General features: G+C 64.5%; 61 protein-coding genes (1 of these 61 only partly in view). 35 read left to right on the top strand and 26 right to left on the bottom strand.

The genetic code is table 11. From position 1 onward, the window contains the following. Positions 1-432, bottom strand: the 5' end (the start) of a protein-coding gene (locus G6N73_RS18285; RefSeq protein ID WP_165030166.1) for a DMT family transporter. The gene continues 474 nt to the left of window position 1, outside the view; only the first 432 of its 906 coding nucleotides appear in the window; the start codon lies at positions 430-432; its stop codon lies off the left edge, out of view. A gap of 168 nt (positions 433-600) precedes the next feature. Between G6N73_RS18285 and G6N73_RS18280 the strand changes: the two genes are divergently transcribed. After that, a complete protein-coding gene (locus tag G6N73_RS18280; RefSeq protein WP_165030121.1) occupies positions 601-1,515 on the top strand; it encodes an SMP-30/gluconolactonase/LRE family protein in 915 nt (304 codons plus the stop codon). 3 nt (positions 1,516-1,518) lie between these two features. Here G6N73_RS18280 and pcaQ read toward each other — a convergent pair whose 3' ends face one another. Then, positions 1,519-2,427: a pca operon transcription factor PcaQ gene (gene pcaQ / locus G6N73_RS18275; RefSeq protein ID WP_165030119.1), complete on the bottom strand. Its 909-nt coding sequence runs from the start codon at positions 2,425-2,427 to the stop codon at positions 1,519-1,521. 93 nt (positions 2,428-2,520) lie between these two features. On the opposite strand from pcaQ, the gene pcaD reads away from it, so the two are divergent. The 6 genes from pcaD to pobA are packed head-to-tail and all read left to right on the top strand — an operon-like array spanning position 2,521 to position 7,349. Beyond that, complete coding sequence (gene pcaD, locus G6N73_RS18270; protein WP_165030117.1) at positions 2,521-3,333, top strand: 3-oxoadipate enol-lactonase; 813 nt, start codon at positions 2,521-2,523, stop codon at positions 3,331-3,333. Beyond that, positions 3,326-3,730, top strand: coding sequence for a 4-carboxymuconolactone decarboxylase (pcaC, locus tag G6N73_RS18265; RefSeq protein WP_165030115.1), 405 nt, complete (start codon positions 3,326-3,328; stop codon positions 3,728-3,730). The genes pcaD and pcaC overlap by 8 nt, the downstream gene beginning before the upstream one ends. After that, complete coding sequence (gene pcaH, locus G6N73_RS18260; RefSeq protein ID WP_165030113.1) at positions 3,727-4,479, top strand: protocatechuate 3,4-dioxygenase subunit beta; 753 nt, start codon at positions 3,727-3,729, stop codon at positions 4,477-4,479. The genes pcaC and pcaH overlap by 4 nt, the downstream gene beginning before the upstream one ends. Next, positions 4,479-5,093: a protocatechuate 3,4-dioxygenase subunit alpha gene (pcaG, locus tag G6N73_RS18255; protein WP_165030111.1), complete on the top strand. Its 615-nt coding sequence runs from the start codon at positions 4,479-4,481 to the stop codon at positions 5,091-5,093. The genes pcaH and pcaG overlap by 1 nt, the downstream gene beginning before the upstream one ends. 2 nt (positions 5,094-5,095) lie before the next feature. Continuing rightward, positions 5,096-6,148, top strand: a complete 1,053-nt coding sequence (locus G6N73_RS18250; protein WP_165030109.1) for a 3-carboxy-cis,cis-muconate cycloisomerase — start codon at positions 5,096-5,098, stop codon at positions 6,146-6,148. 34 nt (positions 6,149-6,182) lie between these two features. Next, positions 6,183-7,349: a 4-hydroxybenzoate 3-monooxygenase gene (gene pobA / locus G6N73_RS18245; RefSeq protein WP_165030106.1), complete on the top strand. Its 1,167-nt coding sequence runs from the start codon at positions 6,183-6,185 to the stop codon at positions 7,347-7,349. A gap of 3 nt (positions 7,350-7,352) precedes the next feature. On the opposite strand, the gene G6N73_RS18240 is transcribed toward pobA, so the two are convergent. The 4 genes from G6N73_RS18240 to G6N73_RS18225 form a co-directional block, all read right to left on the bottom strand. Then, positions 7,353-9,245, bottom strand: a complete 1,893-nt coding sequence (locus G6N73_RS18240) for a bifunctional sugar phosphate isomerase/epimerase/4-hydroxyphenylpyruvate dioxygenase family protein (RefSeq protein ID WP_165030104.1) — start codon at positions 9,243-9,245, stop codon at positions 7,353-7,355. 77 nt (positions 9,246-9,322) lie between these two features. After that, the gene (gene pcaF / locus G6N73_RS18235; protein WP_165030102.1) at positions 9,323-10,528 is read right to left on the bottom strand and encodes a 3-oxoadipyl-CoA thiolase; all 1,206 of its coding nucleotides are present in this window, start codon (positions 10,526-10,528) and stop codon (positions 9,323-9,325) included. Next, positions 10,521-11,324, bottom strand: coding sequence for a CoA-transferase subunit beta (locus G6N73_RS18230; protein WP_165030100.1), 804 nt, complete (start codon positions 11,322-11,324; stop codon positions 10,521-10,523). Before G6N73_RS18230 ends, pcaF begins: the two co-directional genes overlap by 8 nt. Continuing rightward, positions 11,321-12,196 (bottom strand): CoA transferase subunit A, encoded by an 876-nt coding sequence (locus G6N73_RS18225; protein ID WP_165030098.1) that lies wholly within the window; start codon positions 12,194-12,196, stop codon positions 11,321-11,323. The genes G6N73_RS18230 and G6N73_RS18225 overlap by 4 nt, the downstream gene beginning before the upstream one ends. 121 nt (positions 12,197-12,317) lie before the next feature. On the opposite strand from G6N73_RS18225, the gene G6N73_RS18220 reads away from it, so the two are divergent. The 7 genes from G6N73_RS18220 (at position 12,318) to G6N73_RS18190 (ending at position 18,980) form a co-directional block, all read left to right on the top strand. Next, positions 12,318-13,091, top strand: a complete 774-nt coding sequence (locus G6N73_RS18220) for an IclR family transcriptional regulator domain-containing protein (RefSeq protein ID WP_165030096.1) — start codon at positions 12,318-12,320, stop codon at positions 13,089-13,091. Positions 13,092-13,208: 117 nt separating this feature from the next. Further along, on the top strand, positions 13,209-13,955 hold the full coding sequence (locus G6N73_RS18215; protein WP_246252204.1) for a FadR/GntR family transcriptional regulator: 747 nt from the start codon (positions 13,209-13,211) through the stop codon (positions 13,953-13,955). Then, positions 13,918-14,454, top strand: a complete 537-nt coding sequence (locus tag G6N73_RS18210) for a TRAP transporter small permease (protein ID WP_165030091.1) — start codon at positions 13,918-13,920, stop codon at positions 14,452-14,454. Before G6N73_RS18215 ends, G6N73_RS18210 begins: the two co-directional genes overlap by 38 nt. Beyond that, entirely contained in the window at positions 14,451-15,728 is a 1,278-nt protein-coding gene (locus G6N73_RS18205; protein WP_165030089.1) for a TRAP transporter large permease, read from the top strand. Before G6N73_RS18210 ends, G6N73_RS18205 begins: the two co-directional genes overlap by 4 nt. Positions 15,729-15,790: 62 nt before the next feature. Further along, positions 15,791-16,801, top strand: a complete 1,011-nt coding sequence (locus G6N73_RS18200) for a TRAP transporter substrate-binding protein (protein ID WP_165030087.1) — start codon at positions 15,791-15,793, stop codon at positions 16,799-16,801. 69 nt (positions 16,802-16,870) lie between these two features. Continuing rightward, a complete protein-coding gene (locus G6N73_RS18195; RefSeq protein WP_165030085.1) occupies positions 16,871-18,067 on the top strand; it encodes a mandelate racemase/muconate lactonizing enzyme family protein in 1,197 nt (398 codons plus the stop codon). A gap of 10 nt (positions 18,068-18,077) precedes the next feature. After that, positions 18,078-18,980, top strand: coding sequence for a DMT family transporter (locus G6N73_RS18190; protein WP_165030083.1), 903 nt, complete (start codon positions 18,078-18,080; stop codon positions 18,978-18,980). Positions 18,981-18,987: 7 nt separating this feature from the next. On the opposite strand, the gene G6N73_RS18185 is transcribed toward G6N73_RS18190, so the two are convergent. Genes G6N73_RS18185 through G6N73_RS18165 form a run of 5 tightly spaced genes read right to left on the bottom strand, consistent with a single transcriptional unit; the run spans position 18,988 to position 23,909 of the window. Next, positions 18,988-20,469 (bottom strand): aldo/keto reductase, encoded by a 1,482-nt coding sequence (locus G6N73_RS18185; RefSeq protein WP_165030081.1) that lies wholly within the window; start codon positions 20,467-20,469, stop codon positions 18,988-18,990. Then, a complete protein-coding gene (locus G6N73_RS18180) occupies positions 20,466-21,443 on the bottom strand; it encodes a branched-chain amino acid ABC transporter permease (protein WP_165030079.1) in 978 nt (325 codons plus the stop codon). Before G6N73_RS18180 ends, G6N73_RS18185 begins: the two co-directional genes overlap by 4 nt. Beyond that, positions 21,440-22,351 (bottom strand): branched-chain amino acid ABC transporter permease, encoded by a 912-nt coding sequence (locus G6N73_RS18175; RefSeq protein WP_165030077.1) that lies wholly within the window; start codon positions 22,349-22,351, stop codon positions 21,440-21,442. Before G6N73_RS18175 ends, G6N73_RS18180 begins: the two co-directional genes overlap by 4 nt. Then, complete coding sequence (locus tag G6N73_RS18170; RefSeq protein WP_165030075.1) at positions 22,348-23,103, bottom strand: ATP-binding cassette domain-containing protein; 756 nt, start codon at positions 23,101-23,103, stop codon at positions 22,348-22,350. Before G6N73_RS18170 ends, G6N73_RS18175 begins: the two co-directional genes overlap by 4 nt. Next, positions 23,100-23,909 carry an ABC transporter ATP-binding protein gene (locus G6N73_RS18165; protein WP_165030073.1) on the bottom strand — a complete coding sequence of 270 codons (810 nt, stop codon included), beginning with the start codon at positions 23,907-23,909 and terminating at the stop codon, positions 23,100-23,102. Before G6N73_RS18165 ends, G6N73_RS18170 begins: the two co-directional genes overlap by 4 nt. Positions 23,910-24,153: 244 nt before the next feature. Here G6N73_RS18165 and G6N73_RS18160 point away from each other — a divergent pair, with 244 nt between their 5' ends. The 4 genes from G6N73_RS18160 to G6N73_RS18145 all read left to right on the top strand — a co-directional run bounded on the left by G6N73_RS18160 (position 24,154) and on the right by G6N73_RS18145 (position 27,625). After that, positions 24,154-24,867 carry a GntR family transcriptional regulator gene (locus G6N73_RS18160; protein ID WP_165030071.1) on the top strand — a complete coding sequence of 238 codons (714 nt, stop codon included), beginning with the start codon at positions 24,154-24,156 and terminating at the stop codon, positions 24,865-24,867. Then, the gene (locus tag G6N73_RS18155; RefSeq protein ID WP_165030069.1) at positions 24,860-25,207 is read left to right on the top strand and encodes a TIGR04076 family protein; all 348 of its coding nucleotides are present in this window, start codon (positions 24,860-24,862) and stop codon (positions 25,205-25,207) included. The genes G6N73_RS18160 and G6N73_RS18155 overlap by 8 nt, the downstream gene beginning before the upstream one ends. A gap of 10 nt (positions 25,208-25,217) precedes the next feature. After that, the gene (locus G6N73_RS18150) at positions 25,218-26,267 is read left to right on the top strand and encodes an aldo/keto reductase (protein ID WP_165030164.1); all 1,050 of its coding nucleotides are present in this window, start codon (positions 25,218-25,220) and stop codon (positions 26,265-26,267) included. Between the two features lie 92 nt (positions 26,268-26,359). Then, complete coding sequence (locus tag G6N73_RS18145) at positions 26,360-27,625, top strand: ABC transporter substrate-binding protein (protein WP_165030067.1); 1,266 nt, start codon at positions 26,360-26,362, stop codon at positions 27,623-27,625. Positions 27,626-27,651: 26 nt separating this feature from the next. On the opposite strand, the gene G6N73_RS18140 is transcribed toward G6N73_RS18145, so the two are convergent. From G6N73_RS18140 to G6N73_RS18125, 4 genes are read right to left on the bottom strand one after another with little or no spacing between them, the layout of a single operon-like run. Further along, the gene (locus G6N73_RS18140) at positions 27,652-28,461 is read right to left on the bottom strand and encodes a shikimate dehydrogenase family protein (RefSeq protein ID WP_165030065.1); all 810 of its coding nucleotides are present in this window, start codon (positions 28,459-28,461) and stop codon (positions 27,652-27,654) included. Position 28,462: 1 nt separating this feature from the next. After that, entirely contained in the window at positions 28,463-28,660 is a 198-nt protein-coding gene (locus G6N73_RS18135) for a hypothetical protein (protein WP_165030063.1), read from the bottom strand. Beyond that, positions 28,657-29,349 carry an NAD-dependent epimerase/dehydratase family protein gene (locus G6N73_RS18130; RefSeq protein ID WP_165030061.1) on the bottom strand — a complete coding sequence of 231 codons (693 nt, stop codon included), beginning with the start codon at positions 29,347-29,349 and terminating at the stop codon, positions 28,657-28,659. The genes G6N73_RS18135 and G6N73_RS18130 overlap by 4 nt, the downstream gene beginning before the upstream one ends. Further along, positions 29,349-31,073, bottom strand: coding sequence for an FAD-dependent oxidoreductase (locus G6N73_RS18125; protein ID WP_165030059.1), 1,725 nt, complete (start codon positions 31,071-31,073; stop codon positions 29,349-29,351). Before G6N73_RS18125 ends, G6N73_RS18130 begins: the two co-directional genes overlap by 1 nt. Positions 31,074-31,252: 179 nt before the next feature. On the opposite strand from G6N73_RS18125, the gene G6N73_RS18120 reads away from it, so the two are divergent. From G6N73_RS18120 to G6N73_RS18110, 3 genes are read left to right on the top strand one after another with little or no spacing between them, the layout of a single operon-like run. Continuing rightward, the gene (locus G6N73_RS18120) at positions 31,253-31,786 is read left to right on the top strand and encodes a Gfo/Idh/MocA family protein (RefSeq protein WP_165030057.1); all 534 of its coding nucleotides are present in this window, start codon (positions 31,253-31,255) and stop codon (positions 31,784-31,786) included. After that, entirely contained in the window at positions 31,741-32,331 is a 591-nt protein-coding gene (locus G6N73_RS18115; protein ID WP_165030055.1) for a Gfo/Idh/MocA family protein, read from the top strand. The genes G6N73_RS18120 and G6N73_RS18115 overlap by 46 nt, the downstream gene beginning before the upstream one ends. Then, positions 32,328-33,164 (top strand): IclR family transcriptional regulator, encoded by an 837-nt coding sequence (locus G6N73_RS18110; protein ID WP_165030053.1) that lies wholly within the window; start codon positions 32,328-32,330, stop codon positions 33,162-33,164. The genes G6N73_RS18115 and G6N73_RS18110 overlap by 4 nt, the downstream gene beginning before the upstream one ends. Before the next feature lie 343 nt (positions 33,165-33,507). Here G6N73_RS18110 and G6N73_RS18105 read toward each other — a convergent pair whose 3' ends face one another. Further along, positions 33,508-34,269 carry a GGDEF domain-containing protein gene (locus G6N73_RS18105; RefSeq protein WP_165030052.1) on the bottom strand — a complete coding sequence of 254 codons (762 nt, stop codon included), beginning with the start codon at positions 34,267-34,269 and terminating at the stop codon, positions 33,508-33,510. Between the two features lie 165 nt (positions 34,270-34,434). On the opposite strand from G6N73_RS18105, the gene G6N73_RS18100 reads away from it, so the two are divergent. Beyond that, complete coding sequence (locus G6N73_RS18100; RefSeq protein ID WP_165030050.1) at positions 34,435-35,145, top strand: pyrimidine 5'-nucleotidase; 711 nt, start codon at positions 34,435-34,437, stop codon at positions 35,143-35,145. Continuing rightward, positions 35,142-36,023: a DUF817 domain-containing protein gene (locus G6N73_RS18095; RefSeq protein ID WP_206078934.1), complete on the top strand. Its 882-nt coding sequence runs from the start codon at positions 35,142-35,144 to the stop codon at positions 36,021-36,023. Before G6N73_RS18100 ends, G6N73_RS18095 begins: the two co-directional genes overlap by 4 nt. 11 nt (positions 36,024-36,034) lie before the next feature. Here G6N73_RS18095 and G6N73_RS36355 read toward each other — a convergent pair whose 3' ends face one another. The 4 genes from G6N73_RS36355 to gcvA form a co-directional block, all read right to left on the bottom strand. Next, positions 36,035-36,295: a hypothetical protein gene (locus tag G6N73_RS36355; RefSeq protein WP_206078933.1), complete on the bottom strand. Its 261-nt coding sequence runs from the start codon at positions 36,293-36,295 to the stop codon at positions 36,035-36,037. 57 nt (positions 36,296-36,352) lie between these two features. Continuing rightward, positions 36,353-37,312 carry a DUF1775 domain-containing protein gene (locus tag G6N73_RS18090; protein WP_246252202.1) on the bottom strand — a complete coding sequence of 320 codons (960 nt, stop codon included), beginning with the start codon at positions 37,310-37,312 and terminating at the stop codon, positions 36,353-36,355. A gap of 65 nt (positions 37,313-37,377) precedes the next feature. Beyond that, entirely contained in the window at positions 37,378-37,794 is a 417-nt protein-coding gene (locus G6N73_RS18085; RefSeq protein WP_165030048.1) for a hypothetical protein, read from the bottom strand. A gap of 179 nt (positions 37,795-37,973) precedes the next feature. Further along, positions 37,974-38,891, bottom strand: coding sequence for a transcriptional regulator GcvA (gcvA, locus tag G6N73_RS18080; protein ID WP_165030046.1), 918 nt, complete (start codon positions 38,889-38,891; stop codon positions 37,974-37,976). 119 nt (positions 38,892-39,010) lie between these two features. On the opposite strand from gcvA, the gene G6N73_RS18075 reads away from it, so the two are divergent. Next, positions 39,011-39,250, top strand: a complete 240-nt coding sequence (locus G6N73_RS18075; protein WP_165030044.1) for a DUF1127 domain-containing protein — start codon at positions 39,011-39,013, stop codon at positions 39,248-39,250. A 20-nt stretch (positions 39,251-39,270) separates the two neighbouring features. Here G6N73_RS18075 and G6N73_RS18070 read toward each other — a convergent pair whose 3' ends face one another. Further along, on the bottom strand, positions 39,271-40,110 hold the full coding sequence (locus G6N73_RS18070; RefSeq protein ID WP_206078932.1) for an LOG family protein: 840 nt from the start codon (positions 40,108-40,110) through the stop codon (positions 39,271-39,273). A gap of 147 nt (positions 40,111-40,257) precedes the next feature. On the opposite strand from G6N73_RS18070, the gene dapD reads away from it, so the two are divergent. The 7 genes from dapD to G6N73_RS18035 all read left to right on the top strand — a co-directional run bounded on the left by dapD (position 40,258) and on the right by G6N73_RS18035 (position 45,175). Then, complete coding sequence (gene dapD, locus G6N73_RS18065) at positions 40,258-41,112, top strand: 2,3,4,5-tetrahydropyridine-2,6-dicarboxylate N-succinyltransferase (protein WP_165030040.1); 855 nt, start codon at positions 40,258-40,260, stop codon at positions 41,110-41,112. Between the two features lie 70 nt (positions 41,113-41,182). Next, positions 41,183-41,545 (top strand): DUF805 domain-containing protein, encoded by a 363-nt coding sequence (locus tag G6N73_RS18060; RefSeq protein ID WP_165030038.1) that lies wholly within the window; start codon positions 41,183-41,185, stop codon positions 41,543-41,545. Further along, the gene (locus G6N73_RS18055; RefSeq protein WP_206078931.1) at positions 41,523-41,909 is read left to right on the top strand and encodes a DUF805 domain-containing protein; all 387 of its coding nucleotides are present in this window, start codon (positions 41,523-41,525) and stop codon (positions 41,907-41,909) included. Before G6N73_RS18060 ends, G6N73_RS18055 begins: the two co-directional genes overlap by 23 nt. An 18-nt stretch (positions 41,910-41,927) precedes the next feature. Continuing rightward, a complete protein-coding gene (locus G6N73_RS18050; RefSeq protein WP_165030036.1) occupies positions 41,928-42,638 on the top strand; it encodes a hypothetical protein in 711 nt (236 codons plus the stop codon). After that, on the top strand, positions 42,638-43,303 hold the full coding sequence (locus G6N73_RS18045) for a class I SAM-dependent methyltransferase (RefSeq protein WP_165030034.1): 666 nt from the start codon (positions 42,638-42,640) through the stop codon (positions 43,301-43,303). Before G6N73_RS18050 ends, G6N73_RS18045 begins: the two co-directional genes overlap by 1 nt. 84 nt (positions 43,304-43,387) lie before the next feature. Then, positions 43,388-44,575 (top strand): succinyl-diaminopimelate desuccinylase, encoded by a 1,188-nt coding sequence (gene dapE / locus G6N73_RS18040; RefSeq protein WP_165030032.1) that lies wholly within the window; start codon positions 43,388-43,390, stop codon positions 44,573-44,575. Between the two features lie 6 nt (positions 44,576-44,581). Next, complete coding sequence (locus G6N73_RS18035; protein ID WP_165030029.1) at positions 44,582-45,175, top strand: transporter; 594 nt, start codon at positions 44,582-44,584, stop codon at positions 45,173-45,175. On the opposite strand, the gene truA is transcribed toward G6N73_RS18035, so the two are convergent. The 5 genes from truA to G6N73_RS18010 form a co-directional block, all read right to left on the bottom strand. Next, complete coding sequence (gene truA, locus G6N73_RS18030) at positions 45,160-45,912, bottom strand: tRNA pseudouridine(38-40) synthase TruA (protein ID WP_165030027.1); 753 nt, start codon at positions 45,910-45,912, stop codon at positions 45,160-45,162. The two genes, G6N73_RS18035 and truA, sit on opposite strands and share 16 nt — an antisense overlap. Then, positions 45,912-46,424 carry a GNAT family N-acetyltransferase gene (locus tag G6N73_RS18025; RefSeq protein WP_165030025.1) on the bottom strand — a complete coding sequence of 171 codons (513 nt, stop codon included), beginning with the start codon at positions 46,422-46,424 and terminating at the stop codon, positions 45,912-45,914. Before G6N73_RS18025 ends, truA begins: the two co-directional genes overlap by 1 nt. After that, positions 46,421-47,356 (bottom strand): methionyl-tRNA formyltransferase, encoded by a 936-nt coding sequence (gene fmt, locus G6N73_RS18020; RefSeq protein ID WP_165030023.1) that lies wholly within the window; start codon positions 47,354-47,356, stop codon positions 46,421-46,423. The genes G6N73_RS18025 and fmt overlap by 4 nt, the downstream gene beginning before the upstream one ends. Positions 47,357-47,425: 69 nt before the next feature. Next, on the bottom strand, positions 47,426-48,844 hold the full coding sequence (locus G6N73_RS18015) for a sensor histidine kinase N-terminal domain-containing protein (RefSeq protein WP_165030021.1): 1,419 nt from the start codon (positions 48,842-48,844) through the stop codon (positions 47,426-47,428). Then, on the bottom strand, positions 48,841-49,512 hold the full coding sequence (locus G6N73_RS18010; RefSeq protein WP_165030019.1) for a response regulator transcription factor: 672 nt from the start codon (positions 49,510-49,512) through the stop codon (positions 48,841-48,843). The genes G6N73_RS18015 and G6N73_RS18010 overlap by 4 nt, the downstream gene beginning before the upstream one ends. 80 nt (positions 49,513-49,592) lie before the next feature. Here G6N73_RS18010 and G6N73_RS18005 point away from each other — a divergent pair, with 80 nt between their 5' ends. The 4 genes from G6N73_RS18005 to G6N73_RS17990 all read left to right on the top strand — a co-directional run bounded on the left by G6N73_RS18005 (position 49,593) and on the right by G6N73_RS17990 (position 53,900). After that, positions 49,593-50,660: an ABC transporter substrate-binding protein gene (locus tag G6N73_RS18005; protein ID WP_165030017.1), complete on the top strand. Its 1,068-nt coding sequence runs from the start codon at positions 49,593-49,595 to the stop codon at positions 50,658-50,660. Positions 50,661-50,937: 277 nt separating this feature from the next. Continuing rightward, positions 50,938-51,882, top strand: a complete 945-nt coding sequence (locus G6N73_RS18000; protein WP_165030016.1) for a tripartite tricarboxylate transporter substrate-binding protein — start codon at positions 50,938-50,940, stop codon at positions 51,880-51,882. Beyond that, positions 51,879-52,364 (top strand): tripartite tricarboxylate transporter TctB family protein, encoded by a 486-nt coding sequence (locus G6N73_RS17995; protein ID WP_165030014.1) that lies wholly within the window; start codon positions 51,879-51,881, stop codon positions 52,362-52,364. Before G6N73_RS18000 ends, G6N73_RS17995 begins: the two co-directional genes overlap by 4 nt. A gap of 18 nt (positions 52,365-52,382) precedes the next feature. Beyond that, the gene (locus G6N73_RS17990; protein WP_165030012.1) at positions 52,383-53,900 is read left to right on the top strand and encodes a tripartite tricarboxylate transporter permease; all 1,518 of its coding nucleotides are present in this window, start codon (positions 52,383-52,385) and stop codon (positions 53,898-53,900) included. Positions 53,901-54,261 lie beyond the last annotated feature (361 nt).

Raw genomic sequence — 54,261 nt, 5'->3', positions numbered from 1 at the left:
CATATGGGCGACCGAGATCAGCATGACGCCGAACACGCTGACGGCAATGGCCGACAATGTGCCTGCGGTCACCCGCTCGCCGATGAAGATCAAGCCGAACAGCGCCGCCTGCGCAGGCTCGGTGCGCGAATAGGCGGTGCCGACCGCAAAATTGCGGAATGAAAACAGATAGACCAGAAGGAAAGTCGCGGCGATCTGGCCGAGCCCGCCGACGACCATCCAAGCGAGGAAGGCGCCGTTGACGCCGGGCAGTGGATAACCGGCGAAGCGGTTGAGAACGAAGACGAAGAACAGCGCGAATGGGACACCGAAGCCGAAGCGCACGAAAGTCGCGCCGGTCGTGCCCATCACGCTCTTCAGGTGCTTCTGCGCCGCCGACCGCAGATTCTGCAGGAAGGCTGCGGCGATGGTGATGGGTATCCAGAGTTCCATGCGTCTTTGGCGGCCGCTCATCCAAGGCGACCGAAAAGTCGCGGTTCAGGCTTTAGGCCATCGGCAGCCACAAACGCAACTCACACCGAGCGCATCCCGTCGAAGCCTTTGACGACGGCGTTATCATATGGTCGTTTGAGGCAGAAAGCGTCGCGCGCGAGGGAAGCAATGTTCGGAGAAGTCGAAGGAACCGGATTCGAAGTCATCGAACGCCGTTTTGCGGATTGCTTTGCCGGCCATGCCCGCGTCGAGCGGCTGTGGACCGGCGCGCGATGGCTGGAAGGACCGGCCTGGTTCGCCGCCGGGCGCTATCTCGTCGTGTCCGACATCCCCAACAACCGCATGCTGCGCTGGGACGAGACCAATGGTCTTGTCTCAGAATTTCGCAAGCCGTCCAACAATTCCAATGGAAACACGGTGGATGGCCAGGGCCGGCTTTTGACCTGCGAGCACCTGACCCGCCGGGTGACACGGACCGAATTCGACGGTTCGGTCACAGTGATCGCCGACCGGTTCGAGGGCAAGCGCTTCAATTCGCCCAACGACCTTGTGACCAAGAGCGACGGCTCGATCTGGTTCACCGACCCGACCTACGGGATCATGAGCGATTATGAGGGCGAACGCCAGGATGAGGAGATCGGAGGCTGCCATGCCTACCGCGTCGACGCAGCAACAGGCGCGGTGACGAAGGTCGCCGACGATTTCGTCAAGCCCAATGGAATTGCGTTCTCGCCAGATGAAAGCCTGCTCTACATCGCCGACACCGGCGCGAGCCACATGCCCGGCGGGCCGCGCCATATCCGCCGCTTTTCCGTCTCGGGTGACGGGACGCTGTCGGGCGGCGAGGTCTTGGCGGAGTGCTCGAATGGATTGTTCGACGGCTTCCGCGTCGACCGCGCCGGTCGCATATGGACGAGCGCCGGCGACGGTGTGCACTGCTTCGAGCCGGACGGAACCCTGATCGGCAAGATCAGAATCCCGGAACTGGTCGCCAACGTTACTTTCGGCGGACCACGCCGCAACCGCCTGTTCATCTGCGGGACCACGTCGCTCTATTCCGCCTATCTGACCATCAACGGCTGAGCCTCAGCGCGCCGCCTCGCGGATGGTCTGCAGCAGCGCCTCGAAGGCCGGCGGCCGCGCCGTGTCGGTGCGCATGGTCAGCCCGACCGGCCCTCTCGTGTCCGCGGTGTCGACCGGCAACACGGCAAGCGTCCCGTCGGCGAGATCGTTCGCGACGACGCCTTCCGAGATCACCCAGACCGCATCGCTAGTCCTCAGGAAAGCGCGCCCGAAACTGTCGGACACTGTCTCGATCTCGGTTGCGATGGCAGGCATGCCGTTGGCGATCAGGAACCGTTCGACGAATGGCCGGATGATCGAGCCGCGCGTCGGCATCAGAACCGGGAAATCGCCAATCCGCGCGAAAATATCCTGACCGGCTTCGAGCAGCGGATGCCCGCTCCTGACGGCGAACACCACCTTCTCCGAATAGAGGTGTTCGAAGAAGAAGCCGCTCATCTTCTCCGGCGCGGCGAGCCGGCCGACGACGAGCTCGAGTTCGCCAAGACGGAGTTGCTCCAGCAGCACCGAGTTCTCGCCGGTCACGATCTTGATGCTGCTGCCGGTGCCTTGTTTGAGGAAGAGCGAGATTGCGCGCGGCATGATCCGCGCCGAAACGGTCGGCAATGCGCCGATGCGCAGCGGCGGCCCCTCGCCTTCATGCGCATTCGTCACGGAATCGACGCCCTGCCTGACCGCGCTGAGCGCCATGCCGGCATGGCGCAGGAATATCTCGCCATGGCGGGTGATGCGAATGCGCCGGCCCTCGCGTTCGAACAGTGCGACGCCGAGCGTCTCCTCGAGTTCGCGGATCGTCTTGGTCACAGCCGGCTGGCTGACATGCAGGAGATTTGCCGCCGCGACCACGCTCTTCTGGCGCGCCACTTCGAGAAAAGTGCGCAGATGGCGAAGCTTGATGCGCGCATCGATCATGCTACCTGATAACCTACAGGTTATCGAACTGGCAAAAGAAATGATTTTACGAAACCGAAAAAGCATATCAATTTGAGAAAGGGAGGAGCCTGGATGCAGTTCACCGACATTGGCGGCGTCACGCTTCATTACGAACACAGGGCGGGCGGGCCGGGAAAACCGCTGATCGTCTTCGCCAATTCGCTCGGCACCGATTTCCGCATCTGGCGCGAGGTCGTGGACGACCTCGCCGCAGACTTCTCCACACTTTGCTACGATATGCGCGGCCATGGGCTGTCCGGGCTCGGCGCCCCGCCCTACGCGATCACGGATCATGTCGCCGATCTTTCCGGCCTGCTCGATTTTGTCGGCGCGCGCGATGTCATCATCTGCGGGCTTTCAGTCGGCGGGCTCGTCGCGCAGGGGCTCTATGCCGTCCGCCCCGAGATCGTGCGCGCGCTCATCCTCTGCGATACTGCCCACAGGATCGGAACTGCGGAAACGTGGAACACGCGCATCGACACGGTGCGCCGGGACGGTATCGACTCGCTCGCCGAGGCCATATTGAAGCTGTGGTTCACGCCGTCCTTCCACGCCGAGAAGCCGGCATTGCTCGCCGGTTGCCGTGCGATGCTGGCGCGGCAGCCGGTCGAGGGCTATGCGGGCACCTGTGCTGCAGTGCGCGACGCCAATCACACGGAGGCTGTTGGGCGCATCGAAGTGCCTACGCTCTGCCTTGTCGGCGACCAGGACGGCTCGACGCCGCCGCCGCTAGTCCGCTCGATGGCGGATTTGATACCAGGCGCGGAGTTTGCGATCATAGAAGGCGCCGGGCATATACCCTGCGTGGAGCAACCCGTGCAGCTCGTCGCGAGAATCCGCGAATTCCTCGCGCGCAAACGGCTTGGAGGCCATGCCGATGCATGAAGCCGGACAGGCGGATCGCCATAGCCTCGGCATGGCAACCCGGCGCGCCGTGCTCGGCGACGCTCATGTCGACCGCGCCGAAGCCGCCAAGACCGAATTCGACCGGCCGTTCCAAGATCTCATCACCGAGGCGGCCTGGGGCCATGTCTGGTCGCGGCCGAACTGGACGCAGCGCGAGCGGTCGATGGTCACCATCGCGCTGCTGGCCGCGCTCGGGCATTCCGAGGAAGTCGCCATGCATGTCCGCGCTACAGCTCGTACTGGGGCCAGCCGCGAGGATATTTGCGAAGCCATGCTGCATGTGGCGATCTATGCCGGCGTGCCAGCGGCCAACCAGGCGATCAAGATCGCCAAGCAGGTATTCGACGAGATGGACGGCAAGGGCGAGCAGCGATGACGGAACGCATATCGAACCGCAGGCCCGAAACCGGCGCATTCTTCCGGCGCGATCTCAACTCTCATCCGCCGGCCTATGCGCCGATCTACAAGACTTCAGTGCTGCGTTCGCCGCGGCGGGCGCTGCTGTCGCTCGACGGGACGCTGTCCGAGATCACCGGGCCGGTGTTCGGCCACAATATTCTCGGTGAACTCGACAATGATCTGATTCACAATTTCGCCAAGCCCGGCGAAAGCGCGATCGGGCCGCGTATTATCGTCTACGGCAAGGTTCTCGACGAGCGCGGCAAAGGCGTCCCCGGGGCGCTGCTCGAGTTCTGGCAGGCAAACGCTGGCGGCCGTTACCGCCACAAGAAGGAAGGCTACATCGCGCCGCTCGACCCGAATTTCGGCGGCTGTGGGCGCACCATCACCGACGAGGACGGGGCCTACTCGCTCCGCACGATCCAGCCAGGACCCTATCCCTGGCCGAACGGCCCGAACGACTGGCGGCCGGCGCATATCCACTTCTCGATCTTTGGCCATGGCTTCGCGCAGCGGCTGATCACCCAGATGTATTTCGAGGGCGATCCGATGATCTGGCAATGTCCGATCGTGCGCACCATCCCCGACCGCGCAGCAATCGAGCGGCTGGTCGCGGCGCTGGACATGGAGGCGACGATCCCAATGGATGCGCGCGCCTACAAATTCGACATTGTGCTCAGGGGCCGGCGCTCGTCGCTGTTCGAAAACCGGCTGGAGGGCAATTGATGGTGCAAAGCCTCGACAGGCTGAAGGAAAGTCCTTCGCAGACCGCCGGACCCTACGCCCATATCGGCCTGACGCCGAATTTCTCCGGCATTTCCGGCGTCTATGACGGCGATCTCGGCGCGGCGATGGTCAACGAGAAAACCAGGGGCGAACGCATTGCCGTCAAGATCAGGGTGATCGACGGGTCGGGTACTCCGCTCAAGGACGCGGTGGTGGAAATCTGGCAGGCAGACGCCGACGGTCTCCACAATTCACCTTCGGAAATGCGCGGGACCGCCGATCCGAATTTCACCGGCTGGGGCCGGCAAGCAACCGACATGACCACCGGCGAATGCCTGTTCGAGACGGTCAAGCCCGGCCGCGTGCCGTTCCCGGACGGGCGGCTGATGGCGCCGCACATCACGATCTGGATCGTGGCCCGCGGCATCAATATCGGCCTGCACACCAGGATGTATTTCGGCGACGAAGAAGCAGCCAATGCCGAGGATCCGGTTCTCGCACGCATCGAGCATCGCGTTCGTGTGCCGACGCTGATCGCGCCGCGCGATGGCGACACCTACACATTCGACATCCATCTTCAGGGCGAGCGGGAAGCCGTCTTCTTCGATATCTAGAGATGGCTGTTTCGGCTTTCGATCATCCCCTGCTCTCCGGCCTGTTCGGCGACGAAGAGGTTGCGGCGCTTCTCGGCTTCGATGCGGAACTCGCGGCGATGCTCCGGTTCGAGATCGCGCTTGCCGCGTCCGAGGCGGAAGCAGGCGTGATCCCGCAGGAGGCCGCAAACGCTATTACGAAGGCTCTCGCCGGCTTCAAACCTGACATGGCGGCGCTCCGGAATGGCGTGGCGCGCGACGGGGTCGCAGTTCCGGAACTTATCTGGCAGATGCGGGGAATGATCGGCGCGCCACACGCCGACCGGCTGCATTTCGGCGCGACCAGCCAGGATGCCATCGACACGGCGCTCGTGCTGCGGCTGAGGCCGGTGCTGGAGGTGTTGGAGCGACGGTTGTACGAACTGGTGGAGCGCTTCGAGGGGCTGAATAAACGCTTTGGCAGAAATCCGCTGATGGGCCGCACGCGTATGCAGGCGGCAATCGATATCAGCGCAGGCGACCGCATCAGAAGCTGGCGCGAACCGCTCGTGCGCCACAAGGCTCGGCTCGAGGCGTTGCGACCGGCGCTTCTCGCCGTCCAGTTCGGCGGCGCGGCCGGCACGCTGGACAAGCTCGGCGGCAAGGGCAATGCGGTCCGGGCGGCGCTGGCTCAAAGGCTCGGCCTCGCCGACGTTCCGCAGTGGCAGAGCCAGCGCGACCGCATCGCGGATTTCGCAAGTTTCCTGTCGCTGCTGACCGGCAGCCTCGGCAAATTCGGCCAGGACATCGCCTTGATGGCGCAGTCCGGCGGCGAGATAGCGCTTAGCGGCGGCGGTGGCTCCTCGGCGATGCCGCACAAGCAGAACCCAGTCGCAGCCGAGATCCTGATCACGCTGGCAAGGTTCAACGCGACCCAACTCTCGGGCATGCACCACGCACTGGTTCACGAGCAGGAGCGCTCGGGTTCGTCCTGGTCGCTGGAGTGGCTCATCCTGCCGCAGATGATCGTTGCGGCCAGCTCAGCACTACGTCTTGCTACGGAACTGACCGGCAGGATCGACAGGCTCGGAGCGTAGCCGACATGCATGTCACCATTTCGCGGAGAAGCCGTTGCGCACGCAAGTCCTGATCGTCGGCTCCGGCCCTTCCGGCCTGCTGCTCGGGCAATTGCTCGCCGGCATCGGCATCGACAATGTCATCCTGGAGCGCGTCGACCGCGACCATTTGTTGAGCCGGGTTCGTGCCGGTGTCCTCGAACAGGGCACGGTCGAGCTACTTGATGAGGCAGGCGCCGGCGAGCGCATGCATGCCGAAGGGTTGCCGCATGACGGCTTTGCGGTCGCCTTCGACAACCGGCTGCACCGCATCGACCTCCACGCGCTGACCGGCAAGCGCGTGATGGTGTACGGCCAGACCGAAATGACCCGCGACCTCGTCGAAAAGCGCGAGCAGGCCGGACTGACGCCCGTCTTCGAGGCGGCGAACGTCGCCTTGCACGATATCTCCAGCAATCCCTTCGTCACCTACGAGAAGGACGGGCAATCGCACCGCATCGACTGCGATTTCATCGCGGGGTGCGACGGTTATCACGGCGTGAGCCGCAAATCTGTCCCCGACGGTGCGCTGCAGAGCTTCGAGCGCGTCTATCCGTTCGGCTGGCTCGGCGTGCTGGCGGAAGTGCCGCCAGCCAGCCATGAACTGATCTACGCCAACCATGAACGCGGCTTCGCACTCTGCTCCATGCGTTCGATGACCCGCAGCCGCTACTACATCCAGTGCCCGATCGACGAGAAGGTCGAGGACTGGAGCGACGACCGCTTCTGGGACGAGTTGCGCCGCCGCCTGCCTGAAGCGAGCGCCGCCGCCGTCACCACAGGGCCGTCCTTCGAGAAGTCGATCGCGCCGTTGCGCTCCTTCGTCGCCGAGCCGATGCAGTTCGGGAAACTATCGCTGGTCGGCGACGCGGCCCACATCGTGCCGCCGACCGGGGCGAAAGGCCTGAACCTTGCCGCCAGCGACGTGCGCTATTTGTTTTCGGGCCTGCGGGAATTCTACGCCGACGGATCGATGGCCGGCATGGACGCCTATTCGGGCCGCGCGCTGGCGCGGGTGTGGAAAGCGGTGCGCTTCTCCTGGTGGATGACCACCATGCTGCACCGTTTCCCGGAAGGCGGCGCGTTCGGGCAGCGCATCCAGGAAGCGGAACTCGACTATCTCGTCCACTCGCGCGCTGCCTCGACCGCGCTGGCTGAAAACTATGTAGGCCTGCCCTACTGAAAATCAGGCGCGCGGCATGCCCTTCGGCCGCAAATGCCGCTTCTGCGCCGCGATCCTGAACGGCGCGTTCGGCGCGCCGTAACCGCGGTAGCCGCCGCGGCGCTCGACGATCTCGAAGAAGAAGCCCTCGCCGTAATTCGGGCTGTAGAGCTGAAAATATTCGCCGCTGTCGTCGCGGTCGTAGAGGATGTTCTCCGCCCGCAGCCGATCGGCGAGACCGGGATCGAGGCCGAAACGAGCTTCGACATCGTCATAATAGTTGGGCGAAATGTGCAGCGGCTCGAACCCATTCGCCCGGAGCGCCGCGGCGGCGGCGAAGATGTCGTCCGTGCCGAAGGCGACATGCTGGACGCTGGAGCCGAAGGATTCGTTGATGAAATGGCCGGCGAAGGTGCGGCGGTTTTCGGCGCCGTTCAGCGTCAGCCGCAGGCTGCCTTCGTCGTTTTCGATGACCTGGCTGCGCACCACGCCGGCCGGGTCGATGATGTCGACCATCGGCGTCTTCCTGGTCCTGAAGATCGCGGTGTAGAACAGCAGCCAAGTCAACATCTCCTCATGCAGCATGGTCTGGCCGACATGGTCAGTGGTCTTGAGGCCGGCATCCTGCGGCGCATCGTCGTCCTCGACGGGGACGAACTCGGTCTCCCACACGCGGCGCAATTCCGACGTCTGGTCGATGAAGTAGATGACCCCGCCGCCGACGCCCCGGATCGCCGGGATAGTCAGTTCGCCGGGCCCGACCGGCTGGCTGAATATCTCCGCGCCAAGCACGCGGGCGCGTTCCACGGTGGCGGCGGCGTTCTCGACCTTAAGGCCGAGCGCGCAGACCGTCGTGCCGTGGACGACATAGGAGGAATGCGCGAAACCCTCGCGCTCGGTATTGATGACCAGGTTGATGTCGCCCTGCCGGTAGAGTGTCACATCCTTGGAGACGTGCTTTCCGGACTTCCTGAAGCCCATGCCGCGGAAGAAGGCGGCCAGTTCGCTTCCCTCCGCTTCGCTGGCTGCGAATTCGATGAACTCGACGCCGCTGACCGCGATGCGGTCCGGCATTTCCGGCAGACCGGTGGAGGCTTCCGGTTCGTCGCGGCGCACCTGATCCATCAGGTAGATCAGCGAGCGGCGGCCGTCGACCGAGATCGACTTCGGCGAACCGCCGCGGAACTGGTCGTTGAAGATTTCGAGCGAAAGATAGCCGTCATAGCCGGTCGCCGCGACCGCCCGCATGAAGTCGCGAACCGGCAGATCGCCCTCGCCCGGCATGTTGCGGAAATGCCGGCTCCAGTAGATCAGGTCCATGTCGATCTGTGGCGCGTCGGCAAGCTGGACCAGAAACAGCTTGTCCTTCGGGATGGCGCGGATCGAGCCGACATCTATCTTGCGCGCAAGCGTGTGGAAAGAATCGAGGATCAGCCCGACATTGGCATGATCGGCGCGGCGCACGATCTCCCAGGCGTCGCGATGATCGTTGATATGCCTGCCCCAGGCAAGCGCCTCGTAGCCGACGCGCAGGCCTCGCGCCGCGGCACGTTCGCCGAGCTCGCGAAAATCGTCCGCCGCGCGGTCGACGCCGCCGAGCGAGGCCGAGGAAACGTTCGAGCAGACGAGCATCAGCTCGGCGCCCAGTTCCTGCATCAGGTCGAACTTCCGTTCGGCGCGGTCGAAGGCGCGCGACCGGTGCGGCTCCGGCATGCCCTCGAAATCGCGGAACGGCTGGAACAGCGTGATCTCCAGGCCGGTATCGCGCACCATCTGGCCGACTTCGGCCGGCGAAGCGTCCGAGGCCAGAAGGTCGTTCTCGAAAATCTCGACGCCGTCGAAGCCGGCCGCGGCGATCGCCGCCAGCTTTTCAGAAAGGTCGCCGCTTATCGAGACGGTCGCGATCGAGGTTTTCATCGGCTTCGATCCTTAGAATGCTTCTTCTGTTCATGTCACTTTCCTCCATAGGATTCTTATCGAAGTTCAGTCGATCCTCACGCTCGTTCCAAAGCGATCGCGATGCCCTGGCCGACGCCGATGCACATTGTGGCCAGCGCCAGCCTGCCGCCGCGCTCCCTGAGTTCCAGGGCGGCGGTTCCGGTGATGCGCGCTCCCGACATGCCGAGCGGATGGCCGAGCGCGATGGCTCCGCCATTGGGGTTCACGTGTTCCGCATCCTCGGCGATGCCGAGCTCGCGGAGCACGGCAATGCCCTGGGAGGCGAAGGCTTCATTGAGTTCGATGACGTCGAAATCCCGCGGCGCGATGCCGAGGCGGGCGCACAGTTTTTTGGTCGCCGGGGCCGGGCCCATGCCCATGATGCGCGGCGCAATGCCGGCTGCCGCCCCGCCTAGGATACGGGCGATCGGCGTCAGGCCGTATTTTCTTGCAGCCGCCTCGGAAGCGATGATCAGCGCCGCGGCTCCATCGTTGACGCCGGACGCATTGCCGGCCGTCACCGTCCCGCCCTGCCTGAAAGGCGTTGGCAGCTTGGCGAGCGCTTCCAGCGTGGTGCCGGCGCGCGGGTGCTCGTCCCGGTCGACCACGATTGGATCGCCCTTGCGCTGGGGGATCGATACTTCGGTGATTTCCTTGCCGAGACGGCCATTCTCCTGAGCGGCTACCGCCTTGTTCTGGCTGCGCACGGCGAAGGCGTCCTGGTCGGCACGGGAAATCGAAAATTCCTCGGCGACGTTCTCGCCCGTCTCCGGCATGGAATCGATGCCGTACTGCTTCTTCATCCACGGGTTGACGAAACGCCAGCCGATGGTCGTGTCGTGGATCTCGGCGTGGCGCGAAAACGCGGTCTCGGCTTTCGGCATGACAAAGGGCGCGCGCGACATCGATTCGACACCGCCCGCTATCATCAGTTCGGCCTCGCCGGCCTTGATGGCGCGGGCCGCGATGGTCACGGCATCCATGCCCGAGCCGCAAAGCCGGTTGACGGTCGAGCCCGGCACCGCCTCCGGAAGTCCGGCCAGAAGCAGCGACATGCGCGCGACGTTACGATTGTCCTCGCCGGCCTGGTTGGCGCAGCCATAGACCACATCGCCGACGGCCGCCCAGTCGACGCCGGCATTGCGCGCCATCAGCGCCCTAAGCGGAACCGTGCCGAGGTCGTCCGTGCGGACTGCCGAAAGCGCCCCGCCGAAGCGGCCGATCGGCGTGCGGATGTAATCGCAGATGAAGGCTTCAGCCATCCTTCGACCCTCTCTTGGCTGCGGCCGCACCGCGCTTGTGGGCGGCGTCGGTGCGCACCTTGAGATTGCGCAGGGTGGCCAGTTCCAGTTCGCTTGGGGCCGGCGTCTCTTCGAGCGCCGGAGAGAATTTCACTGTCCAGCCGCAGGTCTCCTGGACCATTTCACGGGTGGCCCCCGGGTGCAACGACACGACTGTGAACTCCTTCGTTTCGGGATCGGGCTTCCAGATGGCGAGGTCGGTGATAAGCAGAGTCGGCCCCGCCGTGTCGATACCCAGGCGCTTGCGGTGATCGCCGCCGTCGCCATGGCCGAAGGAAGTGTAGAAGTCGATCTTCTCCACCATGCCGCGCTTGCTCTGCGCCATGGTGATGTAGACTTCGCGCGACGAGGTCGCGATCTCGGGCGCGCCGCCGCCACCCGGCAGACGCGTCTTCGGATGCGCGTAGTCGCCGATCACGGTGGTGTTGATGTTGCCAAACTTGTCGAGTTGGGCTGCGCCCAGGAAGCCGATCGAGATGCGGCCGCCTTGCAGCCAGTAGCGGAACATTTCCGGCACCGAGACCGTGGTTACCGCCGTATCGCAGAGTTCGCCGTCGCCGATCGACAGCGGCAACACGTCCGGCGCGGTTCCGATCGTGCCGCTCTCGTAAATCAGGGTGATGTCGGGCGCATGCGTCAGCCGCGCTACATTGCATGCCGCCGAGGGGGCGCCGATGCCGACGAAGCAGACATCGTCGTTCTTCAGTGCGCGCGACGCCGCGATGGTCATCATCTCGTTAGGCGTGAAGCTGGTCATGCCACGCTCCTGAGACTTGCGCCGGCCCTGAGGCCTTCCACCCGCGCAGCGAAATCCTCCGGCTTGGCCCGCATCACGTTCTCCTCCATCCAGGCGCTGAAGCGGTCGCGGTCCGCGGCGATCTCGTCCCATTCGAGATAGGCCGCGTTGTCGCGGGCGTAGTAGCCGTGCGCGTAGGACGGATGCGAGCCGCCAGGCACCACGGAAATGGCCGAGATCGTCCAGCGCGGCAGGATTGTCAGATTGGGATGCAGGCCGCCGAAGTCCTCGACTACCTCCTCGACCGTGACCACCGAACGTTTAGCCGCAAGCACTGCTTCCTTCTGGATGCCGATTATGCCCTCAACGAGCACGTCGCCGCGCCGGTTAGCCTTCTGTGCGTGGATGAAGGTCACGTCGGGACGAACCGCGGGGACGGCTGCGAGCTGTTCGCCGGTGAACGGACAGGTAATCGGCTTGATGTTCGGATTGACCCTCGCCAGGTCGGCGCCGCGATAGCCGCGGAAGACGGCGCAGGGCAGTCCGGCCGCGCCCGCCTCATAGGCATTGGCCATGGCGGCGTGGCCATGCTCCTCGATCTCTAGCGCGTTCGGGAAGCCGTTCTCGACCGCATCGCGCACCCGGCGCAGGAGACCGACGCCCGGATTGCCGGCATAGGAGAAGACCAGCTTTTGCGCCATGCCCATGCCGATCATCTGATCGTAGATCAGATCGGGGGTCATGCGGATCAGGGTGAGATTTCTGAATCCCTGGCGGATCGCCTCATGCGCCGCAGCGGTCGGGATCAGATGTGTAAAGCCTTCGAAGGCGACCTTGTCACCGTCGCGCAGGTTTTCGGCGACCGCCTGTGCAAGCGGCAGGAACTTCGCCATTCGCATCTCCTCCCAGTTCGTATTGCGAACATTTGTTTTGTATGCAATACTTTTGAAGGATATTTGCACCGGTGTCAAGCTGCCTGCAGCGGACGCGCGGATTTTGATCGGGGAGGACTATATGGCCGAGGCGCCGCTGCCACGCGACAATGTCGGCTCGCTCCAGCGCGGCCTTGCCGTGATGGAGATCCTGGCCGCCCATCCCGGCGGCTTGACGCTCACCGAAATGGCCGACAAGGCGGAATTGACGCGCGCCGGCGCACGCCGTTTCCTGCTGACCCTGGTCGCCGCCGAATACGCAATCCAGACCGGCCGCCGCTTCAGCCTTTCGCCCCGGCTGCTCTCGGTGGCGCGCACCTGGCTGCAGGGCGCGTCGCTCTGGTCTTACGCCGAGCCCTTCATGCGCGAAGTGGCGTTACGGCTTAACGAATCGAGTTCGGCGGCGGTGCTGTCCGGCGAGGACGTGGTCTATGTCGCGCGCGTCCCAGGCCGGCACATATTGAGCGTCGCGCTGCATGTCGGGACCCGGCTCCCAGCCTGGTGCACCTCGATGGGACGCGTACTTCTGTCGGACCTGCCTGCGCCGCAATTGCGGGAACTTCTGGAGAGCGCGAAAATCGAGCGCAACACTCCCAAGAGCATCACCGACCGCACTGCCCTGGCCGCCGAGATCACCAAGGCCGCGCAAGCCGGCTTCGCGATCGTCGACGAGGAACTGGAGATCGGGCTGCGCTCGATCGCGGTGCCGATCCGCGACCGCTCCCGCAAGATCGTCGCTGCCATCAACGTGTCGACGCAATCGTCGCGGTTCACGACCGCCGAGATGAAGCGCGAAATCCTGCCGCATCTGCTCGCCGCTGCGCTCAAGATTGAAGACTTTTTCATCGTCCAGTAGGCGGCGCGTCAGCGGTTTGCGGCTCACCCGTTCAGGCGCGGAACTCCTCTGATAAAATTTCTGGTGACTGCGAATTAGGCGCTTGCCGCGTCATTAATCATACGTATGATGTTTCTGATGGCGATTTTGCGGACCCGGCACCAGGATGCGGTCGACGTAATTGCCGGCTGGATCGTCGGAGGGCGGTTCGCCGCCGACGCCGTGCTGCCCACCGAAGACGAGATTGGCGACGAGCTCGGGGTCAGCCGCACGGTCGTGCGCGAAGCGATGCGCACGCTGGTCGCTAAGGGCATGGTCAATGTGCGCCGGCGTCACGGCACCCAGGTCCAGCCGGTCGATTCCTGGAGCCTGTTCGACCCGCAGGTGGTTTCATGGCGGCTGTCGAGCGGCCTGACGCGGGAATTCATAGAGGATCTGATCCATTTCAGGCTCGGCATCGAGCCCTACGCGGCCGGACTTGCCGCCGCCAATCCGGAATTTCCGGGGGAGAGACTGGATCTATACTTCCGCCGAATGGCGGCCGCGGTGGACGGCGACGGCGACTACCATCAGGCCGATCTGGCGTTCCACGAAACGATCTTTCTCGGCTCCGGCAATCAGTTCCTGCGCCAGTTGGCGCCGCTGATGGCGAACACGCTGCGCGTTTCGTTCAGCCTGTCGGTCATCAGCATGGATAGCGCGCGGGCTTCGCTGCCCATGCACAGGGCCGTTGCGGACGCTATCATTGGCCGCGATCCGGAGGCCGCCAGGGCGGCGCTCACTACACTAATCGAAGCAGCGCGCGAGGATATTTTCCAGGTGCTGCCACTTTCAACGGGAGGAACGAATGCTGAAAGGGATCGACTGGCTGGCCCGCGGGCTTGAGGTCTTGCTCGTCATCCTGCTCGCGGGTATGGCGATCATGGTCTTCGGCAATGTCGTGCTGCGCTACGGCTTCAACTCGGGCATCCTCGTTTCCGAGGAAATGTCCCGCTATTTCTTCGTCTGGCTGACCTTCATCGGCGCGGTCGTGACCTTCCGCGAAAACGCGCATCTAGGGGTCGAGTCCCTGGTCCAGCGCTTCGGCCGCAATGGCCGGCTCATCTGCATGGTGCTGAGCGACCTCATTATCCTGCTTTGCATGGCGGCGTTCTTCTGGGGCACCTGGAAGCAGTATCCCATCAACGCCTCAATGACGGCACCCGTCGTCGGCATTTCGATGAACTGGATCTACGGAATCGGCTTCTTCACCGCGGTCGGCATTGGCGGGCTCGTCATCATCCGGCTCCTCCGAACGATCACCGGCCGGATCACGGAGGATGAGATAAACGCCTTCGCCGGCGAGGGCGCCGAAGCAGCCGCCATCCGGGAGCGCGCCGAATGACCATCGTCGTTTTCCTGGTTTCCCTGCTCGGGTCCATGGCGATCGGCGTGCCGGTCGCCTTCGCACTGATCTTCTGCGGCATCGCGCTGATGACCTATGGCGGTATCTTCGATACGCAGATCGTCTCGCAGCGCATGATTTCCGGCGCCGACACGTTCACGCTGCTCGCTATTCCGTTCTTTCTACTCGCCGGCGAGATCATGAACGCCGGCGGCCTGTCGCGCCGCATCGTCGAGTTCGCCATCGCCTGTGTCGGCCATATACGCGGCGGCCTCGGCATTGTGGCGATCGTGGCGGCCGTCATCATGGCCAGCATATCGGGCTCCGCCGCCGCCGACACGGCGGCGCTTGCCTCGATCCTGATCCCGATGATGCGTGACGCCGGCTACAATGTGCCGCGCGCTGCCGGCCTGATGGCTGCGGGCGGCGTCATCGCGCCGGTCATACCGCCGTCGATCGCCTACATCATCTTCGGCGTAGCGGCCAACGTTTCCATCACTCAGCTCTTCATCGGCGGCATCGTGCCCGGCTTGATGATGGCGCTGTCGCTGGTCTTGACCTGGCTTTTCCTGGCCAAAAAGGAAAGCGTGGCGGTTCTGCCGCGTCAGCCGATGGCCGTGAAACTGAAAGCGACGGGGCGCGCCGGCTGGGCGCTGTTCATGCCGGTGATCGTGCTCGGCGGCATCCGCTTCGGCATCTTTACGCCGACCGAGGCGGCGGTCGTCGCGGCTGTCTATGCCCTTTTCGTCGGCATGTTCATCTACCGCGAGCTGAAGTTCCGCGACCTCTACGGCGTGTTCCTCACTGCCGCCAAGACGACATCGGTCGTGATGTTCCTGGTGGCGGCGGCGCTGGTCTCGGCCTGGCTCATCACCTCGGCCAACATCCCGGCGGAGATCGGCGGCATGATCCAGCCGCTCGTAGACCGGCCGAAGCTGCTGCTCGCGGCCATTATGGTGCTGGTGCTGGTCGTCGGCACCGCGCTCGACCTGGCGCCGACCATCCTGATCCTGACGCCGGTGCTGATGCCGATCATCCGCGAGGCCGGCATCGATCCGGTCTATTTCGGCGTCCTGTTCGTCATGAATAATTGCATCGGCCTGCTCACGCCGCCGGTCGGCATCGTTCTCAACGTGGTGAGCGGCGTAGCACGTATTCCGCTCGGGCAAGTCATCGTCGGCGTCTGGCCCTTCCTTTTGGCGCAGACCGTCGTGCTATTCCTGCTCGTCATGTTCCCAGAGCTCGTTCTCGTACCGCTCGCCTGGCTTCGCTAGGAATGAGAGGGCACGTGTGTTTCGAGAAGCAGAAGTCCAAGTTCAACAACGGAGGAAACAAAATGAAATCGACAATTCTAAAGGGCCTGGCGCTCGCGCTCTGCGCCGGCGTTTTCAGCGGACCGGCGCTCGCCGAAATCCAGGAGCGCACCATCCGCGTCTCGAATGGCGTCGCCGAGGAGCATCCTGTCGGCAACGGCGTCAAGGCGATGACCCAGTGCATGGCCGACAAGTCCGGTGGCAAGATGAAGCTCACCGCCTTCTGGAGCGGCGCGCTCGGCGGCGACCTGGACGCAACCCAGGCGCTGCGCTCCGGCACGCAGGAAATGGTCATCACCTCGACCTCGCCGCTGGTCGGCATCGCGCCGGCGCTCGGCGTGTTCGACCTGCCCTTCCTGTTCAACGACGAGAAGGAGGCCGACGCCATCCTCGACGGCGAGTTCGGCACGTACATTTCCGACCAGATGCCGGGCTACGGCCTCGTCAACCTCGCCTATTGGGAGAACGGCTTCCGCAATCTCACCAATTCGCAGCGCGCCGTGGCCGGGGTAGATGACATCAAGGGCCTGAAGGTTCGGGTGATGCAGAACAACATCTTCCTCGATTCCTTCCAGAACCTCGGCGCCAATGCCGTGCCGATGGCGTTCGGCGAAGTGTTCACCGCGCTCGAAACCGGAGCCATCGACGGCCAGGAAAACCCGGTGGTGACGATCGACACCTCGAAATTCTCCGAGGTTCAAGACCATCTAACCCTGTCGCGGCATGCCTATACGCCGTTCATGGTGCTCTACTCCAAGCCGCTCTGGGACCAGCTCTCTCCGGAAGAACAGGCCGTCCTGCAGGAGTGTGCGGTCGTCGGTCGCGACGTGCAGCGCAAGGCCAGCCGCGACCTCGGCGCCAAGTCGCTGGAAAACGTCAAGGCGGCGGGCATGGAAGTGACCGAACTTACGCCGGAGGCTCAGGCCGAGATGCGCGAAGCGGTGAAGCCGGTCTACGAAAAGCACTCCGCCACGATCGGCCAGGAGGTCGTCGACAAGATGATGGCCGAACTCAAAAAGCTGCGCGGCGAATAGCTGCTTAAGCGATTTTGATACTTCCGGGCGGCGGCACAGTTCGCCGCCCGTTTTCTGCAAGGTTGCTCCATGAAAATCACATCCGTCGAAACCGTCAGGCTGGGCGAATTCGCCAACATCATCTGGGTCCGCATCCACACCGATGAAGGGCTGATCGGGCTCGGCGAGACCTTCATGGGAGCTGCCGCCGTCGAGGCGTATATCCACGAAACTGTCGCGCCCAAGCTGATCGGCCGCGACCCGCTGCAGATCGAAGCGATCAACCGCGACCTGATCGGTTATCTCGGCTGGCGCGGCGCGGGCGTCGAGACGCGCGGGAATTCGGCGGTCGATATCGCGCTCTGGGATCTTTTCGGGCAGGCGCTCGGCGTTCCGGTCAGCGTGGCGCTCGGCGGCAAAAGCCGGGATTCGATCCGCACCTACAATACCTGCGCCGGCTACAAATATGTGCGCGATGCCCGCGCCCAGGCGGTGGAGAACTGGGGTGTCGGCGCGACCGAAGGCCCCTATGAGGACCTCGACGGCTTCCTGAACCGCGCCGACGAGCTCGCCCATTCGCTGATCGAGCAGGGCATCACCGGCATGAAGATCTGGCCATTCGACATCGCTGCCGAACGCACCGGCGGCCTCGACATCTCCGCCGAGGAGCTGCGCACCGCGCTGAAGCCGTTCGAGAAGATCCGCACTGCCGTCGGCGACCGCATGGACATCATGGTCGAATTCCATTCGCTGTGGCAGCTTCCCGCCGCCCAGCGCATCGCGCGCGCACTCCAGCCCTTCGACACCTACTGGCATGAAGACCCTGTGCGGATGGATTCGCTGGAGACGCTGAAAGCCTATGCGCCACATTCGAAGGCGATGATCTGCGCCTCCGAAACGCTCGCCTATCCACACGCTTTCCGCGACTATCTCGCGACCGGCGTCGCCGGCGTCGCCATGCTCGACCTTTCCTGGTGCGGCGGCCTGTCGGAAGCGCGCAAGATTGCCGGCATGGCCGAAGCCCATCACATTCCGGTTGCCCCGCACGATTGCACCGGCCCGGTTGTGTTCATGGCATCGTGCCATTTCTCGCTGCACGCCCGCAATGCGCTGATCCAGGAATCCGTCCGCGCCTTCTACACCGGCTGGTACACCGAACTGGTGACGGAACTGCCAAGCGTGAAGAACGGCGAGATCAGCCTCGCCGACGCGCCGGGTCTTGGCCTCACGCTTCTGCCGGGACTGACCGAGCGCGCCGATGCCATCGTGCGCACCAGCAAGGCCTGAGAACTATAAAATGACCGCGGAAGCGCTACCGGCCCACGCAAGCGCGTCCCGCTCGACGCAGCTCGGCATCGCCGTGATGCTCGCCGGCATTTTGCTGTTCTCGCTCAACGACGTGATGGGCAAATGGCTGGTCGCCACCTACAGCGTCGGCCAGGTGCTTTTGATCCGAAGCGCGGCGGCGCTGCTGATCCTGTCGCCATTCATCTGGAAGGCCGGCGTCCGCTCGCTGATCCGCATCGAACAGCCGCGAATGCAGGTGCTGCGTGTCATCCTGTCCTCGCTTGAAGTCTACTGCTTCTATTTCGCGGTGATTTACCTGCCGCTCGCCGACGTGATGACCTACTGGCTGGCGGCGCCGATCTATGTCGCCGCGCTTTCGCCCTTCCTGCTTGGCGAACATGTCGGCTGGCGGCGCTGGACGGCGATCTTCATCGGCTTCGTCGGCGTCATCGTGGCGCTGGAGCCGTCCGCCGCCACGCTGACCGCCCCTGCGCTGATCTCGATCTTCGGCAGCTTCGCCTTCGCCTTCATGATGCTGTCGGGCCGCTCGCTGCGCGCCACGCCGGACACGACGCTGGTGTTCTGGCAGACGATTGGCGCAGGCTTGTTCGGGCTCGCCACCGCGCCGTTCGGCTGGGTGACGCCAAGCGCGCCGGACTTCGCGCTGCTCGGGTTGCTCGGCGTCGTCGCCATGATCGCACATGTCTGCGTCAACCGTGCGCTGAAGCTGGCGGATGCCGCCACCGTCGCGCCGTTCCAGTACACACTGCTCTTGTGGGCAGTAATTTTTGGCTGGCTGGTCTTCGGCGACATTCCGCGGCCGGCCATGCTGGCGGGCGCGGCGATCATTGTGGCGGCCGGCCTGTTCATCTTCTTCCGCGAGCAGCGCGCGAAGAAAAACATGAACGCATAACTTCCGCCTAGCCTTCCGTAACGACCGCCTCAGCTTCGATCTCGACCTCGTAGTCGCCGATGAGATTGCCGGCCTCGATCAACGTGTTAGCCGGCAATATATCGCCGAAAACACGGCCATGTGCACGCGACACCGGCTCCCACTGCGCGGCGTCACGCAGGTAGATGCGGGTGCGCACCACGTCTTCCATCCTGCCGCCGAGGGCGGTGATCGAAGCGGCGATCTTGTCGAGAATGTAGGTTGTCTGCGCGCCGGGGTCGCCTGGAGCGACACAGCGGTCTCCGCCATGTGTGGCCGTCGTGCCGGAAACCCGGATCGTGTCCTTGACCCGCACGGCGCGGCTGTAGCCGGCGATCGGCTCCCAGACGCTGCCCGACGAGACGCGCAGGCGGTCCGGCCGGCCGGGCACAGGCTCGGCCTTGAACACCGACGGTATGGCGCCGAGATGATGGCTCAAGTCGCCGGACGCCGTGAGGTAGGGCGGGCGGCGGTATTCGTCGCCGCAATCGCCGGGAATCGGTTTCGTCGCGGCGAATGCTTCTTCCAGCCTTGCTTTGTCTTCGGCGTCGAGCGCGAAGCGGAAGACGTTGAGATTGTCGGAGCGGTGCTCGCTTTCGCCGATGCGCGCACCGACAATCGCCGCCGCCACCGCTTCGTGTTCCAGCACCCAGCGCGTCGCGACGTTGGAAATCGAGACGCCATGCTTCCGCGCGACATTGTCCGCCGCCGCCAATATGCCTTGAAAGGCGTCCCAGCCGCCCGCTGTGTCGATGAAGCGCTTGTATTTCGAGCGGCTCCAGTCGGCGATACCGGTCGGTTCGGGCCTGCCCAGCCATTTGTCCGAGAGGAAACCACCGCAGAGAGTGCCATAGGCCAGCAGCTTCACGCCGGATCTTTCGCAAAGCTGCGCCAGCGCACCCGCCGCCCGGCGGTCGACGAGCGAGAACGAAACCTGGTTGGTCGCGATCGGCACGCCGTCGGCTAGCGCCAGCGCCAGATGCGCGGCGTCGAAATTGGTGACGCCGAGCGCGCCGATCAGGCCGTCTTGCCTCAGTCGCGCCATTTCGTACAGCGCGTCGAGCCAGGCCGGATGCTCGAAGGTCCACCAGTGGAACTGCAACAGGTCGATCCTGTCGACGCCGAGCCGGTCTAGCCGTTCCTGTACGCCCTTACGCACGATTTCGGCAGCCATCGGGCCGGGCTCGGGACACCATTTGGTGAAAGCCGCCGGCCGGCGCGAGGCATCGGGGTAGCGCGCGAGCAGCCGCCCGGCAATCAGTTCGGCGCTGCCATAGTGATCGGCCATGTCGAACGTATCGAAGCCCGCCTCGGCATAAGCCTGGAGCGCGTCGGCGCCGCGTTCGGGATCGAGCAGCGTGCCACCTTTTTCGAGGTCGGCGACCTGCCAGAGGCCGCAGATCAGCCGGCTGATGTTGTTGTCGCCAACGGCGATGCGGTCGGGACGTCGCTGCATGGAATGCTCGCTCATGGTTCGGACACCGGTTTGCCGGCCAGCCGCCCGATGTGGCGGGAGACGGTCTTCACCTCGCCCAGAATGCCGCGTGGGCGCAAAAGCAGGATCGCGCATAGCCCGACGCCAATCATCACGATCTGCAGCGAGGCCGCGCGGGCCTGCTCACCGGGCGGGAACAGCGACGCTATCGCGCCCGCCGAACCGGCCCAGATGCCCCAGACCAGGATCGCGCCGAGGATCGCACCGCGATTGTTGCCGGAGCCGCCGACGATCAGCATCGCCCAGACCTGGAAGGTCAGCATCGGCATATAGTTGTCGGGCGCGATGAAGCCGATGAAGTGCGCCTGCGCGGCGCCGGCCAGGCCCATGATCGCGCCGCCTATGGCGAATGCCTGCAGCCGGAACCTCGTCGCGCTCTTGCCGAGCGCGAGCGCGGCCGTCTCGTCCTCGCGGATGGCGCGCAACACCCTGCCCCACGGGCTGCGCAGCAGCCGTTCCAACGCCAGATAGAGCGCGAGCACGACCAGGACGAGGACGCCGAGATTGGCTAGGCTGAAGGCGAGCGGATCGCCTGCCAGGCTGGCGAACGGCCGCGGAATGAAGCCGATGCCGAACGGCCCGCCGGTGACCAGTTCCAGGTTGAGCGCGCAGAGTTGCACAGCAACGGCGACGCCGAATGTCGCGATGGCCAGATAGTCGGCGCGAAGCCTGATCGTGAGCGCGCCGATCAGGAAGGCGACGAGCCCCGCCGCCAGCGCCGCGCCCAGCCAGCCGGCAACGATGGGCAGGCCGAAGCCGCCGAAGCGGCCAGCCGCATCCGGCGTCGTCAGCAGCGCCGAGACGTAGGCTCCGATCGCGACAAAACCGGCAATGCCGACATTGAACAGGCCGGTCTGGCCCCACTGGACGTTGAGCCCGAGGCACATGATGGCGTAGGTCAGCGCCATGGTCAGGAAGAAGGCGCCGTAGGCGATCAGTTCGACGCTCATTCCGGCCTCCCGAAAATACCCTGCGGCCGGAAGAGCAGGACGGCGACGAGGATGACGAAGGCGATGGCCGCACGCCATTCGGCGCCGACGAATTGCACGGCAAATGCTTCGGTAAGGCCGACGATCAACCCAGCGAGCATCGCGCCCGGCACGCTGCCTATGCCGCCGAGGATCGCTGCCGCAAACAGGGGCAACAGCAGGTCAAGGCCCATATAGGGACGGACCTGCACCAGCAGCCCGGCCATGATGCCGGCGACTGCGGCCAGTCCCGCCCCGAGCAGCCAGACCGTGCGGATCACCTTGCGCACATCGACGCCGACAACGCCGGCAAGCTGCTGGTTCTCGCTCACTGCGCGCATGGACCGGCCGATCGTGGTGCGGGTCAGCAGCACATGGAGGGTCACGACCAATATCGCCGCTAGGCCAAGCGACAGCAACTGATCCGGTGTCGCTCTCAACCCTCCGCCGAGTGGCAGCGCGATCTGCAGAGCCTTGGTGTAGTAGGCGGGCTTTGCAGTGAAGATAAATTCGAGCAGGCTGCGCAACGTCAGCGCCGCGCCGAAGCTGGCCATGACCATGATGATGACTGTACTGCGCTGGGCGCGCAGGCGGCCGAACAGCAAAGCGTCAACCAGAAGCGCGAGCCCGCCAGTCAATGCGATCGCCGCGATCGCGGCAATCGGCAGCGACCAGCCGAAGGAGAAAGGGCCGATCGGCGCCAGCAGCGAAGGAGCCAGCCAGCCGAGTGCGCCGCTCACCGCCAGCGCGATGTAAGCGCCCCACGCCAGGAATTCGCCATGCGCGAAATTGGCGAACCGCAGGATCGAATAGGTCAGCGTCACGCCGATGGCGCCAAGCCCTATCATCGAGCCGGTGACCAGCCCGTCCATCAGCGCCTGCGGGTTCATTGGCCAGCCGCCTTCGGCACGTGCCGCGCGCCGAGATAGAGCTCCGCCACGATCGGGTCGTCGGCGAGCGTCGCCGCCGGACCCTCATGGCGCAGCAGGCCCTCGACCAAGATGACCGCGCGGTCGGCGATGGCGAGAGCCGCCTTCACGTTCTGCTCGACCAGGACGATGGTGACCCCGGTTTCGTTGATCGCCTTCAGCGTCGAGAAAACCTCGGCGACGATCTTCGGGGACAGGCCGGCCGAAGGCTCGTCCAGGATCAGGACCGAAGGCTCGACGACCAGCGCCCGGGCCACTGCCAGCATCTGCCTCTGCCCACCCGAAAGCTGGCCGGCGCGCAGCGAGGGCCGCGCGGCGAGATCGGGAAACATTCCATAAAGCGCGGCGATGCGCTCCTGCCGCCGCTCCTTGGGCAGGATATTCGCCGCCAAAAGCAGGTTCTCATGGATGGAAAGCGTCGCGAAGATGTTCTCGGTCTGCGGCACGAAGGCCAGTCCGTGGCGGATCTTCTCATGTGCCGGCACAGATGTGATGTCGGCCGCGCCAAGCGATGCCGTTCCGGAATGCACCGGCACCAGCCCGGCTATCGCCTTGACGAAGGTCGATTTGCCGGCCCCGTTCGGTCCGAGCACCACGACCAGTTCGCCCTGGCGGATCGCAAAATCGACGCCGCGCACGATCGGCAGGTCGCGCTCGTAGCCGGCAACGAGCGCCTTTGTCGAAAGCGCTACGGGTCGGTCGGACGCAGTCACGCCGCGACCCCGCCTAGATAGGCTTCGATGACCGCCGGGTTGCGTGCGACCTCGGCCGGCGGCCCTTCGGCCAGGTGCCGCCCAGCCGCCATCACCACGACGCGCCCGCAAAGCCGCGCCACCATGTCCATATTGTGCTCGATCAGCAGCACCGATTTTCCCCGCGCATTGAGATCGAGAACACGGTCGATAATGATCTCAAGCAGCGTCGGGTTGACGCCGGCCGCCGGCTCGTCGAGCAGGATCGTTTCGGGGTCGGCCATCAATATGCGGGCGAGTTCGAGCAGCTTGCGCTGCCCGCCGGAGAGCACCCGCGCCGGCTCATCTTCGAGCCCGGAGAGCGTGACAAAGTCGAGCAGCGACCGCGCCCGGTCGACAGCCGCCTTCTCCTCGGCGGCGACGCGGCCCGGCTGCAGGAAATTCCTCCAGATGTGTTCGCCGGCCTGGCTCTGGCCGCCGGTCAAGACGTTTTCGAGCACCGTCATTTCCGGAAACGGGCGCGGTATCTGGAAGGTGCGCCCCAGACCGTGCGCGATGCGCCGCTCCGGGCCTTCACCGGACACCTCCTCGCCGGAGATTTGGATCGAGCCGGAGGTCGGCTTCAGGCTGCCGGCAATCAGGTTGAACAGGGTGGTCTTGCCCGCCCCGTTCGGCCCGATAAGGCCCAGCATCTCACCTTGCCTGAGAGCAATCGACATGCCGTCGACTGCACGCAGGCCGCCGAACCGCCTCACCAGATCACGCGCCTCGACAGGCATGGCCGCTGCGGAGCTCGTCGGTCTTGGTGCGTCGGCGGCAGACGGCATCGCGGCTTCCGTACGTCAAAATTGTGATCGCTGATGTTTGATCAAACTTTACATCGCGCCTAAACGCAACTAAAAAATCTGGACGGCCGCGCCCCGCGGCATGAAGTCGAACGGCGGTCACAATGCCCGAACGGGAATGTCAGCGCGCAGTCGAATACGCCCACCCGGCGTTAGCCGGAGACCTTTTCAGAATTCGCTCGGACAGTACAAATACTCAACCGAGCAGAGTTCAAAGGTCCCAAGCATGAGCCGCCGCGCGCTCTCCCCGGTCGGCCGCGAAACCCTGCATGACCGCGTCTATGCCGAGCTGCGCCGTTCGCTGATCCACGGAATGTTCGACGCCGGCGACATGCTGCGCATCCAGGACGTCGCCGAGACGCTGCAGACCAGCACCATGCCGGTGCGCGAGGCGCTCGGCCGGCTGGTTTCCGAGCAGGCGCTGGAGGCGCTGCCCAACCGCTCGGTGCGCGTACCCGTCATCACCCGCGAAAGGCTGGACGATCTCGCCCGCGCGCGCTGCCTGATCGAAGGGCAGATCACCGCGCTCGCTCTGCCCAATCTTTCGGGTGATGATTTCGCACGACTGCGGCAGCTCACCGTGGAATGCGAGACGGCGTTTCGCGGCCATGAAAAGGACAAGGCGCAGACCACCTCGGAACTCAACCACGCCTTCCATTTCTACATCTACCGCGCCGCCGGCTCGGCCGTGCTGATCCCTATCGTCGAAAGCCTGTGGCTGCAGTCCGGACCTTATGTGCGCGCCGCGGCGCATATCCATGACGAGCGCCGCGACATACCCGCCACCCATCATCACTGGGCGCTGATCGAGGCGCTCGAGCGCGGCGACGTCGCCGGCTCCATCAAGGCGCTGACCGACGACATCACCCGTTCCTTCAATCTCATCCGCTCCCGCCTCGATGAGCAGGATGTTCCAGAAAAGGCGGTGAGCTATGGCTGACGCCCGCGACGATTCCTTCGAGCTTTACGATCTGCGCGTCGAGGTGACCGCGCCGGAAGGCGGCCCGATCTATTGCGGAGCCAAGGTCGGTGACTATTTCGAGCTGCACGGCGAGATGCTGCATCTGCCGCCGGGCCAAGGCTTTTCTATCTACTCGCTGGCTGCGCTCCTGCCGCTGCTGCCGGCCAAGCAGCGACCGACCCACAAGAACGACTGGATGACCACCGACGCGGAAGTGGCTTGCCCCGACCCGAACTGCTCGTCCCGCTTCCGCATAATCCGGCTCGGCCTTCGCCGCTTCAGCCATGCCCAGACCACGGCGGTGCCGCTCGATGACTGACCACACGGCAATGCAGCGCATCCAACTCGCGCCGGGCTACGAAATCTCCCGTGTCATTCGCGGCGGCTGGCAGCTCGCCGGCGGGCACGGCGCTGTCCGCAGCGACGACCCGATCGCCGACATGGTCGCGTTTGCCGACGCCGGCATCACCACTTTCGATTGCGCTGATATCTATACCGGCGTCGAGGAATTGATCGGCCGTTTCCGCCTGCGCTATCGCGACCTGCGCGGACAGGAAGCGCTCGACCGCATCCGGGTCCACACCAAATTCGTGCCCGATCTCGATGTGCTGCCGCGCATAACCAAGGCTTATGTCGAAGGCGTCATCGACCAGTCGCTGCGCCGGCTCAATCTCGACAGCCTCGACCTCGTGCAGTTCCATTGGTGGGACTACGACGCGCCGCGCTGGCTGGAAGCCGCGCAATGGCTCGGCGAATTGCGCCGGGAAGGCAAGATCCGCCAGGTCGGCGGCACCAATTTCGACACCGACCACATGCTCGCCATCATCCAGGGAGGCGTGCCGCTGGTCTCCATGCAGGTGCAGTATTCGCTGCTCGACGCGCGTCCGGCCAAGCGCATGACGGCCAAGGCCGCCCGCCACGGCGTCTCGCTGCTCTGCTACGGCACCGTCGCCGGCGGTTTTCTCGGCGACAAATGGCTGGGGGCCGCCGAGCCCTCCGAGCCGCTCGAAAACCGCTCACTCGTCAAATACAAACTCATCATCGACGATTTCGGCGGCTGGGACCTGTTCCAGACCCTGCTCACGACCCTGCGCGGTATAGCCGACGGGCACGGCGTCGACATCGCGACGGTGGCCAGCGCGGCCATGCTCTCGCGGCCGGGCGTCGGCGGTGTCATCGTCGGCGCGCGCAACCGCTCGCACCTCAAGTCGAACCTGGCGATCTCCAGCCTGGCGTTGACTGAAGACGACCATGGCCGGATCGAGGCCGTGCTGGCCATGGCAAGCCCGCTCTCCGGCGATGTCTACGAGCTGGAGCGCGACCGCGGCGGACGCCACGGCATGATCATGAAATACAATCTCAACAAGGGAGCCGCCTGAACCCCGCGCCGCGGGAGACGGCGCGAGAATACCGCAAGCAAGAATGAACCAGCGGCCGCGCGCATGCCGGCCAAACAAAAGGGGAATGCGACATGAAGAAGATGCTTCTGATCACCACGCTGCTGACCGGTCTTGGGGCATCGGCCCTGCCGGCGGCTGCGCAGAATTGCGACATCACCATCGGCGTCGTCATGGAACTGACCGGCCCGGCCGGCGCATACGGCCAGGCCGGCGCGAAATCCGTCGAGATGGCCTTCCGCGACTTCAACGAGGCCGGCGGCGTCGGCGGCTGCAATCTCGTCACCGACACGCGCGACAGCCAGAGCCAGGGCACCGTTGCGGTCGACCAGGCGACGCAGCTCGTCAACATCAAGAAGGTGCCGGTCATCATCGGCGGCATCATCTCGTCGGTGTCGATCCCGATCCTGACTTCGGTGACGGCGCCAGCAGGCGTCGTGCAGGTTTCGCCGGCTTCGTCTTCGCCGACGCTTACCCAGCTTGCCCGCGACGGCAAAACCAACGGCGTGTTCTTCCGCACCATCACCTCGGACGCGCTGCAAGGCACGGCGGCGGCCAAATACGCGCTCGACCAGGGGCTGAAGAAGATCGCTATCATCCACGTCAACAATGATTTCGGCGTCAACATGGTGCGCGAATTCACCGCCGCCTATGAAAAGCTCGGCGGCGCTATCACGTCGGTCACGCCCTACAATGAGAAGCAGGCCAGCTACTCGTCCGAGGCGAGCGCGGCCATGGCCGGCGAGCCGGAAGCGCTCTACCTCGTCAGCTATCCCGTCGACGGAGCGACCATAGCCCGCGCCTGGATCTCGGGCGGCGGCGCGCCGAAATTCCTGCTCAATGACGGCATGAACTCGGCCGAGTTCATCGAGGCCGTCGGCGCGCAATATCTGAACGACGCCTACGGCACCTCGTCGGGCACCAGCCCGACCGCCTCGACCGAATATTTCAACGGCGCCTACGAGGCATTCTCGGGCGGCATCAAGCCGGACGCGCCGGCGGCCGACCGCTCCTACGACGCCGGCGCTATCGTGGCGCTTGCAGTGGCGAAGGCGGGCAAGGGCGACGCCGCCGCGATCAAGGCTGCGATCCCGCAAGTGGTCGCGGCCGGCGGCGAGCCGATCCATGCCGGCAAGGAGGAATTCGCCAAGGCGCTTGGCCTCATCAAAGAAGGCAAGCCGATCAAGTATGAAGGCGTCATCGGCCCGGTCAGCTTCGACGAATATGGCGACATCACCGGTCCGTTTCGCCTGTGGCGCATCCAGAACGGCGAAGTCACCACGGTCGGCGAGATCAGCGCCGAGGAAGTCGGCAAGATCAAGAGCGGACTGGCAAAGTAGGCCTCGGTTGGCAGCAGGCCGCGCGGCTACAGCGCGGCCTCTCCCTGCCCGAGCATGCGGTCGACAAGCAGTTCGGCCTGCGCGTTGAACATGCCGACGCCCATCATCGTGCCGCAGCCCAGATCGCGGGCGTGCTGCACGAGAGGCGAAACAGCCGGCCCGGTGATGACGTCGGCCACGAACTGGTCTTTCGACAGCCGGGCGGCGTCGACTGGCAGCGGGTCGCCCTCCTTCATGCCCATCGGCGTCGCATTGGCGACGAGATCGAAGCCCGTCGGATCCGCGCTCCCGACTTCCGCCCGGCCGGGGAAGCGTCCCGCCAGCTTGGCGACCAGCCGATCGCGGCGTTCCTTGTCGGCGTCGTGGATGGCTAGCCGCGTCGCCCCGCGCTTCAGTATTTCGAGCGCGATCGCCGAACCGGCGCCGCCCGCCCCGACCAGCAGCGCCGACTTGCCGGCCACCGAGAAGCCTTCCCTGGCGATGCCGTCGAGATAGCCGAGCCCGTCGAGATTGTCGCCGTCCCAGCGCCCGTCCGCCAGCCGGCGCATGACATTGACCGAACCGACGAAGGCCGCCCGCTCGCTCGGTAGGTCGCAATAATCGAGCGCCGCGAATTTGTGCGGCACCGTCACCACGATGCCGTCGAGATTCTGCATCAGCCGCACCGAGCGCATGAAGGCCGGCAGGTCGGCCGTGCCGACATGGGCAGGCACGACCAGCGCGTTGGCGCCACGCCGGGCCAGGATTGCGGACAGGAACGCCGGCGACTTCACCTGGGCGATCGGGTCGCCGATGATGATGAACAGCCGCGTTTCGCCGTCGAGCTTCAGGGGCATGTCAAACTCGTTTGCATAGTGTGCGAGCGTGCGCGCCAATCCCGTCGGCCACACCCGTCTTCGGCAAGCCGGCAAGCCAGGCCGGCTGCGGTGCGATTTCAAGGTCGGATGCGATCAGCAGCGGCGCGCCCGACGCCGTGATGCGGGCACCCGGAACCTGATGTTTGAGTTCCTCGACAAAGGCGTCGATCGTCGTCACCTCGCCGACCAGGTTGCGCGCTTCGGCGCCGTCCAGTTTCGCATCGACGGTAGCGGCGAAGGCTTCGGCCACGTCCTCGACATGCACCATGCCGACCCGGCCGCTGAACATGATCTCGGCGGCCTCGTCCGGCTGCGCCGCGCAATGCTCGGTCCGGCGCTGATGCCCAAACCCTCTCCCGGCCCGTAGACGATGTACGGCCGGAAGCCCCCGCTGCGAAGGCCATGGTCGACGACATATGCGCGTGCCGAGCCTTCGACCGCGAGCTTCAGCGCGCCGTAATGCGTCATCGGCCGGGGATGGCGTCCGTCGTCGGGTCCATAGACGCCGGCTGTGCTGGCATAGGCGACCTGCCGCATGCCCGCCGCAAGCGCCGCCTCGAACAGATTGAGGCTGCCGATCAGATTGATGTTTGTCGCGCGCAGGGGATCGCGGCGGCAGTCGACGGTCATGATTCCGGCGAGGTGGACGGCGCCGCCGCAGCCCTCCGCTGCCCGCATCACCTCGTCCTTAACGGTCACGTCGCCGGCGCGGATCTCGACCCTTCCCGACAGGCCCGGTTCGACGAAGTCGAGACGGGCTGTATCCGGCCTCGCGTCTAGGATGCGCACCTCATGCCCGCGCCGGACCAGTGCGCGCACAACCCAGCCGCCCAGAAATCCGCAGCCGCCGGTGACCAGAACCCGCATCAGGAAGCCGCCCGGCGCGAGGCGTGGGTGGCGGCGATGTAGCCGAACGTGATGCCTGGGCCTATGGTGATGCCGGGGCCGGGATAGGTTCCGCCCATGATCGAGTGCATATCGTTGCCGATCGCATAGAGTCCTTCGATCGGCGTCCCGTCCTTGCGCAGCGCGCGCGCATGCTCGTCGGTCACCAGCCCCATCGCCGAGCCTATGTCGCCGGGATAGAGCTTCACAGCATAGAATGGCGCTGCGCCAATCGGCCCGAGCGTCGGGTTTGGCCCGTGCGCGGGGTCGCCATTGGCGCGTTCGTAGATCGTCGTGCCGCGCTTGAAATCGGGATCGACTCCCGTCTTGGCATATTCATTCATGGAGGCGACCGATGCCGCCAATCCTCCGGCGTCGATGCCGAGCTTTTGCGCCAGTTCGGCAAGCGTATTGGCCTTGGCGAGATAGCCGTCGGCGAGGAAAGGCTTCAGCCCCTTGCCGCCGGGCCGGACCATGCCCAGCCCGTATTTCTTCAGCCCCGCGCTGTCGGTGATCAGATAGGCGGGGATGGCCGAACCGTCCCTGTTGGCCGCGAACATCGCGCTGACGAAAAGATGGTAGGACGTGCTTTCGTTGACGAAGCGCTTGCCGTCGCGCCCGACCGTGATGATGCCGGGTTTCGAGCGGTCGAAGACGAAATGCGGGAACACAGCGGTCGTGCCGTCGGCACGGCGGCGCACCGAAACCGGCGCCCAGAAGCAGTTCTGCTGCGCCCCCTTGCCATGATGCGCGCCGAGCTTCAGCGCCAGATCATGCAGCTCGCCGGTGTGGCCGGGCGCCGAGGGACTGTGTTCCGGAACCGGCTTCAGCAGGTATTTCTGCCTGAGTTCCGGATGCCTCGAAAAGCCGCCGCTCGCCAGCACCACGCCGCCGCTGATGGAAAGCCGGCGCACAACGCCGCCCTGGACGGCGACAATGCCCGTCACCCTGCCTTCGGTCTCGGTGATCTCGGTGACGCGGGCGTTCACCGCGAGCTCGACGCCGAGCCGGCGCGTAGCCTCCAGCATCCGCCCGATCAGCGCATTACCCATCACCAGCCGCGTGCCGCGCGAATGGCTGAGCCTGTCGAGGAAGTAGCCGCCGATAAGCTTCGCCGAATAGCGCGCCGCCTTGAGCGATTTCGTCATCGCCAGCAGATTGGCGATGTCGTCGCGGTCGACCATCAGGCCACCCAGAATGGTGAATTCCGGGATCGGCGGCCGGATCAGGTCGAGATCGCCGCCAAGATCCTTTGCGGAGAAAGGCAGGGGCTCGAGCGCGCGGCCAAACGAGGTCGATCCCTCCAGCTCGGACAGATAGTCGGGATGAAATGGCCGCGGCCGGAATTTCACGCCCGCGCCGTCCTCGATAATGCGGATCGCGTCGGGACCAGCCTTCAGGAATGCGTCGCGGAACGCCTTGGAGGAGCGGTTGCCAACGGCGCGGTCCAGGTAGCCGCTCGCCTTCTCGAAACTGTCTTCCGCCCCGATCGCTTTGGAATGATGCGTATTGGGGACCCAAGTCGTCGCCGCCGAAAAGGCCGAAGTGCCGCCGACATATTCGGTGCGCTCGATCAGGATGACGCGCCTGCCTTCGAGCGCCGCGTAAATTGCGGCCGCCATTCCGGCAGCTCCCGCGCCGAGCACCGCCACATCGTAGCGCGCGCCGTCGGGAATGCCGGCCAGGACGGTTGATGCTTTGCTCATCGAATGGCCCTAGCGAAACTACCGGCCGCACAAACCCCACGGCTAGCCTGCGATCTGGGGATGTTCTAGCAGAATTGAAATGTTATTCAAGAATTGAATGCTATTCCAATTTCTACAATTTTGGCATAGAGAAGTGCGTCTCGGCGCTCGATGCCGAGCACCGTAGGAGAATGGCAGCAATGGCGGACATTCGCATAGGACTGGTGGGAGCCGGCCTTATCGGAATCACCCACATGGAAACGATCGCCCGGACGGACGGCTTCCGGCTGACGGGCATTGTTGATCCGGGTCCCAGTGCCGCCGAGATCACCAAAGCCCGCGGCGTGCCGCTCCATGCCAGCGTCGAGGCGATGATTGCAGCCGGAGACGCCGATGGCGTGATCGTGGCGACGCCCAACGAACTGCACGTGTCAATATCCGCCCAATTGCTCGAAGCCGGCCTGCCGGTGCTTCTCGAAAAGCCGATCGCCAACACGGTCGCCAAAGCAGCCGCTCTGCTCGCAGTCGCCGACCGCACCGGCGCGCCGCTGCTGGTCGGCCATCACCGACGCCACAACCCCATCATCCGCGCTGCGAAAAAGGCGATCGCCGAAGGCGCTATCGGCAAGCTCGTCATGGCCTCCGTGGTTTGCTCGCTCTACAAGGGCGGCGACTATTTCAGCACGGCATGGCGGCGTCAGCCGGGCGTCGGCGGCCGCTGCTCATCAATCTGATCCACGAAGTCGACCTGATGAGCCATTTCTTCGGCGACGTCGCCTCCGTCTCGGCAATCAGTTCCAATGCCATGCGCGGGTTCGAGGTGGAGGACACCGCGGCGGCCATCCTGCGCTTCGAAGATGGCGGTCTGGCGTCGCTGACGGTCTCGGATGCAGCGGTTGGGCCGTGGGCCTGGGATCTTTCGGCCGGCGAAAACATCCAGCGCTTTCCCGCGCATCCCGTGCAGTCACATTTCTTCGCCGGCTCCGAAGGCGGCTTGTCGCTGCCCGACCTGACATACTGGTCGCACAAGGGTGAGAAAAGCTGGACCCAGACGCTCGACCGAAAAACCCTCGCAATCGAGCCGGAAGACCCCTACGGCGCGCAGATAAGGCATTTCGGCGCGGTGATCGCCGGCCGCGCCGAGCCGCTGGTGTCGGGCATCGAAGCCGCGAAAAACCTCGCCACCATCGACGCGATCCGCCGGGCGGCCGAGAGCGGGCGCGAAACACAGGTCGAGGCCATTTCTGCCCGCCCGGCCAATTCGGAGCATGGGGCATGACCAGCATTCTCGAACGGTCGCTCGGCATCCTCGAACTCCTCTCGGAAAATGCCGAGGGCCTCTCGGTCAGCGCCATCGCTAACCGCCTCGGCCTGCCGCCGAGCGCCGCCCACCGGCTGCTCAACGAGCTCGCCCGCTTCGGCTATGTGCGCCAGGACCGTGCGCAGGGCGACTATTCGCTGACCATCAAGCTCGCGGCCATGGGCCTGAGCTTCCTCGGCCAGAGCGGCGTCACCGATATCGCCCAGCCGATCCTCGACAGTCTGGCGGCAGCCAGCGGCGAACTCATCCGGCTCAGCGTCATCGACGACCGAAAGCTGGTCTGGGTCGCGGTCGCTCAAGGGGCAACCACCGGCCTGCGCTATGATCCCGGCAAGGAACAGGGCGTCGTCCTCCACCTCGCCTCGACTGCGGGCGGCCAGGCCTTTCTCTCCACGCTGGACGACGACGAAGCTCTCATGATGGTCGCCGAACAGGGTTTTGTGCCAAGGCTGCAGACGCCCGGCCCCAACGCGCCAAAGACGGCCACGGAACTGCTCGCACGGCTCGCCGATACGAGGCGGCGCGGCTACTCCGTTGCCGTCGACAGCTACATCGTCGGCATGGCGGCGATGGCCGTGCCCGTCCGTCTGGGCCAGCAGGGCACGGTGGTCGGCGCGCTCAGCATCGCCGGCCCCGCTGCCCGCCTGACGCCTGAGCGCATGAAGGAACTCGCCGAGCCGCTGAAGGCAGCGGCCGCCGAGCTCGGCCAGGCAAGCAGCGCGTCGCGCTTCTTCCGCAGCGCCCGCAGCCTGTCGCCGGGGATATTGGAAACCGAGAGCCTGTCGGGATGAGCGGCGACGGCCCGATCGGCGTATGCGACGTGCTCATCGTCGGCTCGGTGCCGCCGGCCTGGACGGTGTCACGATCAGAGTCGAGGTTCCGAACCATGAACTGGCAAGCACGCTCGGGCCAAAGGCGCGGGCCGAAGCGGCGCTCGCCGCAGCGCGTCGGGTTCTCGAAGCCGCCGGGCGGACTTGGGAAGCGCGATGATTTCCGCAGTCGATTTCTGCCCGTGCCATCGCTTCGGCCATCATTATCCCGGCCTGAAGATCGATCTCCTGCATCCGGCCTATCGCGCGGAAGACGATCCGCGGCGTGACGGTCTCGCCTGTCTGCGGGACTTCTGGCCGGCTGCTAGGCAGCCTCGGCGATGCCGTCGTCGACGATGACCAGATTGCGGCCGCCGTTCTTTGCCTGGTAGAGCCGCTTGTCGGCGGCGCGCATCAGGTCGGACACGCTTGCATCCGGCGCGCAATTGGCTCCGCCTATGCTGACGGTCAGCGGGATGGTGCGCTCGTCGATCGGACGGAAGCGGATCAGTTCGACCTCGCGGCGGATGCGCTCGGCGACGCGCTCGGCTTCCTTCGCCGTGGCGCCGACCAGGAAAACGCCGAATTCCTCACCGCCGATCCGGCCGAGAATGTCGCCGCTGCGCACGCCGCGGGCGATCGCCGCCGCGATCTCGAGCAGCGCCCGGTCGCCCGTCAGATGGCCGAAACTGTCGTTGATCTTCTTGAAATGATCGGCATCGATGATCAGCAGCGCGCCGCGGTCGGTCTTGCGGCGCGAGCGGTCGAGGGCTGCGAAGAAGCTTTCGCGGTTCAGCATGCCGGTCATGTCATCGCGGCTCGCCTTTTCCGCCAGCCGGCGATGCGCGGCGGCAAGCTGCGCGTGCGTCCGGGCGAGTTCGCGATGCGCCTGCTTCAGCCTGTCGCTTTGCCAGAATGTGAAGGCGCTCGCCGGCCACGCCGTCGCCAGCGGGCACAAGACGCACATCAGGATGGCTGTCCCGTCGACCATGCCGCCAAGTGCTGGAACTGCCGCCGAAACGATCAGCACCGAGACGGCGGCTGCCAGAAGCGCCACGATTGCCGACCTCACGATAATGCTGTTCATCCGCCGCCTCCACTCGGCCGCCTCAATGCCGCAAAAGCCATGAAGGTCTCCTTTCCGCGATGGCTAAAATTCGAGCCAACGCGGCATTTCCACCACCATTGGTTGCGGCAGATCGGACAAAGCGAACCGGCTTCCAAAAGCCTCGATGTTTGCGTAAGGAACCCTATGACCGAGCTTCCGGATCCCGCCCGCTTCGCCCATGTCACCGACTGGGTGTTCGACCTCGACAACACGCTCTACCCGCACCACACCAACCTGTTCTCGCAGATCGATCAGAAGATGACGGCCTATGTGTCGGAACTGCTGACGCTTCCGCGCGAGGAGGCGCGCAAGCTGCAGAAGGAGCTCTATCAGGAATACGGGACGACGCTATCCGGGCTGATGCAGCGCCACAAGATCGACCCCGACGACTTCCTCAACAAGGTCCACGACATCGACTATTCCTGGCTGGTGCCGGACCCGGTACTGGGAGTCGCCATCAAGCAGTTGCCGGGCCGCAAGTTCATCTTCACCAATGGCGACCGCGGCCACGCCGAGCGCACCGCGCGGCAACTCGGCATACTCGATCATTTCGACGACATTTTCGACATCGTCGCCGCCGGGCTGACGCCGAAGCCGGCGCAGCAGACCTACGACAGGTTTCTAGAGCTTCATAAGATAACCGGACGCAACGCGGTCATGTTCGAAGATTTGGCGCGCAATCTCATCGTGCCCAAGGCGCTCGGCATGCTGACCGTGCTGATCGTTCCGAAAAATTTCGAACCGACCTTCTCCGAAATCTGGGAACGCGATCCGGCCTTCGACGATGCCGTCGATTTCGTCACCGACGATCTTGCAAGCTTCCTAAACACGCTGATCCAGGATCGTAAGGCTTGAAGCGATTCACCTCGGTCGAAGCACGGATCGACGCCGCCGCCCATGGCGTGCTCGATCGGCTTCCGGCGCGCGGCCTTTACGGTGCACTGGTAGAGTTCCTGGTGTTCGGCCTGAAGCAGGCATGGGCCTGCCTTTTCGGTGGAGCCATGCTGGCTCTCATCATCGCCACGCGATTGTTCTGGCCGGACGATTCCGGCATCGAACGCTACGATTTCCTGTTTCTCGCCGCTCTGGCGATCCAGCTCTGCATGCTGGGTCTCAAGCTCGAAACACTCGCCGAAGCCAAGATCATCCTGATCTTCCACATCGTCGGCACGGCGATGGAGCTATTCAAGACATCGGCCGGCTCCTGGATCTATCCCGAAGAAAGCATGTTTCGTATCGGCGGCGTACCCCTGTTTTCCGGCTTCATGTATGCTGCGGTCGGTTCCTATCTCGCCCGCATCTCGCGCATTTTCGACATGCGCTACGCCGTCTATCCGCCGCTCTGGGCGACGGCCGTTCTGGCGGTCGCGATCTATGTCAATTTCTTCGCCCACCACTATGTCGTCGACATGCGCTACGGATTGTTTGCCGCGACGGCGATCCTCTATTTCCGCACAATCGTTCACTACCGCGTCTTCCGTGTCCGCCACAGAATGCCGCTGCTGGCCGGTTTCCTGCTGGTCGCGCTGTTCATCTGGTTCGCCGAGAATATCGGCACATGGTCGCGCGCGTGGATTTATCCGGGGCAGCGGGACGCATGGACGCCGGTATCGATCCAGAAGCTCGGCTCCTGGTACCTGCTGATGATTATTTCCTTCGTGCTGGTGATATTCGTCCACCGGCCACGGCCGGTCGAGACGGAGTTGGCCGCAAAACCGCAAGCGGCGGAATAGCGCTGGACTTTTCAGGCCTTTCGGCTGCCGCGCTTGATGTTGGAGCGGACGACCGCTCGTTTCAACGCGTCTTCGGTCTCGCTGCCGTCGAGGCCGCCGCGGTCGGCCCGCGAAATGCCGAGCCCGTCATTGCCGCGCACGCTTTCCTCCAGCCGCCCGACGCGCTTTTTCGGCGCGTTCTCGTCGCTCGCCGGCTGGCCGACCGCCGGCTTTCCAGCCTCTGCCGCGCGGCGCTTGGCGGTCATGTCGTTCGGTCTCGTCGTGCGGACCATCGGCATTCTCCCTTGGCATAGCCGAAGTTAACACCGAAGCCCGCACGACGTTCCGTATCAGTGGTTGGAATGATCCCCGCCGCCGCCTGCCGCCTTGACCGGCAGCGTCAGCTCGACCTTGCCGGCCTTCTCGAATTCCAGCGTCAGCGGCACGCTCGCGCCCACCACGAAACGCTCGGCGACTTCCATGAACATCAGGTGCAAGCCGCCGGGCTTCAGCTCGACCGCCGCGCCGGCCGGAATATCCAGCCCGCCAGCAGCCGGACGCATGACCATCACGCCGTCGACCACCTCCATTGAATGGATCTCGGCCCTGCCGGCAGCGGCCGAGGTGATCGACACGAGACGATCGGGCCCGCTGCCCTTGTTGGCGATGGTCATATAGCCGCCGCCGGCCGGCTGGCCGGGCAGCATCGCCCGCGCCCACTGGCCGGTGATTTCGAGATCTCCAACCGTGACCGCCGCATCCGCCGGCACGCCGTGACCTTCATGGCCACCGCCGGCCGCCGCTACCTTCAGCGCCGGCGCGGGGTGCTCCAGCGAATGCGGATCCTGGCCTTCGGCCGGCTCCTCGATCCAGGCAACCTCGCCGTCGGCGCAAAGCTGCGTCGTCTTGAAGAACAGCGTCTGCCCGGCCTCAACACCGGCCAGCGTGCCGCTGACCGTGAACTCGTCGTAAAAATCGTCAGGCAGTTCGCCGCCGCTCCAGGTCACTTCGGTGACGCCGGAAGCAACGTCCTCGCCGTGCAGATCGTACTTTTTTGCATAGTCGCCCTTGACCGTTGCGATGGTCCAGCCAGGCTTCGGCATCGGCTTCACGCCGATATATCCCTCGGGGATTTGCAGGCGGACCGTGTGGGTCGCCTGGCCGTCGCAGCCGTGCGGGATTTTAAGGACCGCCTTGTAGGAGCCCGGCGAGGCCTCGCGCTTTTCGAGCGATGCATGGGCGTGGGCGGTGATGATCGAAATAGCCGTCAGCGCACAGGCTGTGGCAAGCGGCATGAGAATTCGGCGCATGGTGTGTCCTTTCGCGTCCAAAACAGATTTTTCTCCGGCACCCAGGGCGCAAGAGCATTCATGTTTCAGGCGGAAAGGGGTGGGGCGCGGATGGCCGGCGGAGGCTCGTTCAGGCGGCCCGGAAGGTTCTCCGTCTCGAGCCAATGCGGGAACCGGCCGGCATAGGCCGCCGGCGCGGCGAACGCGGGCTCGGAACCCGCCGAAAGCTTCGGCGGGGCATCCATCCCGGCGCAAGGGCCGCCGATGCAGGTCGGGCAATCGTCGGCGGCGCCGGGCGGCGGCAAAGCATCATCCGCGGCCGGGGACTTGGCCTCGCCGAACATCGTGCAGATGACCCAGGCCTTGGCTGTATTGGCGGCATTCGCCTCGGCCAACGGCTGGAACAGATGTGCGAAGAGAACCAGCGTCGCGGCCACGGCAAACAGCGCGCGGTCGCGCCGCAGCGTCTGAAACCAACCCGGCGATGTCCTGCGGCCTGCCATGACGATTGCTTAGCGGAATCAGCGGCGACCCGCTACCGCGCCACTCTGCGGCATGGCGGCGCTACGCTTGTTTTCCGCATGATCTCGCCAGGAGACTGCAAACTCTTCGATCTTTCGCCTTCCGCAGGTCGCGAGAGGGTGGAAAGGCCGCCAACCACCCCGACATTGCTCGTTGCGCGCTATACGTGCGTTTTTGACGCTTCGTCGATGATCCATGTTCGGAAGGCGACGATGCGGGGGTCCTCGGCCATGCTTTCGGGATAGACGAGGAAGTAGGCGAACTCCGGGGCCATCTTGATTCCCAATTGGAACGGGCGCACCAGCCTGCCTTCCGAAAGATCGTTGGCCACGATGGTAAAATCGGCAAGTGCGACCGCATCGCCGTCGATGGCGGCCTGCAGGGCGTCTGTCGACGTGCCAAAGACGATTGTGCGGCTATCGTCGAAATCGTCGATGCCGGCCGCGGCCATCCACATTCGCCAGTTCGGCCATGTCACGCCGCGGCGGGACCATTCGATATGGGCAAGTGTATGCTTGAAGAGATCGCGCGGCTCTTTCAGCGGCGGCCCGGATTCCAGCAGGCGGGGACGGCAGACCGGAATTATGACGTTCTCAAACAGCCGGTCGGCGCAAAGTCTTGGATATTTTCCGGTGCCGAAACGGATGGCAATATCAACGTCTTCGTGTTCCAAATCCCGCACTTCATAAGAAATATCGAATCTCAACTCGATATCGGGACAGGCTTTCCTGAAACCGTCCACACGCCGCATCAGCCATTTTGACGCAAATTGCGCGTCGGCCGTGACCTTCAACAGTGACGTACCGCGCGCCATTTTCTGGGCGCGCGATACCGCGCGGGTCAGCCCCGTGAGAGCCTCAATCGTCGCCACATGCAGGACCTCGCCGGCTTCCGTCAGCCGCATGGTGCGGCTGGTCCGATGGAACAGCTCGACGCCGACCTGATCCTCAAACTCCTTGATCTGATGGCTGATCGCCGCCGGCGTAAGATGCAGCTCATTGGCTGCGCGCGTGAAACTCAGGTGCCGCCCCGCCGCTTCGAACGCCTGCAAGGCACGCGTGCCAGGAATGTGAGGCATTGATCATCTTCAAATAAAACTATCCGATGCCGCAAAAACTAGTCGTTTTTTGCCGGAGCTTCAAGCGCGTAGAGTCCTCTTCACAGTCGAACGTCAAATTGCATTGAAAGGCGAGGACCATGGCCTATTGCACCGAAATCGATGAAATCCGCCCTCCGGCGAGACCCGCGGCGTCTTTTTTCACCTGGATACTGGACTTTTTCCACATCCGTGAGCGCCGGCGCCTGGCTCTCAAGGACCTGCAGCGCCTCGACGATCGTGAATTGCGCGACATCGGCATCAAGCGGCACGACATTACGGCGATCGTCGACCGCGAAATCGGCAGGTTGCACCTGGATGAACTCCGCTCGCGCCTGTGACCTTCGGTTCGGGCTCACGCCTAGAGTTCATAAAACTTGCCGATGATCTCCCAGGCCTCGTCGGCGGTGTCGACGAAGTCGATGATATCCTGGTCGCCGGGGGTGATGGTGCCCTGCTCGGCCAGGAAATCGAGGTCGATGGCGCGCTGCCAGAACGCCTTGCCGAACAGGATCACCGGCACGCGCTCCATGCGCCCCGTCTGGATGAGCGTCAGCGTCTCGAAGAACTCGTCCATCGTGCCGAAGCCGCCCGGAAACACTGCAACCGCCTTGGCGCGCATGACGAAATGCATCTTGCGGATAGCGAAATAGTGGAAGTTGAAGCACAGTTCCGGCGTCACATAGGCGTTAGGCGCCTGCTCGTGCGGCAAGACGATGTTGAGCCCGATCGACGGCGCGCCGACATCGTCGGCGCCGCGATTGCCCGCCTCCATCACGCCCGGTCCGCCGCCCGTCACCACCACGAATTCGCGATAGTATGACAGCGCCGAATGCTGCGAGCAGAGCCGCGCGAATTTGCGCGCCTCCTCGTAATAGATGCTGTTCTTTTCGAGGTTGCGCTTCTGCCGCTCGTCCTTGGCTGCCCACGCCTCGCCGCCCGGCTCGGGAATGCGCGCGCCGCCGAACAGGATTACGGTCGATTGGATGCCGCGCTCGGCGAGGATCATTTCCGGCTTCAGGAGTTCGAGTTGCAGCCGGACCGGGCGCAACTCCCGCCGCGTCATGAACTCCTCGTCGTTCCAGGCGAGCCGATAGGTGGCGGCACGCGTCTGCGGCGTGTCCGGCACGCTTCTGGAGCGTTCCAGGTCTTCGTCCGAATGCGGCAGCGGCGTCCATCCGGACTGTTCCATTGGATTCATATGCTTCCCCGTCCACTTTCTGTCTGCCTGCGCCGTCCCGTGACGCTGGGCGTGATTGACCCGATACATCCCTCTGACATAGGGTCCGCGCGATTTTAAACCACGTTAACGACAGCGCCCTTAACAGGGCGTGTAGCGGAGCAATTCATGTCCAAGCCCGATCTGGCCAGCCTTGAAAAGACCATCGAAAAGGCATTCGACGAGCGCGAAGCCATTTCGACGGAAACGCGCGGCGAAATCCGCGAGGCAATCGAGACGGCGCTCGACCTGCTCGACCGCGGCCAGGTCCGCGTCGCGGAGCGCCAGCCGGACGGCGAATGGCGCGTCAATCAATGGCTGAAAAAGGCGGTGCTCCTATCCTTCCGCATCAATCCGATGGAGATCGTCAAGGGCGGTCCGGGCGACGCGGTCTGGTGGGACAAGGTGCCGTCGAAATTCTCCGGCTGGGGCGCGGTCGATTTCGAGAAGGCCGGGTTCCGCGCCGTGCCCTCGGCTGTGGTGCGCCGCTCGGCCTATATCGCGCCGGGCGCGGTGCTGATGCCGTCCTTCGTCAATCTCGGCGCTTATGTCGACACCGGCACGATGGTCGACACTTGGGCATCGGTCGGCTCCTGTGCCCAGATCGGCAAGAACGTGCATCTGTCCGGCGGCGTCGGCATTGGCGGCGTGCTGGAGCCGATGCAGGCCGGACCGACCATCATCGAGGACAATTGCTTCGTCGGCGCACGCTCCGAGGTCGTCGAGGGCTGCATCGTGCGCGAGGGCTCGGTGCTCGGAATGGGCGTCTTCATCGGCAAGTCGACGAAGATCGTCGACCGCGCCACCGGTGAGATCAGCTATGGCGAGGTTCCCGCCAATTCGGTGGTCGTGGCCGGCGCGCTGCCGGGAAAACCCTTTCCGAACGGCCAGCCCGGCCCCAGCCTCTACTGCGCCGTCATCGTCAAGCGCGTCGACGCCCAGACCCGTTCCAAGACCTCGATCAACGAGCTTTTGAGAGATTGATCTTTACCGGAAACGGACGCACCTTCCGCGGGCGCGAAATTATGTCGCGTTCCATACCAAGAGGGGTGACATGGACTGGAAATGGCTTCTCACCAGCTTTGACGGCCGCATCAACCGGGCCAAATTCTGGGCCGGCGTCGGCGTATTGGTCTTGCTCGGCATCGTGGCTACCGTGATCGATATCATCATCGGTTCGTCGATCGATGTCGGCGGCGGCGCCCAGATGGGCATCGTCAGCATTCTCGCTTCGCTGGCGTCGATCTACCTGGCTCTGGCGCTCTACGCCAAACGATGGCATGACCGCGACAAATCGGGCTGGTGGTCGCTCATAGCCATCTTGCCCTTCATCGGTGCGATCTGGATACTCGTCGAGCTCGGCATGCTTGAGGGTACCAGAGGCGCCAACCAGTATGGACCGGACCCGCTTGCCTGACCGCGACCAGCTTTTCTGGCTTTTCTTCCGCTTCTCGGGCCGCGTCAGCCGCGCGGCCTATTTTCTTGCCGGCCTGCTTCTGGCGATCGTACAGGTTTTCCTGCTGTACCGCTTCACGCTCGTGCCGCAGGACAGCACGCAGGGCCAGTTCTGGGCAATGGCGTTCTGGGCCGCAGTGCTGATCTCGATTTGGTCGAACGTCGCGCTCAGCGTCAAGCGCCTGCACGATCTCGACAAGCCCGGCATTATTGCCGCGACGCTGTTCATACCGGTCATTTCCATCATCGCATTTGTGCTGCTCTGCCTCTTCCCCGGAACGCCTGGCCCGAACCGCTACGGCGCGGCGACCAATCAGCCGAAATAAGTTCAGGACGGGCGAGACATGTCCTACCGTACGCTTGACCCGGTGCTCATCATAGGAACGGCCGAGCGGCTGGAAGAGCGCATCGCCGACCGCTTCCCCGATTCAGGCCTGCGCAAGGTCGCAGCCGGACTGGTCCATTTGTCGCGCGACCTGGCCAAGGCAGCCAAGGAACTGGAGCGGCCGATATGGTGGGTACGCATCCTGATCGGCCTGGCCATCGCCGCCGGCGCCTCGGTGTTCCTTTTCGTCGGGACTATTCTGTCCTTCGATCGCATCTCCACCGGCGCGTTCGACTTCGTCCAGGGCATCGAAGCCTCGCTCAACACGCTGCTGCTCGCCGGTCTCGGCTTTCTGGCCCTGGTGCGGGCCGAAGAGCGCATCAAGCGCAAGCGGGTGTTTCGCGAACTGCATGGGCTGCGTTCGCTCATCCACGTCATCGATATGCACCAGTTGACCAAGGATCCGGCCACCCTATCGTCGGGCTTCAAGGCGACCGAGCACTCGCCGGTGCGCGAGCTCAATGCCGCCGACCTCGCCCGCTATCTCGACTACTGCTCCGAGATGCTGTCGATCTCGGGCAAGCTTGCCGCCCTCTTTGCGCAATCGGTCAACGACGAGGTGGTCGTCGATGCCGTGAACGATGTCGAAAGTCTGGGCTCCAACCTGTCGCGCAAGATCTGGCAGAAGATCATGATGATCGAGCAGTCCGGCGGCCGCAAGAAGGGCTGATGGTGCGCGGCCCTGACCTGGACCTTCAGCAATTCATCCGGGCGAACCTGCCGATCGCCCCGGTTCCCTCCGTTCCCGAAATCCGTCTCCACAAGGCCGGGCCGGCCAGCGGCCTGCGCCGTCTTGCCGAGCTGGATGAGCAAGGCTTCGGCTCGCCCTACTGGGCCTATTATTGGGGCGGCGGGCTGGCGCTGGCGCGGCATATTCTAGACCGGCCCGAAATTGTGGCAGGCCGACGCGTACTCGACCTTGGCGCCGGTTCGGGTATTGTCGGCATCGCCGCGGCAAGGGCGGGCGCGAGCGAAGTGATCGCGGCGGAAACGGACCGCTACGCGGTGGTTGCGATCGACCTGAACGCCGCGGCGAACGATGTCACGGTTTCGACGATCCTGGGCGACCTTACCGGTGGCCCACCTCCTCCCGTGGACATCATCGCCGTTGGCGATCTTTTCTACGAACGCGACCTCGCCGAACGCGTGACGGTGTTTCTCGATCGCTGCCTCACGGCAGGCATCGACGTGCTGATCGGCGATCCGTGGCGGGCCTTTCTGCCCCGCTCACGGCTTCAGCTGATTGCCGAATATCCGGTGCTGGAATTCGGCGAGGCTGGGAATGCTGCAGCAAAGCCAAGCGCCGTCTTCTCGCTCATGCCGAATATCGTTTAGCTCTGATCGCAACCCAAAAGGCCGCTCTGCTGGCCCAGCCGTCGCTGCGTGACAGGGGCGGCAGTTTGCAGTATCCCGCTTGTCATGAAACTGCCCACCGATCCGGCCGAAAATCTCGCAACCCTGATCCGCTGCCCGTCGGTCACGCCGGCCGAGGGCGGCGCGCTCTCCGTCCTTGCCGCCATGCTGAAGCCTATCGGCTTTTCGGTCGATCGGCCGTGCTTCTCAGAAAGCGGCACGCCGGACGTCGAGAACCTTTACGCCAGGCTGTCGGGCAACGGCCCGCATCTGATGTTTGCCGGGCACACCGACGTGGTGCCGGCTGGCGACGATTCGGCGTGGACGCTGCCGCCTTTTTCCGGCGAAATCCGTGATGGCGAGATGTATGGCCGCGGCGCAGTCGACATGAAGGGCGGCATCGCCTGCTTCGTCGCCGCCCTTGCGCGGCACATCGAAAAGCACGGCAACCCAAGGGGCTCTGTGTCGCTGCTGATCACCGGCGACGAAGAAGGCCCGGCCATCAACGGCACGGTGAAACTGCTCGACTGGGCCGCCTCCCGGGGCGAGAAATGGGACGCTGCGATCGTCGGCGAGCCTACCAATCCGGATGCGCTCGGCGACATGATCAAGATCGGCCGGCGCGGCTCGCTGTCGGGCGCGGTCACCGTGCACGGCCGGCAGGGCCACGTTGCCTATCCGCACCTGGCTGATAATCCGGTGCGCGGGCTGATGACGCTCGTCGACGCACTGATCGAGCCGCCTTTCGACGCCGGCACCGCCGATTTCCAGCCGAGCAATCTGGAAATCACTTCGATAGACGTTGGCAATCCGGCCACCAATGTCATTCCGGCCAACGCCACCGCGATTTTCAACGTCCGCTTCAACGATGCATGGACAGCCGAAACGGTTCAGGCCGAGATCCACAACCGGCTCGACGCGGCCAGTCGCCGCAAGAAGTACCGCAAGGGCCGCAGCGAGCCGATCGAGTACGAGCTTGTCTGGCGCGACCGGCCGAGCCACGCCTTCCTCACCCGCGACGAGAAGCTGATCGAGACTCTGAGCGGGTCCGTGAAGGCGATAACCGGCAGGCAGCCTTCGCTTTCCACTTCGGGCGGCACGTCCGATGCCCGCTTCATCAAGGATTTCTGCCCGGTCGTCGAGTTCGGCCTGGTCGGCAAGACCATGCACATGGTCGACGAGCGCGTCGCCGTCGCCGATCTCGAAACGCTGACGCAGATTTATTCCCGCTTCATCGAAGACTGGTTCGGCTAGAGCGAAATGCCGAGCGCAGCCGAAATCCAGCGATATCTGACCGGCGCATGGCGGCTGATGACCGGCAAGCCCGACGGGCTGCTGCTGCTCGACATCTCGGTCGACGGCTTCTGGAACTCGTTCTTCGCCATCGTGATAGCGCTGCCGGCGCTTTTCGTCAGCTGGATCGGCGTCGCCAATGAAATCGCGGAGGAGCCGCTGGCGGGAGGCCGGCTGTCGATCCTGCTGCGGCTGGCCGCGATCGATCTCAGCGCCTGGATCCTGCCGCTCGTCGCGCTGGCAGTCGCAGCGCCGCTCGCAGGCATCGGCGCCCGCTTTGTCCATTACGTCGTCGCCAGCAATTGGGGCTCCGCGCTGATCATCTGGCTGATGCTGCCTGCCGCCATGCTCAGGCTGATTTCGCCGTCTTCATCCGACTTGGCGTCGCTGCTGTCGATCGGCCTATTCGGCCTTTCCATGGTGCTGACGTGGCGGCTGACCAATGTGGTGATCGGCAGGGGGCCGACCATCGGCACGGCGGTCTTCGCCGGAATGTTCATCGCTTCGCTTGCCGTACTGTTCCTGCTCCAGGCCGCGCTTGGAATTCAGCTTCCCGGATAGCGCACGCCGGTCAGATAAAGCCCTTCCGGCGGCGCGACCGCCCCGCACGCCGCGCGGTTCTTCGCTTCAAGTGCGGCCTTGACGTCGGCCGGCGTCCAGCCGCCCTCGCCGACGCGCTTCAGCGAGCCGACCATGGACCGCACCTGGTTGTGCAGGAAGGATCGCGCCGCGGCGTGGATCTCGATCAGTTCGCCCGAACGCCTGACGTCCAGTTGTTCCAGTGTCCGCACCGGGCTGCTCGCTTGGCACTGCACGGAGCGGAAGGTGGTGAAGTCGTGCCGGCCGATCAGCATGAGCGCCGCTTCCTGCATGGCTTCGACGTCGAGTTGCTTCGGCACCCACCAGGCCCTGTTCTTCTCCAGCGCCGCCGGCGCGCGCCGGTTGATGATGCGGTAGAGATACTGCCGGCCGGTCGCCGAGAAGCGCGCGTCGAAATCGTCCGGGACAGGCTTCGCCGCCAGCACCGCCACGGCTTCGCCAGCCATCTGCAGATGCGCGTTTATGGCGTCGCGCACCGTGTCGGCCGGCCATTCCTTGGTCAGGTCGGCATGCGCGACCTGGCCGGTGGCATGCACGCCGGCGTCGGTTCGGCCGGCGCCGCGCAGCGCTATGTCGTCGCCGCAGAAGCTCTTGATCGCCTGCTCGATCGCCGCCTGCACCGAATGCGGTCCGTCCTGCCGCTGCCACCCGGCATAGGTGCTGCCGTCATACTCAATGTCGAGGCGGTAGCGCGGCATCAAGCGGCAAGAGCGGACCCGAAGGCCGATGCATAGACCAAGCTTCCGGTCTCCGGCGCGGCCTCGTCCCAGGCGAGCGCCTGCAGCGCCTCGCACTGATACTCGCTTTCAAACTTCGCGGCGCGCTCGTGCGAATAACCGAAGCGGCCGTAATATGCGGGTTCGCCCAGCACCAACGACAGCTTTTCGCCGGCGGCCTTCAGCCTCAGATGCGCCTCGCGGATCAGTGCGCCGCCGATGCCGGCGCCGTGGAAGGCGGGCTCGACGGCAAGCGGCGCCAGCGCCACTGCTGGAAAATTCTTGCCGCCCTTCGACACGAAGAGCCGCGAAAACAGGATATGACCGACGACCTGGCCGTCATCTTCCGCCACCAGTTCGATGATCGCGTCGCCATCGCTGACCAAAGCGTCGACCAGCCCGGCCTCCATCTTCTGGCCGAAAGCATGCTCCTCGACGAGCCGGATCGCGTCGCGGTCCCTCGGCGTTGCGGTTCTGATCGACATCATACTCATGCGAGTTTCATTCCTTTTCTTGTTTTTGCGCCGCGCAAGAATTGCCCGGCGGTGACGGGCTTGCCGCCCGCGCGTTGAAGTTCAAGCAGGCGGACCGCTCCCTCCCCGCAGCCGACGGTGAGCCGCTCGTTGAGAATTTCGCCCGGTTCGCCTTGCCCATCGGCAAGCGTCGAGCGCAGCAATTTCAGCCGTTCGGCCTTGCCGGCAATCTCCATCTCGCACCACGCACCGGGAAAGGGCGAGAGGCCGCGAATATGGTTGTGGACCTGCCGGTTGGCCTGCGTCCAGTCGATGCGCGTTTCCGCTTTATCGATTTTGCGCGCATAAGTCACGCCTTCGGCCGCCTGCGGCCGCAGCGTCAGTTCGCCTCGTTCCAGTCCGGACATCGCCTTGACCATCAGGTCAGCGCCGATCACCATCAAAAGGTCGTGCAACTCGCCGGTGGTCATGTCCGGCGCGATCGCCACGCGTTCGGCCAGCGCAACCGGCCCGGTGTCCAGCCCTTCGTCCATTTTCATGATCATCATACCGGTTTCGCGGTCGCCGGCCATGATGGCGCGCTGGATGGGTGCGGCGCCTCGCCAGCGCGGCAGCAGCGATGCATGGCCGTTCCAGCAGCCGAGCCTCGTGTCCTCCAGAATGGCTTTCGGCAGAAGCAGGCCGTAGGCCACGACCACCGCCACATCCGCCTTGAGTGCGGCAAACGCCGCCTGCTCCGCCTCGCCCCTGAGCGAAACCGGCGTGCGTACCGTTAGCCCCAGCCTTTCGGCCTCGCGCTGCACCGGCGATGGTGTCAAATCGAGCCCGCGCCTTCCGGCCGGCCGCGGCGGCTGGGTGTAGACGGCCGCGATGTCATGCCCGGCTTCGGCGAGCGCCCGAAGCGTAGGCGCGGAAAATTCCGGCGTTCCCATGAAGATTATGCGAAGCGGCATGTGTTTCCGTTTGGCGATGTGGCGCGATGCGCGTGCTTTACACGCCCGCTTCAAACGGGTTTACGCGTTTCAGGTCAAGTCCCTCGAAATCGCGGGCGTTGCGTCGGCGATAGCAAACGAGACCCGCGCCAGCAGCCCGCGCCCGGTGTTGGGCGTCAGAAGCTCGAGTCTCGCGCCGAACAGGGCCGCAATTTCCTCTACAATGGGCAGGCCGAGGCCCGCGCCGGGCTTGGCCCCGCCATTGCCGCGCGCAAAGCGCTGCCGCACCGTTTCGATTTGGTCGGGCGGGATGCCCGGCCCATTGTCCTCCACCTCCAGCACGACCGCCTCGTTCGCCAGAACCCGAACGGTGATCTCAGCCCCGCTGCCGGCATAGGCGATCGCGTTCTCTATAAGGTTTCCGATCAGCTCGGCGAGCAGCAGCGGCTCGCCGCGGATCATCGCCGGCTCCACTCCGTCGAAACCGAGATCGATGCCGGCCGCGCGCGCCGCCACGATGCGCTCGGCCGTGCAGCCTTGCGCAAGCTGGGTGAGATCGACCGGGACCAGATGCTTCAGCCGTTCGGACGCCGTCTCGTCGATCTTGGCGAGCAGCAGCAACTGCGCCAGCACGCGCTCGGCATGGGCGACAGCTTCATCGCCGGTCCTGGCGGCGGAGCGCGCCTCGTCGAGTGAACCCGCCCGCGCCGACAGCGCAAGCTGCGTCCTGATGATAGTCAGCGGCGTTCGCAACTGATGGCTTGCATTGCCGGTGAAATGCCGCAGCGCCTCTATTGCCGCGTCCAGCCGGCCCATGAACGAGTTGACCGCCTCGACCAGCCCTTTCACCTCGTTTGGCGCCGGCTGCTCGATCGGATGCAGGTCTCCCGGATTGCGCTCGGCGATGGCGTCGCGCAGCCGATAAAGCGGCCCGAGCGAGGCCGTGACCGCGAACCAGACGATAATCGCCGCCCCGAGGATCAGGATCGCCAGCCGAACCGCGGAGCGCAACAGGATCGTATTGGCAAGCTGGCTGCGTGCGATGGTGGTTTCGGCCACGGTGACCACGAAAGGTATGGAATCCACCCCCGTCGACGCGGATCGCGACAGCGCCGCCAGCCGGATCGGATCGCCCCGGAAAACAGCATCCGCGAAGGACAGATTTCCCCGCACCTCTCTCGAAATCGTCGGGAGATTCTCATAGCCGGTGATGAACGTGCCGGGCGGCCCGTCGACGCGGTAGAAAACCCGGTCCTGCGCCGCCGATGTCAGCATTTCGAGTGCGACATAGGGGATATCGACCTCCAAGCTGCCATCCTCGGCCACCACCACGCGTTCCGCGATGGCCAGCGCCGACCCCGCCAGAATGCGGTCGGAAACCGCGTCGGCGGTGCGCACCGCCTCCCGGTAGGTATCGAGCAGCGCGCTCAGGCCGATCGCCACGAGCGGCACCAGCAGCCAGACGAGCAGCCTGCGGCGTAGCGAATAGCCGGCGGCGCCTGCCGTCACGCTTGCGTCTTTTCGAGGTAGTAGCCGATGCCGCGCGCGGTGCGGACGGTCAGGCCGTGCGGCGCCAGCCGCTTGCGCAGCCGACTGACATATTGCTCGATCGCATTGGCGCTCAAATCCTCGTCGAAGCCGGCGAGCGATTCGATGATCGACTGTTTCGCCACCACCTTGCCGGCGCGCATGAACAGCGTCTCCAGCAAGCTGATCTCTCGCGCAGGAATGTCGATTGCGACGCCGGCGGCCGAGAAAGTGCGCGAGTTGAGATCGAGCGAGACCTCGCCGAACGAAACCGTAGCGGACTTCTGGCCCGCTTGCCGCCTGAGCAGCGCCCGCACCCGAGCCTCCAGTTCGCCTACGTCGAACGGCTTGGCCATATAATCATCGGCGCCGAGATTGAGTCCCTTGACCCGGTCGTCGGACTCGCCACGGGCCGACAGGATGAGCACGCTGGCGTCGTGCTGGCGCGCCCGCATGATGCGCAGCACCTCCAGCCCGTCATGCTCCGGCAAATTCAGGTCGAGGATGACCAGATCGAAGCGCTCGGTCGCCAGCACTGCGATTGCCGACGCCCCATCGCCGACAATGTCGACCGCATAGCCGCTGCCTTTCAGCACCGCGGCCAGGCCGTTTGCCAGCGTGGCATTGTCTTCGACGACCAATATGCGCAAGCGGCCCCCTTTCCCGCATAATCCTAGAACCACCGCCCGAACTTGTGAACACCACCGGCATGCGGCATGGTCGGCCGGCCATGCCGTTTTTCATTCTCATCGCTTTCCTGCTGGTCGGCTTCGGCCCCGCTCAGGCCGACGTAGCGGTGTTCCCGGCCGCCAATGGCGACCCGGCCGCGCGTACGCTCACCGTCTATTCCTCGCTCGACGCGCCCCTGGCGGACGCGATGATCAAGGGATTCCAGCAAGCCAATCCGGCGATCGCGGTGCGCTACGAGGATCTGCAGACCGTCGATATCTACGACCGCATCGTCGCCGAAACCGACGCCAAGCGCGAGACCGCCGACATTGCATTTTCTTCGGCCATGGACCTGCAGGTCAAGCTCGCCAATGACGGCTATGCCCAGCAGAGCGATCTTCCGATGAGCGCGCGCTGGCCTCGCTGGGCCAATTGGCGCAACACCGCCTATGCGCTGACTTTCGAACCGGCGGTTTTCGTTTATCACAAGCCGAGCTTCAAGGACGCTGCACCGCCGGCGACGCGGCGTCAGTTCGTGGATTTCCTGGAAGCCCAGGGCGACGCGGTCTTCGGCCGCATCGCCACATACGACATCGAACGCTCCGGCGTCGGCTTCATGTTCATGTCGCGCGACCAGGAGCAGTTCGACGACATCTGGTCGGTGATCGGGGCGATGGGCGCTGCCGGCGTCAAGCTCTATTCGACCAGTTCCGCAATCCTCGAGCGCATCGCCGACGGCCGCTTCGTCCTGGGCTACAATATTCTCGGCTCCTATGCCGCCGACTGGGCGTCGCGCGATCCGGATGTCGGCATCGTGCTGCCCAGGGATTACACGGTCGTGATGTCGCGGATCGGCCTGGTGCCGGCGGCCGCGCGGTCTCCCGATCTCGGCCGCAGATACCTCGAATATTTCATGTCGGCCGAAGGCCAGGCGGTGATGGCTCGCGAGCTGCAGATCGCCGCCGTCAATCCCGACGTTTCGGGCGAGAACACCGCAAACACCATGCAGGCCAATCTCGGCGCGCAATTGCGCCCCGTCCCGGTCAGTCCCGGGCTGATGGTCTATCTCGACCAGGTCAAGCGCACCCGGCTGATCAAGCGCTGGAACGACGCCTTGCGGGGCCGATAGCGACCTGACAAGATGCTGGCGAGATTGTCAGCCTGATGACAGGTTCATGTGGTGATGTGATGCCCGGTCGGTCGCCGGAGGCGGCCAGACCTTGAGAAGTTTGGGAGGACTTCAAGCTCTTTTCCTCGACGCATCGTCCGGCCTCGCAAGCCGGCGCGGGGCGGTACGAGGCTTCCAAACCGGAAGCGAGGGGCGTCGGCGCTTGCCGTGCGCTCCGGCGCGATAGCCACAATGACGCTGCCTCTCCGAAGGCAGGCGAACAGAAGGAGGAAATTCAGTGAAGCATTTCGTATTCGCATCCATCCTCGGCGCCTTTTTGGCGCTGCCGGCCCATGCGGCTGACTACAAGATCATGGCGCCCGCCGCCCCCGGCGGCGGCTGGGACCAGACCGCGCGCTCGATGCAGACCGCGCTGCAGGACGAGAAGATTTCCGGCAACGTGCAGGTCACAAACGTCCCGGGCGCCGGCGGCACGATCGGACTTGCCCAGTTCGTAAATCAGGCCAGCGGCGACCCGTCGCAATTGATCGTCGGCGGCTATGTCATGGTCGGCGCAATCCTCACCAATGCATCGCCCGTGACGCTCGACCAGGTAACGCCGATCGCTCGCCTCACCGGCGAATACGAGGTGATCGTGGTGCCCGCCGCCTCCGACATAATGGACATGGCCGGTCTCGTCGAAAAGCTGAAGGCCGATCCGGGCGCGGTTTCCTGGGGCGGCGGCTCCGCCGGCGGCGTCGACCACATCACGGCCGGTCTGATCGCCAAGGCCATTGGCGTTGACCCGACCAAGGTCAACTATATCGCCTTTTCCGGCGGCGGCGAAGCGCTTGCCGCCATCCTTGGCGGCCAGGTGACGGTCGGCATCTCGGGTTACGGCGAGTTCGCCTCGCAGATCGAAGCCGGCGCGCTGCGCATCATCGGCATTTCGAGCGACGAGAAGGTTGAAGGCATCGATGCTCCGACCTTCAAGGAAGGCGGCGTCGACGTCTCGATCCAGAATTGGCGCATGGTCGCCGCTGCTCCCGGCGTTACCGACGAGCAGAAGGCCGCCATCAACGCCGATATCGAGAAGATGGTGATGTCCGAATCCTGGAAGAAGATTCTCGCCGACAAGGGTTGGGCGAACACCTATCTCGCTGGCGATGAGTTCAAGGTGCAGCTCGCCAAGGACATCGAATCGACTTCGGCCATCCTGAAAGATATCGGCCTGGTTAAATGAGCGACGGCAACCAGCCACGTCAGGAGCGTCGCCCCGACCGGGCGGCGCTCGTCATTGCCGCGGCGCTGGCGGTTGTCGCGATCGTCATCGCCTGGAGCACGGCAAATATGGGCGGCGCGGCCAGCTACGCGCGAATCGGACCGACGACGTTTCCCTATGTGATCGCCTTCGGCCTGTTCGTCCTTGCGATTTGCACGGCATATGAAGCCCTGCGCGGCGATTTTCCGCAGCGCGAAGAGCAGAACTTTCCGCCGATGCTGTGGATCGTCGGCGGCCTCGCCGCTCAGATGCTGCTCCTGAAGACAGTCGGCTTCTCGATCGCCACCGGCCTGCTTTTTGCCGCTACCGCGCGCGGCTTTGGCAAGGGTCCGTTGTGGAAGACGGTTCCGCTCGGAATCGTTCTCGCCTTGGCGATCTGGCTCGTCTTCGCAAAGGGACTGCAGCTAGCTCTGCCCGCCGGTCCCCTTGAGCGCCTTTTTTAAACGAGGTTAGACGAAGGCATGGATACTTTCGGTCTGCTCGCGCAAGGTCTGCTCGTCGCTCTCGAGCCCATCAATCTGTTTTACGCACTGGTCGGCGTGACGCTTGGCACCGCCGTCGGCGTCTTGCCGGGCATCGGCCCGGCCTTGACCGTAGCGCTGTTGCTGCCTGTCACCTACAAACTTGATCCGGCCGGCTCGCTGATCATGTTCGCCGGCATCTATTACGGCGGCATGTATGGCGGTTCGACGACGTCGATTCTCCTTAACACGCCGGGCGAAAGCGCTTCCATCGTCACTGCGCTCGAAGGCAACAAGATGGCCAGGGCGGGGCGCGGAGGGCCGGCACTTGCGACGGCGGCGATTGGATCCTTCATCGCCGGGCTCATCGCTACACTCGGCCTGGCTTTCATCGCGCCCTGGATCGTGAGCATTGCGCTGTCGTTCGGGCCGGCCGAATATTTCGCACTGATGGTGCTTGCCTTCATGACCGTCTCGGCGGCTTTCGGCGATTCGGCGCTGCGCGGACTGACGGCGCTGGCTATTGGTCTGACGCTGGGCCTGATCGGCATCGACCTCCAGACCGGACAGGCCCGGCTGGCATTCGGAATTCCCGACCTTTTGGACGGTATCGAGGTGACGACGCTGGCGGTCGCGTTGTTTGCGGTCGGAGAGGCATTGAGCGTCGCGGCAACCAAGGGCGCCCGCGAACAAAAGATCGAGCCGGTGAAGGGCTCGGTGTGGATGAACCGCGAAGACTGGGCGCGTTCATGGAAGCCTTGGCTGCGCGGCACCGCTATCGGCTTCCCGATCGGGGCGATGCCGGCAGGCGGCGCCGAAATCGGCACCTTCCTGTCCTATTCGGTGGAAAAGCAGCTCACCACGAAACCCGAGGAATTCGGCCATGGCGCCATCGAGGGCGTCGCCGGGCCGGAGGCGGCAAACAATGCGTCCGCCGCCGGCACGCTGGTGCCGCTGCTGACGCTGGGCTTGCCGACGACCGCGACGGCGGCGATCATGCTTGCCGGGTTCCAGCAATTCGGCCTGCAGCCGGGGCCGCTGCTCTTTGCAAACAGTCCGCAGCTTGTCTGGGGCCTGATCGCCAGTCTGCTGGTCGCAAATTTCATGCTTGTGGTGCTGAACTTGCCGCTGATCGGGCTGTGGGTCAGATTGCTGACCATCCCGACGCATTGGCTTTATGCCGGCATCCTGATGTTCGCCACGCTCGGCACGATCGGAGCCAACCCGTCGAGTTTCGAACTCGGCATGCTGCTGGCGTTTGGTCTTATGGGATATGGGCTGAGGCGCTTCGGTTATCCGATCGCGCCGGTGGTCGTCGGGCTGATACTCGGACCGATGGCGGAGCAGCAATTGCGCCGCGCGCTTGCGATCAGCCAAGGCGATCCGACTGTTCTGGTCGGCTCGCCGATCGCCATCGTTCTGCTCCTACTAGCGGTAACTGCCGTCGTGCTGCCGATGATTCTGCGGGCGCGGGGACAAGGCAAGGTGCTGGCGCAATTGGCCGGCGACGAGGATTGACGTTCGCGCGCCCAGTTGCTGAGCGACCGGGGTAGCGATTATTGACGGCAATTAGAGGCTTTTGATCTGACGGAACCGTTGGGGATCGATCCCTAGGGCGCGCAGATCGCGCGCTGCCGGTTGGCGGCCATTCTCGACCGCGGAGGCGGCCGCAATGGCGCTGCCGAACAGGTTGAAAAATTCGCCTAGTCTCGCGCGCTGTTGACGATATGACATGCTATGTTCCTTTCGCATTGTGCAATGCAATATAGGTAGGCACTCGCCGGGCAGTTTGTCAGGCCTTTGGCCGCAACGCAGACATGCCGCAGGCGCATTGGTGCTTCGTTTCGTGTTCCTGCGGCGAGACCGTCGTCGAGATGTC

Origin of the sequence: Allomesorhizobium camelthorni (genome assembly GCF_011045125.1) — a bacterium.
Classification (GTDB): Bacteria; Pseudomonadota; Alphaproteobacteria; order Rhizobiales; family Rhizobiaceae; genus Allomesorhizobium; species Allomesorhizobium camelthorni.
This window is presented reverse-complemented; position numbering and strand designations above follow the sequence as displayed.

Bases quoted from the DNA above. Each gene is read 5' to 3' on its own strand.
- G6N73_RS17995 (WP_165030014.1), top strand. From the start codon at position 51,879: ATGAGCGACGGCAACCAGCCACGTCAGGAGCGTCGCCCCGACCGGGCG.
- G6N73_RS18075 (WP_165030044.1), top strand. From the start codon at position 39,011: ATGGCCTATTGCACCGAAATCGATGAAATCCGCCCTCCGGCGAGACCC.
- G6N73_RS18115 (WP_165030055.1), top strand. From the start codon at position 31,741: ATGGCGGCGTCAGCCGGGCGTCGGCGGCCGCTGCTCATCAATCTGATC.
- G6N73_RS18110 (WP_165030053.1), top strand. From the start codon at position 32,328: ATGACCAGCATTCTCGAACGGTCGCTCGGCATCCTCGAACTCCTCTCG.
- G6N73_RS18130 (WP_165030061.1), bottom strand. From the start codon at position 29,349: ATGCGGGTTCTGGTCACCGGCGGCTGCGGATTTCTGGGCGGCTGGGTT.
- G6N73_RS18060 (WP_165030038.1), top strand. From the start codon at position 41,183: ATGGACTGGAAATGGCTTCTCACCAGCTTTGACGGCCGCATCAACCGG.
- G6N73_RS18070 (WP_206078932.1), bottom strand. From the start codon at position 40,110: ATGAATCCAATGGAACAGTCCGGATGGACGCCGCTGCCGCATTCGGAC.
- G6N73_RS18145 (WP_165030067.1), top strand. From the start codon at position 26,360: ATGAAGAAGATGCTTCTGATCACCACGCTGCTGACCGGTCTTGGGGCA.
- G6N73_RS18230 (WP_165030100.1), bottom strand. From the start codon at position 11,324: ATGACCAGCTTCACGCCTAACGAGATGATGACCATCGCGGCGTCGCGC.
- pcaF (WP_165030102.1), bottom strand. From the start codon at position 10,528: ATGGCTGAAGCCTTCATCTGCGATTACATCCGCACGCCGATCGGCCGC.
- G6N73_RS18125 (WP_165030059.1), bottom strand. From the start codon at position 31,073: ATGAGCAAAGCATCAACCGTCCTGGCCGGCATTCCCGACGGCGCGCGC.
- G6N73_RS18025 (WP_165030025.1), bottom strand. From the start codon at position 46,424: ATGAGTATGATGTCGATCAGAACCGCAACGCCGAGGGACCGCGACGCG.
- G6N73_RS18160 (WP_165030071.1), top strand. From the start codon at position 24,154: ATGAGCCGCCGCGCGCTCTCCCCGGTCGGCCGCGAAACCCTGCATGAC.
- G6N73_RS18045 (WP_165030034.1), top strand. From the start codon at position 42,638: ATGGTGCGCGGCCCTGACCTGGACCTTCAGCAATTCATCCGGGCGAAC.
- G6N73_RS18100 (WP_165030050.1), top strand. From the start codon at position 34,435: ATGACCGAGCTTCCGGATCCCGCCCGCTTCGCCCATGTCACCGACTGG.
- pcaC (WP_165030115.1), top strand. From the start codon at position 3,326: ATGCATGAAGCCGGACAGGCGGATCGCCATAGCCTCGGCATGGCAACC.
- G6N73_RS18165 (WP_165030073.1), bottom strand. From the start codon at position 23,909: ATGCCGTCTGCCGCCGACGCACCAAGACCGACGAGCTCCGCAGCGGCC.
- G6N73_RS18105 (WP_165030052.1), bottom strand. From the start codon at position 34,269: ATGAACAGCATTATCGTGAGGTCGGCAATCGTGGCGCTTCTGGCAGCC.
- G6N73_RS18120 (WP_165030057.1), top strand. From the start codon at position 31,253: ATGGCGGACATTCGCATAGGACTGGTGGGAGCCGGCCTTATCGGAATC.
- pcaH (WP_165030113.1), top strand. From the start codon at position 3,727: ATGACGGAACGCATATCGAACCGCAGGCCCGAAACCGGCGCATTCTTC.
- G6N73_RS18150 (WP_165030164.1), top strand. From the start codon at position 25,218: ATGCAGCGCATCCAACTCGCGCCGGGCTACGAAATCTCCCGTGTCATT.
- G6N73_RS18250 (WP_165030109.1), top strand. From the start codon at position 5,096: ATGGCTGTTTCGGCTTTCGATCATCCCCTGCTCTCCGGCCTGTTCGGC.
- G6N73_RS17990 (WP_165030012.1), top strand. From the start codon at position 52,383: ATGGATACTTTCGGTCTGCTCGCGCAAGGTCTGCTCGTCGCTCTCGAG.
- dapE (WP_165030032.1), top strand. From the start codon at position 43,388: ATGAAACTGCCCACCGATCCGGCCGAAAATCTCGCAACCCTGATCCGC.
- truA (WP_165030027.1), bottom strand. From the start codon at position 45,912: ATGCCGCGCTACCGCCTCGACATTGAGTATGACGGCAGCACCTATGCC.
- G6N73_RS18155 (WP_165030069.1), top strand. From the start codon at position 24,860: ATGGCTGACGCCCGCGACGATTCCTTCGAGCTTTACGATCTGCGCGTC.
- G6N73_RS18185 (WP_165030081.1), bottom strand. From the start codon at position 20,469: ATGAGCGAGCATTCCATGCAGCGACGTCCCGACCGCATCGCCGTTGGC.
- G6N73_RS18200 (WP_165030087.1), top strand. From the start codon at position 15,791: ATGAAATCGACAATTCTAAAGGGCCTGGCGCTCGCGCTCTGCGCCGGC.
- G6N73_RS18240 (WP_165030104.1), bottom strand. From the start codon at position 9,245: ATGAAAACCTCGATCGCGACCGTCTCGATAAGCGGCGACCTTTCTGAA.
- G6N73_RS18140 (WP_165030065.1), bottom strand. From the start codon at position 28,461: ATGCCCCTGAAGCTCGACGGCGAAACGCGGCTGTTCATCATCATCGGC.
- G6N73_RS18210 (WP_165030091.1), top strand. From the start codon at position 13,918: ATGCTGAAAGGGATCGACTGGCTGGCCCGCGGGCTTGAGGTCTTGCTC.
- G6N73_RS18190 (WP_165030083.1), top strand. From the start codon at position 18,078: ATGACCGCGGAAGCGCTACCGGCCCACGCAAGCGCGTCCCGCTCGACG.
- G6N73_RS18005 (WP_165030017.1), top strand. From the start codon at position 49,593: ATGCCGTTTTTCATTCTCATCGCTTTCCTGCTGGTCGGCTTCGGCCCC.
- pcaQ (WP_165030119.1), bottom strand. From the start codon at position 2,427: ATGATCGATGCGCGCATCAAGCTTCGCCATCTGCGCACTTTTCTCGAA.
- G6N73_RS18090 (WP_246252202.1), bottom strand. From the start codon at position 37,312: ATGCGCCGAATTCTCATGCCGCTTGCCACAGCCTGTGCGCTGACGGCT.
- G6N73_RS18220 (WP_165030096.1), top strand. From the start codon at position 12,318: ATGGCCGAGGCGCCGCTGCCACGCGACAATGTCGGCTCGCTCCAGCGC.
- G6N73_RS18195 (WP_165030085.1), top strand. From the start codon at position 16,871: ATGAAAATCACATCCGTCGAAACCGTCAGGCTGGGCGAATTCGCCAAC.
- G6N73_RS18035 (WP_165030029.1), top strand. From the start codon at position 44,582: ATGCCGAGCGCAGCCGAAATCCAGCGATATCTGACCGGCGCATGGCGG.
- G6N73_RS18085 (WP_165030048.1), bottom strand. From the start codon at position 37,794: ATGGCAGGCCGCAGGACATCGCCGGGTTGGTTTCAGACGCTGCGGCGC.
- G6N73_RS36355 (WP_206078933.1), bottom strand. From the start codon at position 36,295: ATGGTCCGCACGACGAGACCGAACGACATGACCGCCAAGCGCCGCGCG.
- G6N73_RS18055 (WP_206078931.1), top strand. From the start codon at position 41,523: ATGGACCGGACCCGCTTGCCTGACCGCGACCAGCTTTTCTGGCTTTTC.
- G6N73_RS18205 (WP_165030089.1), top strand. From the start codon at position 14,451: ATGACCATCGTCGTTTTCCTGGTTTCCCTGCTCGGGTCCATGGCGATC.
- G6N73_RS18175 (WP_165030077.1), bottom strand. From the start codon at position 22,351: ATGAACCCGCAGGCGCTGATGGACGGGCTGGTCACCGGCTCGATGATA.
- G6N73_RS18280 (WP_165030121.1), top strand. From the start codon at position 601: ATGTTCGGAGAAGTCGAAGGAACCGGATTCGAAGTCATCGAACGCCGT.
- fmt (WP_165030023.1), bottom strand. From the start codon at position 47,356: ATGCCGCTTCGCATAATCTTCATGGGAACGCCGGAATTTTCCGCGCCT.
- G6N73_RS18225 (WP_165030098.1), bottom strand. From the start codon at position 12,196: ATGGCGAAGTTCCTGCCGCTTGCACAGGCGGTCGCCGAAAACCTGCGC.
- pcaD (WP_165030117.1), top strand. From the start codon at position 2,521: ATGCAGTTCACCGACATTGGCGGCGTCACGCTTCATTACGAACACAGG.
- dapD (WP_165030040.1), top strand. From the start codon at position 40,258: ATGTCCAAGCCCGATCTGGCCAGCCTTGAAAAGACCATCGAAAAGGCA.
- G6N73_RS18180 (WP_165030079.1), bottom strand. From the start codon at position 21,443: ATGAGCGTCGAACTGATCGCCTACGGCGCCTTCTTCCTGACCATGGCG.
- G6N73_RS18215 (WP_246252204.1), top strand. From the start codon at position 13,209: ATGGCGATTTTGCGGACCCGGCACCAGGATGCGGTCGACGTAATTGCC.
- G6N73_RS18050 (WP_165030036.1), top strand. From the start codon at position 41,928: ATGTCCTACCGTACGCTTGACCCGGTGCTCATCATAGGAACGGCCGAG.
- pcaG (WP_165030111.1), top strand. From the start codon at position 4,479: ATGGTGCAAAGCCTCGACAGGCTGAAGGAAAGTCCTTCGCAGACCGCC.
- gcvA (WP_165030046.1), bottom strand. From the start codon at position 38,891: ATGCCTCACATTCCTGGCACGCGTGCCTTGCAGGCGTTCGAAGCGGCG.